We start from the raw sequence: 57,671 nt of genomic DNA, 5'->3' as shown, positions 1-57,671 counted from the left end.
CATAAAAAAGCCTGCAATTAAGCAGGCTTGTTAAAGTAACAAATAATTAGCCAGCGCTATTCATTTGTTCAATAAATTTGTTTGAATCGGCAATCGATTTGTTCATGTCGTTCATCAACAATTGAATATCGCGCTTAAGGTTAGTGAATTCACCTTTAATAGCCGATACCGCTTGTGCATTTAAGTTATGCTTTAGGTATAAAACGTTATCATGAAGCGAGGTTAATACTGGCTCCATTTTACTCTCTGCGCTGCGCATTGAGCGTAATAGCTGATCAAATTGACGCTTAGTCGCGGCTAGCTTTTTGCTGCTTTCACGCTTAAGTGATGCGCTTTTGTATTGCTCTAGCTCATCGCCCCACTCATCAAATAGCGCTTCTGCCACGTCTTCTACTTTATTGATGTTAGTTGACACTTCGTTAGCGGCATTTAAGCTCGACTCGTAATCATCGTTTAGTTGATTGTAAGTGTCTTGTAGTTCGCCACCATTAAAATCGATTAGAGTAGTTAAGCGCTCTAGTGCCGATTTAAATTCTTCTTGTGACTCTTGTTGCGAGTCTTTGGTTTCTTCTACGCGGTCAATTAGAATATCGCGTTTGTGAACACCCACTTTTTCCATCGCAGAATAATAAGCTGATTGGCAGCCAGTTAAAGTAAGTGTTACTACAAGCATTGAAACACTGAGTAATGTTTGTTTTTTCATTTGAATTCCTGTTTACGAGCGTTAGTGCTGTAAATTATGGCGCTGATTGTTATTATAATCAAAACTATATAAGCACAAGTCAATTGTATGAATGATAAGCTCTCACATTACAAACAGCAAGTTAAGTCCTTTATACGCCAGCAACCTGGTTGGTGGATGCAGTATTTTAATCGGTGTATAGACGATCAAATAACGGTTAATGCAGGTTACCTTGCTTACGTAACCCTTCTGTCGTTAGTGCCATTAATTGCAGTGGGTGTTGCTATATTTTCAGCTTTTCCGGGCTTTGAATCTACTCGTATGGAAATTGAGAGCTTTTTGTTTACCAACTTTGTCCCTACCTCTACCGATGTTATTAGAGAGCACATTAGCTCCTTTGCGGGCAATGCCAACCAAATGACGGCGGTAGGTATTGGCTTTTTAGCTGCAATTGCATTGCTGTTAATACGTAATGTAGATGCCACATTGAACCGAATTTGGCGAATTAAGAAAAAGCGCCCAATGATGATCTCATTTGCTGTGTATTGGATGGTTTTGAGCTTAGGGCCTATGTTGCTCGGTGCCAGTATTGGTGTTACCTCTTATATTGTATCTTTGGTGTCGTTTGCTGATCAGGGAATTCCGGGGTTTAGCGGGTTTTTGTTAAAGCTATTGCCGTATGGGATTTCGATGGTGGGCTTTATTATGCTCTACACCTTAGTGCCTAATACGCGCGTGTCGTTTAGAGCGGCAATACCTGGCGCTTTTTTTGCGGCACTTTTGTTTGAGTTAACTAAAAAAGGGTTTGCTCTTTATATTAGCCATTTTCCGTCGTACGAAGTTATTTATGGCGCAGTAGCAACCATTCCTATTTTATTTGTATGGGTGTATTTGTCGTGGGTCGTTGTTTTGCTTGGCGCTGAATTTACTGCGTGCATTAGCCCAAATGATATTCCAGAAACACCAGAGCTTGAACTAGAAGATGATGAACCAGCAGTAAAGGACACAGTTTAAATGCAAGGTTTAATACAACGTGTAAAGCATGCCAAAGTAGAAATTAACAACCACGTGGTAGGCGAAATTAGCCAAGGTATATTGTTGTTGCTGGGCGTTGAAAAACACGACGACAAACAAACGGCCGATAAGCTTTTACACAAGGTAAGTAATTATCGTATTTTTACTGACGAAAACGACAAAATGAACTTAAGCCTTAAAGATATTAAAGGTGAGTTACTTGTTGTTTCGCAATTTACGCTAGCGGCTGATACTAAAAAGGGTATGCGCCCTAGTTTTTCATCTGCGGCAACGCCAAGCCAAGCTAACGAGCTTTACGAATACTTTGTAGCTCAAGCTAAAGAGTTGGGGCTTACAATAGCCACAGGTGAGTTTGGTGCCGATATGCAAGTAAGCTTGTGTAACGATGGGCCCGTTACGTTTAACTTATCTGTTTAAGTTTTTGGTTACCACGACAATATGATTTACATAGCCCGTAATTTTTTGCGGGCTAACATTACAACCAAATACATCGAGTAATAGCTGCTGAAGTTGCTTTAATTGCGACTCATGCTGCGATAAAAAGTTAATAAATAGCACGCCGTTGTTATTTAAAGCCGAGTAGATTTTTTTATAAAATGCCTCTTCAAATAAAAATCGAGGCGCGTCTATTTGGCTAAATAAATCTAGAATAATCCAATCAATATTTTGCACACTTTCTAAAATCTGTTGCGCATCGGCGCACAGCAGTTGCTCATTCTTATTTGACGAAAAAAACTGGGTATAGCAATCAATAATATCGGCGTTTTTTTCAACCGATGTTATTTGTGCTTTAGGGTATTTGTGTTGTAAATAGTTACGAATTGCACCGCCGCCAAGGCCGAGTTCTAACACTTTTTGTGGCGCGCTAAGAGCTTGCCAGTGCTTATCTAGGTACAATAAGTGTGGAAAAAGTAATAAATCCGGGTTATTTAAATCAATAACAGATTGAAGAGTGTCGTTAATAAGTAACCAGCGTAACTGCTCGTGCTCACGTACTTGAATGTGATCGCCACTGCATTTATGCCAATAGATTAACTGACCAATGCTGTGGCTATTTTCAATAAATTGATCGCTCAGCAAACCCGTCAGTGAATTTATATAATTGATTTTTTCAGTCATATTCTCAGCATAAACTAGCAACGTTAAAGCGCAATGGCCTTTGTCATTATTTTTTTACGTTATTTTACAGCCATCACCAAAGTCGTATTTGCAGTTTTTTTAAGATGGAGTATGGTATTTGCCATAATAATGCTAATCAATTTAATTATTTTATTTTTTTAGCTTGGTAGATAACCAATACTATTAGTATAGCGCCGTAGCCTTTTTTTTGACTTTTATTTACGGCTTATATAACAACAGGAGTATGTATGTTTCAGGTAAGCATCCCACAAAGTAGCGAAGATTGGCAAGCGTATTACCAATTGCGTTGGCAGGTATTACGCGCGCCTTGGGGCGAGCCTCGAGGCTCTGAACAAGACGATATGGAACAAGACTCTGAGCACCGCTTTATAAAAAATAAAGAAGGCGAAGTGCTAGGTGTAGCACGTTTGCACTTTAACAGTCATGAGCAAGCACAAGTGCGCTACATGGCAGTTGCAGAGGGGAACCGTAATCAGCATATTGGTAGTCGTTTGCTTCATGAGCTTGAAAAAATAGCATGGACACAAAATGCCGATGAACTGGTTTTGTTTGCACGCGAACGAGCGCTTGAGTTTTATAAACGCCACGGTTACGAATTAAAAGAAAAAGCGCACTTAGCGTATGGCGATGTGCAACATTTTAAAATGGTAAAGCAAAAACCGTGTGAGCCAGGCTGGTTCCGCCATCCTAATTGGACGCAAGTGCTACAAAATACGTGGCGTGAGTCTATTCCAATTAGTGATGCGATGGGGATTAAGGTAGAAAGCTATACCGATTGGCAATTTACAACCAGCGCCGACCTAGACGCTAACTTAAACCTACATAACACCATGTTTGCAGGTTCTATTTATAGCTTGGCCACGCTAACAGGTTGGGGTGCTACGTACTTAGCACTTAAAGAAGCTGGGCTTGAAGGTAATATTGTATTAGCCGATGCTAACATTAAGTACTTAAAACCGCTTACTACTGACCCACGTGGGTGTGTTGATATACAAATCTGTAAGGGTAAGTTAAGCGATTTAGAAACCGACGGTAAAGCAAGTTACGTAGTGCCTGTAACTATTTACGATGGTGATAACGTGGTTGCAGAATTTGAAGGGCAGTTTGTAGTAAAAAAATAACTGTTTAGCTGTTCAAAACACAAAAAAGCCAAGCGATGCTTGGCTTTTTTGTGCGTAAAACTTAGGGAAGTATCACAGCAGATCGGTTAATAATATACCTACACCAATACGTTCTACATCCGCATTGTAATCAATTAAGCTTTCGCCATAACCGTTAAAGTATTGTGCATAACCACGAACGCGGCCCCATAAAGGAAACGACCAGTCGAGTTGAATTGCACCACGATTATCTGAATTTAAATTGTTACGTGTCATAAAGCTAAATTCATGGTCATGAAAACGATACGCGCCGCTAAATTCAAAGTAACCCATGTATTTGTATATGTCTGGGTTGTCGTCGCCATTGGCTTCTAAAATATCTTCTTTTTCGTCCTCAGCTATTCGGTACCAAGGTTTAAAGCTAAAAACAAAGCCTCTGTTTTCCCAGATAAAATCTGCATAAATACGGTTCCACGAACGTGAGTTTGGTTGGCTTCGACCATTTGACTGATGCGAAATACCTAAAGCAATTGCCATTTCGTCGCCCCATAATACGTTTTCTGGGTCGAGGTAATTTATCCAAAATATCTCTGGTTCGTAGTTGGTCTCACGAAATGGAGAAGAAATTTCTGAGTTATAAATCTGCCAATATGATTGCAGTGTAAAGCCAAAAAATATGGCTTGGTCTTTATCCGAAAAATCATCGTAAAGAGGCACTTTTATCGATAGCTGGTATTTTGCTTCTAAGTTGTCGAGCGGTTCACCGTCGTTGTCGTCGGTTAGTGCATCAAAGCCATCAAAAGGGCGATCGTTTGGGTGTGATACGTACGAAAGAGGCAAAATGTAGTTACGTTTATGTGGCGTAATTACATTTCTATTTTTTTTACCTACTTCTTCACGAGCTTGGCGTTTATCAAGCGCGGTAAGTTGTTTGTTTTCTTCAAGAGCTGAACACTTTTTACGAAGATCGTCTAATGTTTGTTTACCATCCCCGCCAATTACTTCATTTAAAATACACTGCTTTACAAGTTCGATGTCGTTGTCTTGCTCATTTGTAGCAACTTCTTCTTGTGCGAAGGTAGCTGTACTTATTAAGGCAGAAAGTGTGATCCAGTGGCGCCAGCTCATTGTAATTCCTTGTGGGTTCGGGTTGTGTTGTATGCGTTAATTTAATTATAACGTCTTTTTACATATGTAACGGTGAACTTTTACTGAATTTGTATTTATAACGAGAACACTACGTATACAAAGTAAATATAGATCAGAAAAAAAAGCGGCCTAGGCCGCTTTTTTAATGCACATTAACTATTTTAGTTAATTTATACCAACTTTATTAAAAACATGATCATTCTAGCGTATTAAATAACTCACTAACTACGTTAAAAATTATTTATATAGAACAACTATGTACCATAATTTTAGCCTTGTTATTAAGCTATTTCCTTATCGCTATAATAGATCACTAATTTAATGCAATTGGTATTACTCTCACGCAATGAGAAGGGTGAGCTAAAGCTCAAATATGTTAGTAAAAAACTTATAAAGTTCGGTGCCTTGGTTAACACTCGCCGAGGCAAAGTGCAAAATGGCAATTGCATCGCAATCGAGAGTAAGTGTTTGCAGTGGTTGCTCGCTTAAGTAGCGCTCCATGCGTAAAATATTAGCAATAGGCTCACCGGCTTTAATGTGCCCACCAAGTGGGGCTAAGTATTCAACCATGCCGCCAATAGGGGCGTAATAAGCAAAGTAGTCATCTAAATTACATGCATAGCGAGTCATATTGGCTGGCGTATGCGGTGCGTTTTGTAATACGCCTTTGTGATTTAAGTAACTTAAAATGCTGTTAGCATCGTTTAGTGCTTCTTTTAAGTCTATTTTTTCTTGGCTGCCTAGCTCTACTGTAAATGCTTCTACAGGTATTGATAATTCGCGGCCTTGCTCGCTAAGTGCATCACTCAAATGCCACCATGGGCAAAAGTTAGCTTCATCCATAGCGCCGTCAAAATCACTAGGAATAAGCAATACATGTTCAATATTAAAGTAACGCGCGCTGTCGGTTGCATAGGTTGGGCAGTACAAATGCTTGCTTGAAATAGGACCTGTGTGTAAATCGAGTACTATATCAGCCTGATGAGCGAGCTTTTGTAAGTTAAGTGCAATGCGTTTACCCGTATTAAGTAAATAAGCCGGGCCGTTAAGTTTGCTGTCTACCTCGTCAATAAGTGCCTGTTTGAAGTTACTTTTTAATGTAGCGTCGTCATACTGGGTATGATTTTTTGCAAACTGTGCCACTAAATTTCTATTGTAGTGGTACATGCGGTTCCAATTAGTGCCTGTAATTGGATCGAACCTGCCAAGGGTAAACTCGCCAGATTTTTGATTACAACCAATTGGGTTAGCATAAGGCACTAATGTAATATCGCCATTAAGATTAAGGTGTTTTAATTGCTCAAGTAGCTGAAAAATAACTGCGTTACCTTGCACTTCAGCGCCATGCATATTGGCCTGAACATAAACACTAGGCCCTGTGCCATCGCCTTTTAAACGATACACCGGAATTGTAAGCGGTAAGCCGTTTGCAACTTCCCCTACTACAATGTTCTCTTGGCTGATGTGTGTTGTATTACTCATGCTTATTACCTTAAGTAGTGGCTGGCATTTTCGGCTTGGCGAACACAGGTAAGTTCACCGTTTTGCAATGTGTACTCGGCGGCGAGCTCGTGGCATAAAAAATACGGCATACTTTCGGTAAAGCCGTAAGCACCGCATTGGCTAAACACTAGCCAGTCGTGCTCATTTAAATCGCTTGGCAGGTTATGCTCACCCAAGCAATCAAGCGCTGTACAAAGTGGGCCGTATAAAGTGACCGCTTGAGTTTTAGCACTGGATTCACGCAGTAACGCAGCAGGAAAATCTTGGCTGGTAACAGCAGGGCGTAATAAGTGATTTATACCGCCGCTTAAAATGACTTGTTGTTGATTATAGTTTTGTTTGCGCTCTATTACTGGGTTTGCGTAATGACCACATTCGCCAACGGCATAACGACCAAGTTCCATCCATAATTCTTCTACGCCAGCATCATTTTTAATTTTAGCGAGCGCAGCTATTAAGTCATCCCAATCAAGCGTTGCTTCATTTTGTGTATAAGGAATACCTAAACCGCCACCTAAATCGAGAATTTTAAGGCTAATATTTAAATCGCTGGCAAGTTGGCTAAGTGGTGCAATCATTTGTGACCACAATTCGCTTAGCTTTTGCGTGCTAAGCATGTTGCCCCACTGAAAAATATGTAAGCCGTCAAACTTAAGTGCAGGGTAGTCGGCTACATTGAGCGCTTGCCACTCATCACAACCCAAACCAAACGGCGTAAGGCTGTCGCCGCCCAGTGGATTTTTTTCACCTTCAGGCCAGCGTAATTGCACTCGCAGTAACACTTGCAACTGCGTATTTTGTAGTTGCGCTTGTTGGTTTAACCAACGTACTTGATTGAGGCTTTCGGCTACGAATATACGTACTCCGCGCTCAATAAAGTGTTTAATTTGTTTAGGGCTTTTTGCAGGCCCTGTGTTGAGCACGCGCTGTGAGCTAATACCTTGTGCTAGCACTTGCTCAAGCTCACCTTTACTTGCTACGTCAAAATTAAAACCAGCGTTGTCTAAGCTTTGAATAATTTTAGACAGTGGATTTGCTTTTACCGCGTACCACAGTTTTACATCGGTTTGCGCAACTAAACGTGCAAGATGCGCGTTTAGTTGATCTAGGTCGTAAACAAAAAAAGGTGTATCAAGTTGTTGTGTAATTGTATTTACAGCGGTTTTGATAGGCGTGCTCAAAAAGCTCATTATCGTAAAACCTCTTCAAGCAATAACGATGCATCGCTTTTCTCGTCGCGGTATTTAACAATTAACGCACACGACATGCTTAAGCCTTGCTCGCGCGCCCACTCGTTTGACGCAGGGCGAGAGCCTGGTATTACAATCGCGTATTCTGGGATTGGCTCGCCTTTATCTAGTTGGCGCTCGTTTACGCAGTCGTATACCGGAATAGTCGCCGATAAACGCACGCCTGGGGCAAGTACTGCACCTTTTTTAATGACTACACCTTCAACAATAATACAGCCAGCGCCAATAAAGGCGTCGTCTTCTACAACTACTGGGCTTGCACCAATTGGCTCAAGTACACCACCAAGCTGCACTGCAGCACTTAAATGTACGTTTTTACCTACTTGTGCACACGAGCCAACTAATGCGTGGCTATCTACCATTGTGCCTTCGTCGATGTATGCACCAATGTTTACATACGCTGGTGGCATAATAATCGTGCCTTTAGCAACATAAGCACCACGGCGAACACTAGAGCCACCCGGCACCATACGTACGCCATCGTCAGTACTAAATTCTTGCGGAGCTAAGTTATGTTTATCAACAAAACCACCTGCAAACTCAGTATTAGTGCCATTTTTGAAGGCATCCAAAATGCCTTGTTTTACTTCTACGTTAGCTTGCCATTGGCCGCTTTCGTTTTGTGATGCTGCGCGTACTGCGCCCGATTCTAAATTATTTAATAGTTCTAACCAGCTCATTATAAAAACCTGTATTTAATGCCAAGATAAAATGGTGTTGTTTGCAGTTGTGATGCAATCGGTTTGAGTTAACTCAAGGTGTGTTAAAGGTGGACGAAGTTGCGGGCTGCTTAAGCGACCTTGCAAATGCATCAATACCTTTACGGGAATAGGGTTTGCAACAGCAAATAGGCTATTAATAGCGCTTGACCACTGGGCAAATAAATTAGGGTGTTGACCACTTAAGCTGCGTTTAACAAACTCGTGAGTTTGTGCGGGCCATGCATTTGCAGCTACCGACACCAAACCTTTTGCGCCAGCTTGAGCAAAATAAGGCATTAGCGCATCGTCGCCACTAAAAATAGCTAAATTAGGCGCAGCTTGGCGATAAGCTTCAAACTGAGCAATGCTGCCGCTCGCTTCTTTTAACGCCCAAAAATTTTTATTATTTTGTAAGTTTTGAATTGTTGCCGTTGGGATGCTAACAGCACTTCGACCCGGTACGTTATAAAGCATACACGGGTGAACACTTGCATTAAGTAGGCTTTCAAACCAATGAGTTTGACCTATAGCGCCAGGCTTTGCATAAAGCGGTGAGCCAAGTAAAAAGCTATGAATTGGGAGTGTATTACAGTAGTTAACCCACTCAACTTGTTGCTTTAAGTTACTACCGCCCACAGCAACCATGAGTGGTACTGCTGGTTTTAGCTGGCATACGTGTTCAACAATGGCTTGTTGCTCTTTTAGCGTTAGTGCTAAACCTTCGCCCGTACTGCCAAGTAGTAAAATACCGTTATGTGCCGCTTCTTGATCGCTAACCAGTTTAGTTAACGTGTTGTAGTCAACATCGCCGTGTTGATCAAATGGCGTTACGAGCGCGGTCCACAATGAGTAGTCATTTAAATTGAAGTTATTGATCATCTCTCACGAACTTATAATTTGTACCAACGCTATTAAAAACGTGATCATTTTAGCGATAACTAATTTAATGCAGTTGGTATTATTCGAAGAGTTAAAAAGCTTTATGGAAGGAGCCGCATTAACGTCGTTCGAACTAATAATTCGAAGAGCGAATGGGCTTAAAATAATAGGGCGCACGGCCTTAATATTTAAGACCAGAAGCTCTCCACCAAACTAATAAGCTGCTTGTTACAAGCAGCTATTGGTGACAGTCGCTAGGGTTCAACCTAGTCGCCCGAAATAAACACCTCGCAAAAGTGATTACTTCTCGGCGTTAATTCCCCTCACGTATGCTCACTGGAGTTTGCGCTCCTAACATACGCTACCTGAATAACGCACCTCTTCTAGCCCTTTGCACCTGTTTGTAGAGTAAAAACTTACAAACCGGAGCAATTTAAATAGGGTAATTACGGCGATTAAAGCATTTTAGCCGTCTAGGTGTCAAGCGACTAAATGCATATTCATTCATCCATAATGGGAGTGGTTACGTATTGGGTGCTTTTCTCGTACACTAGCAATATAAGTAGTGAGGTATTTAATTAGTATGGAAAAATTTAGCGATATTTATAAGCGAGCGGTAGAGCGAAAAGGCTCCGAAAAAATGCTTAAGTTATTACTTGCAAAACCGCTATCTAAAAAACAACTAAGCACGTTAAGTGACGACGATTGGCTTGAGGAATTTACTCGAAAAGTATTTCAAAGCGGCTTTTATTGGTCAGTCATTAATAATAAGTGGCCAGGCTTTAGAGAGGTTTTTTGGGATTTTAGCGTTGATAAGTTATTAATGATGCCACCTGATATGCTGGAACAAAAAGCAACGGATGAGCGAATCGTTCGTAACTATAAAAAAGTAAAAACAATTACCGAAAATGCTTACATGATCCACGAAATAGCAGGAGAACATGGCAGTTTTAGCCAGTTTGTCGCTAATTGGCCAGCAGACGATATTATTGGTTTATGGGCGTATTTAAAAAAACATGGTTCGCGTTTAGGCGGAAATACAGGACCTTATGCGCTACGAGCACTTGGTAAAGATACTTTTTTACTATCACGCGATGTAGAGAATTACTTACGTGCTCATAAAATTATAGACGGCGGCTTACAAACTAAAAAATCACTGAGTGCTGCCCAAGCTTTTTTTAATGAAATGCAAAAGCAAAGCGGCTTAAGTATGCAAGAGTTAAGTTTAATTGTTGCTTATGGCGTTGGTGACAACCGTGTTGGTATAAGTCAGCAATAATAGGAATTACCATGAAATTAGTGCCAAGATACACAGACATTACGGAAAACTTTGCGATAGAAGATTTCCCTGCAAGTGTTGCCTCTCCTCAGGTATTGCTGTGGAATGAGAGCTTAGCAAAAGAGTTTAATATTAACGTTGCAGCTGATTTGCGTGCTAGCACTTTTAGCGGTAACGAGAAACAGGCGATTCCGGCAGTAGCACTTGGTTACTCTGGGCACCAATTTGGGCATTTTTCACCACGTTTAGGCGATGGGCGAGCGCATTTATTGGGCGCTATTAATGATGATAAAAACCAGTTGTGGGATATTCAATTAAAAGGCTCTGGTGCTACTCCTTACTCAAGAGGGGGGGATGGGCGTTGTGCTCTTGGTCCTGCTATTCGTGAATACGTAATGAGCGAGGCAATGCATGCACTAGGCATTAAAACCACACGCTGCTTAGCGGTTGTTGGTAGTGGCGAAACGGTTTATCGTAATCCGCCACAAGCAGGTGCTATAGTTACTCGTTTAGCAACGAGCCATATTCGTGTTGGCTCGTTTCAATATTTAGCGACGCAAGGCGATGTTGAAGGACTTAAAAATTTAGCCGATTTAGCTATAGAGCGACACTACCCAGAAATAACGGATACAGGATCGCAGCGTTATTTAGCATTTTTAGGCGCTGTGATTAAAAACCAAGTTAAGCTAGTTGTGAGCTGGATGCGTGTTGGCTTTATTCATGGAGTAATGAATACCGATAATACGCTAGTAAACGGAGAAACCATTGATTACGGCCCGTGTGCCATGATGAATAGCTTTGACTTTGATACCGTATTTAGCTCTATCGACAAACAAGGTCGGTATGCATTTGGTAATCAACCTAATATAGCTAACTGGAACTGTGCTCGCTTAGCTGAGAGTTTAATACCACTTATTAGCGATGATGACGAGCAAGCGGTTTCATTAATGACGCCATTTATTAATAGCTTTGCAGATCAGTTTAATACTGAGTTTACGGCTATGTGGGCACAAAAACTGGGTTTAAATGAATCTTTCAATAGTAGTGGCGAGTTAATCGCAGAGTTGTTAACACTATTAAAAGATAACCAGCTCGATTACACCAATACTTTTGATGCGCTTACTGAATCCTTAAAAGAAGAAGTAGTAATACCAGAGTCGCTAATTGAATGGAGAGCTAAGTGGGTAAGCTTAACCGACGATAATAGTTATGAAGTAATGAGAACTGCAAATCCTCGTGTAATACCGCGTAATCATGTGATCGAAGAAATAATTGCACAATATAACGCTACTGGGTCTAGTGAGTTGCTACAGCGCTTTATAAAAATAGCCAGTAACCCGTATTCTGACAGTGAAAAATTATCAGAATTTCAAGCTACGCCGATAAATGAGAATGATTACCAGACTTTTTGTGGTACTTAACTCTTAACTTTAAATATAACCACATGATTAAAAAGAGTCATTTTTTAATCAAACATGCGCATATATCTAGGGGAATGTTAATTCTGGTGGTATTATGCGCCGAATTAAAGCCAAGCAATGTTTCTTTGCATTTACATTTATAAGTGCATTTAATTTAATTGCTCTTACATTCCTTGCTAAGTACTAATTTACAAAAAACTACTATATTTATTTTTCAATAAAGTTTTAATTTCGCCTATAGTAAGTGGATGTGTGTTGTGACTGGGCATAGAAAAAAGTTATAAACTTTATTTTTCGTTAAGTATTGATTAACAAAGGCTCAGTTAGTCTATATAAAACTGATTGAGCTAGTATCGATTAGCTACAATTTAAAATTGTTCAAATGGGAAGAAAACAATGAAATTAAAATCACTTACAATTGCAATCGCGTTGGCTGCAACTAGCGCATCTACATTCGCTGCTGATAAAGAAGAAGGTTTCTACATTGGCGCATTTGGCGACTACTATGACGCATCTTGGAAAAACATGCGTGCTCAAGCTGGTCTTGACGTAAATGAATCAACTGGCTGGGGTGTTGAAGCCGGTTACCGTTTCAGTGATTACTGGAGCGCACGTCTTGAATATGCAGATATGGACTTTAATGCTTTTGATAAAGTTGCTGGCAACCGCAACAGTATTGATGGCGAGCGTTACGGTATTGATGCTCTTTACCATTTAAATGGTGGTCCTTTCTACGGTCTTTTCGGTATTAAAGAAATGGACGTAGTAGATGACAACACATTCTTAAATGCAGGTGTTGGTTACCAACATTTCATTACAGATGGCTTATTTGTAAATGCTGAAACAGCTGTATACCAAGGTCTTGACCGTGGCTACACAGATGTAGGCGCTAAAATTGGTATTAACTACTTATTCGGCCAAAATTCAGCTCCTGTAGAGCCAGTTAAACCAGCTCCAGAAATTGTTGAAGTAGCTGTAGCTCCTACAGATAGCGACAACGACAACATTGCTGATGCAGATGATAAGTGTGCTAACACACCTATGACTGATGCAGTTGATGGCACTGGTTGTACTTTATATGAAGATAAAGAAGTAACTGTAAGCTTATTAGTGACTTTCCCTAACAATGCTTCAGCAGTATCTACTCAGTACTTAAACGATATTGAAAAAGTATCTGCATTCTTAAAAGAGTACCCAGATACAACAGTACTTTTAGAAGGTCACACTTCTTCTGTAGGTAAAGCAACTTACAACAAATGGTTATCTAAAAAACGTGCTGATGCAGTAGCTAAGCAATTAGTTTCTGATGGCATTGCTAAAGACCGTATTACTACAGTTGGTTTAGGTGAAGAGCGTCTTAAAAATGATGCAAACACTAAAGCTGCAAACGCAGAAAACCGCCGTGTAGAAGCGCATATCAAAACTATCAAAAACGTTAAAGTTTTACGTTAATTAAATAGTTTGTAATAAAAACCCAGCCAAGTGCTGGGTTTTTTTATGTCTGTAATAAATTAATATTGGTTAATGGTAATGATTCTTACTTAACAAGTATTCATGAAAATAGTTTTTACTACAACCACTATTCATAGTATTTATAATCGGTATAATCAGTTGCGTAACTGGATGGATTTTCATCTATCCATAAAAGCTTTATAATTACGCGTTAGAATACTATAAGTATTGGGTAACTTATTTGCGCTTGAAGCGCTACCGGATACTTTCACGTCACCAAGAGGGCAATATTGTGCTACAAGAATATCGTAAACACGTAGAAGAACGTGCCGCGTTAGGTATCGTACCAGCGCCATTAGATGCTCAGCAAACTGCTGATCTTATTGAATTAATAAAAACTCCACCTGCAGGTGAAGAAGAATTCATTTTAGATTTGTTCATTCAGCGTATACCAGCAGGTGTTGATGATGCTGCTTATATTAAAGCGGGCTTCTTAGCAGCTGTAGCTAAAGGTGAAACTAATTCTCCACTTGTTTCTAAAGAAAAAGCGGCAGAATTATTAGGTACAATGTTGGGCGGTTACAATATCGCACCAATGATTGACCTACTTGATGACGAAACACTTGCACCAATCGTAGTTAAAGGCCTTTCAAATACATTACTTATGTTTGATGCGTTTTACGATGTAGAAGAAAAAGCAAAAGCAGGTAATACATTCGCTAAGCAAATTATTGAGTCTTGGGCAAATGCAGAATGGTTTACTAATAAACCAGCTGTTGCTGAAAAGATTTCAGTTACTGTATTTAAAGTAACTGGCGAAACAAATACTGATGACTTGTCTCCTGCACCAGATGCATGGTCTCGTCCAGATATCCCACTTCATGCTTTAGCAATGCTAAAAATTGAACGCGATGGTATTACACCTGATAAAGCGGGCGAAGTTGGTCCAATTACTCAGATTGAAGAATTAAAAACTAAAGGTTTACCACTTGCTTACGTAGGTGATGTTGTTGGTACGGGTTCTTCTCGTAAGTCTGCAACTAACTCTGTACTTTGGTTTATGGGCGATGATATCCCGTTTGTACCAAACAAGCGTGTTGGCGGTGTATGTCTAGGTAATAAAATTGCTCCAATCTTCTTCAACACAATGGAAGATTCAGGCGCATTACCAATCGAATTAAATGTTGATGAACTCAACATGGGCGAGCAAATCGATATTTATCCGTACGAAGGTGTTGTTAAGCAACATGGTACTGATAAAGTGATTTCTACTTTTGAGCTTAAATCTGATGTGATTTTAGATGAAGTTCGTGCTGGTGGTCGTATTCCACTAATCATCGGTCGTGGTTTAACTGATAAAGCGCGTACATCTCTTGGCTTAGGCGCAACTGATACATTTAAAGTACCAACAGCAACAGAAGTTTCTGATAAAGGCTTCACACTAGCGCAAAAAATGGTTGGTAAAGCATGTAACGTTGCAGGTATTCGCCCAGGTCAGTACTGTGAGCCTAAAATGACAACTGTTGGTTCGCAAGATACAACAGGTCCTATGACACGTGACGAACTTAAAGATCTAGCATGTTTAGGTTTCTCTGCAGATTTAACAATGCAGTCTTTCTGTCATACATCAGCTTATCCTAAGCCTATCGATGTAAGCACTCACCATACGCTTCCTGATTTCATCATGAACCGTGGCGGTGTTTCACTTCGTCCAGGTGATGGTATTATTCACTCGTGGTTAAACCGTATGTTATTACCAGATACCGTAGGTACTGGTGGTGATTCACATACACGTTTCCCATTAGGTATTTCATTCCCAGCCGGTTCGGGTGCAGTAGCATTCGCAGCAGCAACGGGTGTTATGCCGCTTGATATGCCTGAATCTATTTTGGTTCGTTTTAAAGGCGAAATGCAACCAGGTATCACTCTACGTGACCTTGTTCATGCAATCCCTTACTACGGTATCAAACAAGGTTTATTAACAGTTGAGAAAAAAGGTAAAATTAACGAATTCTCTGGTCGCGTACTAGAAATTGAAGGCGTTGAGCACCTAACTGTTGAGCAAGCGTTTGAATTATCAGATGCATCTGCAGAGCGTTCGGCAGCAGGTTGTACTGTTAAGTTATCTAAAGAGTCTATCTCTGAATACCTAGAATCAAACATTGTTATGCTTAAGTGGATGATTTCTGAAGGTTACGGCGATGTACGTACGATTGAACGTCGTATTACTGCAATGCAAGATTGGTTAGCTAACCCAGAACTAATGGAAGCTGACGCTGATGCAGAGTACAAGCATATCGTTGAAATTGATTTAGCTGAGATTAAAGAACCTGTTCTTTGTGCTCCAAATGACCCAGATGATGCGCGTCTCCTTTCTGATGTTGCTGGCGAGAAAATTGATGAAGTATTCATCGGTTCTTGTATGACTAACATTGGTCACTTCCGTGCTGCTGGTAAGTTGCTTGATGGCTTTAAAGGTCAACTTCCGACTCAGCTTTGGGTTGCTCCACCTACTAAGATGGACAAAGACCAACTTACAGAAGAAGGTTACTACGGTATTTTTGGTCGTGTTGGCGCACGTATCGAAACTCCAGGTTGTTCACTATGTATGGGTAACCAAGCACGTGTTGCAGATAAAGCAACGGTTGTGTCTACCTCTACACGTAACTTCCCTAACCGTTTAGGTAATGGCGCAAACGTATTCTTAGCATCATCTGAGCTTGCTGCAATTGCTGCAATCATTGGTAAATTACCAACAGTTGCTGAGTACCAAGAATATGCTGCGAAGATCAATGCAACGGCGTCAGATACATACCGTTACTTGAACTTCCACCGTATGCCTGCTTACACTAAAAAAGCAGACAACGTGATTATTCAACAAGCTGTATAATTTTTAGAGTTTGTTTAAAAACCCGCTTAGGCGGGTTTTTTATTGGCTAAAATAAATATTAGATAGTTCATGCTTATTTTTTATATTATTGTATTAAATCTAGTCTTAAGTTACTTTTAAAGTAATTAATCGCGCAAAAATTCCTATCAAAATGCATTAAAATCCTCATCAATATTCTCATTATTTTAGGCGAGATTTTATGACAGCATTAAACAACCAGAATTTACTGCAACTACGTTTTGTTAACCAAGCAAATATTGATTTGGTTAAGCCTTCTTTTGATAACCTGCCTGCAAATCCATATGCAGATGGTGCCTTTCGTAAACGTCGTTACTCAGTAGTTAAAATGCAAAATGGTGAAATAAAGTTACAACAAACCAAAGCATTTGTTCAAGACGATTCAATTAATACTTTTCAAGGTAATGTAGAGCGTACTTACGAAAACCTAGAGCAAAGTTTACTTGAGTCAGAAGGCATGAAAAGCATTGTAAATGAGTTTCGCCAACTTACCGGTATTGATGAACAGCGTGATATTGAAATTCATCAGTTCCGTATGCTTGCAATTAACAGTGATACACCTGCAGCGCCAGAAGGCGTGCATCAAGATGGTTTTGACCATGTATGTATATGCGGCGTTTCTCATGAAAACTTAGAAGGCGGCGAGCTACTTGTATACGAAAACAAGCAAGCTGAGCCTTGTTTTAAAATGGAAATAAAAGACGGCATGTTTGCATTAATAAACGACCGTCAAGTGTGGCATAACGCAACACCTATGAACAAAATTGATGCTAGCAAACCAGGTTACCTGGATTGTTTTGTATTAACGTCTTAAGGAATAAGCATGAACATAACGCAATTACGTGAGCAGTTTCCTGCATTAATGCAAAACGTTGATGGTAAATCGCCAATATTTTTAGACGGACCAGGTGGCTCGCAGGTACCAACATCGGTGCTTAATGCGATGACAGCTTATTTAGGTCATTATAATTCAAACTTAGGTGGCGCGTTTTTTTCAAGTGATAAAACGGTTGAGTTGATGGCGAATGCGCGTCAAGCCGCCGCTGATTTACTTAATGCACCTAGCTCACAACAAATTGTGTTTGGTCCAAACATGACCAGCCTAACATTTAGCTTTAGCCGTGCAATTTCACGTGGCTGGCAGGCTGGTGATGAAATAATTGTAACCAATGCTGATCACTTCTCAAATGTATCGTCGTGGCAACAAGCTGCAGAAGATAAAGGCGTAAAGGTAAATACAGCGCTTATTAACGAAGCAGATTGCAGCTTAGATATGGCGCAATTTGAAAGCCTATTAAACAGTAATACTAAGCTCGTAGCGGTAACGTATGCTTCAAATACCACAGGTTCAATTAATAATATTAAACGTATTGTAGAGCTTGCTCACGCTGTAGGCGCACTTGTTTATGTTGATGCCGTACATTACGCACCGCATGAACTTGTTGACGTGCAAGCGCTTGATTGCGACTTTTTAGCCTGCTCTGCATATAAGTTTTTTGGCCCGCATTTAGGCATGGTTTACGGTAAAAAAGAACATTTAGATGGGTTTACGCCTTATAAAGTAGAACCCGCTAAAGACGTAGCACCAGGTCGTTGGGAAACCGGCACACAAAGCTTTGAAGCTATGGCGGGCTTTATTGCTGCTGTTGATTACATTGCAGCAATTAGCGAACTTGACGATAGCCATTCACGCCGCGAAAAGTTAAGCATAGCTTTTGCTAAAACTAAACAACACGAAATGGCGCTTAGTGAGCACTTTTTAACGCGCTTGGTAAACTACCCACGCATTAAGTTGTTTGGTATTGATGACTTTGATCGCTTAAATGAGCGTACACCTACTTTTGCTTTAATTTTTGAAGGGCTTGAGCCTCGCGCCGTTTCAGAATTTTTAGGTAAGCAGCATATTTGTGTGTGGGATGGTAATTTTTACGCGCAAGGTTTGTGCAAGCAATTAGATGTGCTTGATAAAGGCGGTGTAGTGCGCATTGGTTGTATGCACTACAACACGATTGAAGAGCTAGATCAGTTGTTTAATTTATTTGATGAACTGCTCGGTTAAATAATACTGATTTTGGTGCGCTAACTCTTTGGCGCACCATATATTTGTTCTGCACGGTTAAACAATACCCACGATGTTAAAATATACTTATCGTTTGATACTGGCTTATTACCCCTGTGGGTATGTGTAAAGTAGCCAGGAGCTATTACCATAGTGCCTTTTTTAGGTGCTATTTTACGATTTTGATAGTAAAACTCCGTTTCACCGCCTTCATCAACATCGTTTAAATAAAACATAAATAACAACACGCGATGTAGTGCTTCATTGTGCTGTAGCTGCGGGTAAACTTCACTATGCCAGTAAGGGTAGCCACCTTTATTTACTTCGTATTTTTGCGCTTGAATATTACCAAGTCTAAAAATTTGCTGAACTAGCAAAGGTAATTGTGGTTTACCCACTTCTTCAAAATTCTCTTGGGTTAAATCGACTACTTCACCTGTTTTTGGGTGATAGACCTTTAAGCCAAATGCCCCAATCATCATAAAAATATGCTCTTCAACATACTTAAAAACATGTTGTGCAGTCGTTTGTTGTATATGTTTTAATTGTTGTGCATATTCGGGGTGATTATTTAAGTGTAGGTCGTGGCTGTCTTTTTTCTTTAAGTCGACACCGCCCGATGTTACCCCTTGTTTTACATGCGGGCTTTGCGCGAATGTGGTAATAAATTCATCGCAAAACTCATCGCTTAATGCGTTATCAACAACGCGTATAAAGTCCGTCATGGTTTACCTTTATATAATTATTATTGGATTTTTATGTTTATTGAAAAAGTGATGCCGCGCTTTAGCGAAACAGATGCACTCGGACACATTAACAATACCGTACTACCTGTATGGTTTGAAGTCGCACGTGGACCTATTTTTAAGTTTTTTACACCGGACTTAAATCCACATGATTGGAAATTGATTATCGCCAAAGTTGAAGTGTCGTTTGTAGGCGAATTATTTTATGGCCACGAAGTGACCGTAAAAACCTCTGTAGAGCATATAGGCACTAGCTCTTTTACGCTGAGACAGGAAGCATGGCAACACGATAAATGCTGCGCAATAGGTAAGGCCGTTATGGTGAGGTATGATTTTATTGCTAAATCAAAACAAGCGCTTAGCATTGACGAAAAAGCAGCGCTTAACGAGCATATTTACCAAAGCAGTTAACCTTACGAGGCTTATATTTTACATAAGCCCATACTGAGCTGAATTATTGTAAATATATGATGGCAGCTGTAAATATTTGTCGAGAAATTTCAACGTATTTAGATTGAGTTACAGGCTTCAATTATATACTATTTATATTATATATTGTTGCGCCGTTATAACAGGAAATGTTAATTCGGTAATTTGATTGGAGAATGCGTGTGACATCTATTGCCAATAACCAACCTTTACAAGTTATTCAGCTCAGTGATGGTCAAAATTTAACAGCTGAAATTTTGCCATTTGGCGCAATAATAAAAAGCATTAAATTTAAAAAACAAGAAATGACGCTTAGCGTCGATGATCCTCAATACTATCTTGAAAACCCATTTTATCTTGGCGCTACAGTAGGTCGATACGCTAATCGCATTGCAAAGGGGCGTTTTAACTTATCTGGTACGCAGTATCAACTAGAAGCAAATAACGGCCCTAATAGCCTGCACGGCGGCGTTAAAGGCTTTAATAAAGTACTTTGGCAAGTAACCAAACAAACTGAAAGTGAAGTTGAACTTTATTATTGCTCGCCCGACGGCGAACAAGGTTTCCCCGGTGAGTTGCAGGTTTGGCAAACGATTAGCGCTAAAAACGGCGAGCTTACTCTGCACTTTAAAGCGCTAACCAATAAAGAAACGCTCGTTAACTTTACCAACCATTGCTATTTTAATCTTGATGGCAGCGAATCAATTAATGAACACCTTGTTCAAGTTAATGCCAATTACTATCTTCCTATTGATACAACTAGTATTCCACTTAATGAATCTGCATCAGTCACCGGTACCTGCTTTGACTTTACTAAGCCAGCTCAAGTTGGTGAGGCCTTAAGCGCCGTTCATCCTCAACTAGAAGCTGGAAATGGCTTTGATCACTGCTATATTTTTAATGATGACAGCAGTTTAAAGACGATGGCTACATTAACTTCGCCACACACGAACGTTAGTTTAACCCTTAAAAGTACGCAGCCAGGCATGCAGTTATACACCGCTAACTTTGTAGGTGCGCCTTTTAAAGCACGACAAGCTTTGTGTTTTGAAGCGCAAAATTGGCCAGATGCGCCAAATCGTGAAAATTTTCCAAAAGCTAATTTATTACCGGGAGAGGATTACGAACAGGTTATTATTTACTCTTTTTCTGAATGAATACAGCATTCTAATGTTAATTTAAAGAAAATTAAAAGCAAAAATACAGTGATTAAATGCTATCCATAATTCAGGAAAAGGTTGCACTTTTTGCTGGTTTAAAGTATTTATAATATAAATAGTATTTGAAACTATATGCACTACCACAACGACACAACGACTACACACAATCAGGAGTTTTTAAAAAATGATAATTAACAATAAGTTATCGTTCAACAAGAAAACCGCGATCAGTATTGCTATCACAGGCATATTGGCAAGCGGAAACGTTGCAGCTCAAGGCGCTGAAGGCAATACGCCTACAGTAGTAAATGAAGATGTTGAAGTTATCGCAGTAACGGGTATCCGCAGCAGCTTACGTTCATCAATGTTAGATAAAAAAGCATCTAATGTTGTTACAGACGGGATTAAAGCAGAAGATCTTGGTAAATTTCCTGATTTAAACGTAGCAGAATCTCTGCAACGTATTACAGGTGTAGCAATTGACCGTAGTGGTGGTGAAGGCCAAGCGGTAACTATTCGTGGTTTTGGTCCACAATTTAATACTGTACTTGTTAATGGTCGTCAAATTGCGACAGACAGTGCAGGTCGTGAATTTAATTTTGATGTATTGGCGGCGGATCAAATCACCGGTGCTGATATTTATAAAAGTAATACAGCAACTCTTCAAGAAGGCGGCATTGGTGGTACGGTTAACGTAACTACAGCACGTCCTTTTGATTTTGGTGGTTTACATATTTTAGGTTCAGTTAAAGGTATGTACGAAAGCCTTTCTGAAGAAGTATCTCCATCAACATCATTCTTAATAAGTAATACGTTTAACGATGACAAGCTAGGTGTGCTTTTTGCCATCACTAATCAACAACGTAAACTTCAGAATAACCAAATTTTAACGGCTGGTTGGCGCGGTGGCCAAACAATCTCTAATCCAACGGATGGTGTATTGTTTGAAAATGCCTACATTCCACGTAACTGGGATCAAGTTGTTGATGAGCAAGACCGCGAGCGTACAAATGCAAGTTTAGTACTACAATATGCACCGTCTGACGATGTTACGATTACTGTTGATGGCATGATTTCAAAATTTGAAGTTGATTCAACAGTACGCGATTTAGCATCTTGGTTTGAACCAGACCGCGTAGGTAGTGCAACGATTGATCCAGAAACAGGTACTCTTTTAACTTTCTCTCAAGAAGTTGGCTTAGGCGCGCCAAGTGGCGACCCTGCAAGTGACTTTGTATCGCATACACGTAACTCACGTGATGTAACTAATAAAGCATTCGGTATTAACGTTGACTGGCAAGTAAACGAGTCATTAAAAGCAAAATTTGATGTATCTCGCTCAACAGCCGAAAATGACCGAGCAGGTACTGACCGTTTTAACGTTGTAGGTATTATTAATAGCTATACTTTTGACGGTACTGGCAGTATTCCTACTGTACAGCATGATGGTTTTGAAAATGGTTCGTTGCCTGATCCAAGCCTAGCGCGTCTTCACTACAACGAAATTGGTCTTCAATTTACAGATGAAGATGAAATTACTGAAGTAAAAGCTGATTTTGAATATGTGCCAGATAAAGGCCCAGTAGAGCGTATTAACTTTGGTGCTTATCGCCAAGAACGTGAAAAATCAAGCTTCCAAGTATTTGGTAGCCAATGTCAATTTTGTGGTTACGGGACAGAAGCGCCACTTGATGCAATTGATTTTGAAGCTTATACAGCGAGTAACTACTTCCCTGGTTTAATCGATACATTTTATAGCTACGATGGCGATAAAATGCTTGATTACTTAGCCGATCAAGGTTTCCCAGTAGAACCAACACTACAAAATAACCGTTACACAATTAACGAAGACATCACTAGCTTATACATGGACTTTACGCTTGGTTTTGACCTTTCAGATATGCCTGTAACAGTTAACTTTGGCGCGCGTTACTCAGAAACTGATATTGAAGTTGCTGCAATACAAAGCTTTATTAGCGATGTAATACCAACGTCAGATGCGACATTGTTTGCTAACGTATTTGGCCCGGCTACAAGCATTGAGCAAGGTACTAGCTACTCAAACTTACTCCCTTCTTTAAATGTTAAGTTAGAGCTGCAAGATAACATGATTTTACGCTTTGCAGCGTACGACAGTATTACTCGTCCAACGATGTCTCAGTTATCTCCTGCGACAAACTTTAACGAGCCACGTCGTCAAAACTTAACCGCAAGTGGCGGTAACCCTGCACTTAAACCATTCCAATCAGAAAACTGGGATATCTCTTACGAGTGGTACTACAACGATGCTAACTTATTTAGCTTTGCAGTATTTAGCAAAGAAGTAGATGACTTTATTGTTACCCTAACAGGTGCAGAAACATACGATATGACTGACCGCTCAGGTCCTGATTTTGCGTGTACTACATGTACAGACCAAGCAGATGACGAACTTATTGGTAGCTCAGAAGTTTACACAGTGACTCGTCCTCAAAATGGCGAATCAGCTAAAGTAACGGGTTACGAAGTTGGTGTAACTCATATGTTTGAAAATGGCTTTGGTTTTATTGCCAATGCAACAGTAGTAAACAGCGACATTAGCGTGGGCGCAGACACTACACAAACATTTGCACTTGAAGGTTTAGGCGATTCACAAAACTTAATATTTTTCTATGAGCAAGATAACTGGCAAGCACGTGTTGCATTTAACAACCGTGAAGGCTTTTTACGCTTAGTTGATAACGGCTTTAACGGTGAACCAGTGAACGTAGAAACTTACGGTCAGTGGGATATTAGTGCAAGCTACGATATTAACGAAAACTTCACTATTTTTGCGGAAGGCATCAATATTACTGAAGAAGAGCTAGTACAAACAGGTCGTTTTGCTAACCAAATCTATTCAGTAGAAGATAATGGCTCACGTTACGCGTTTGGTATTCGCGGATCGTTTTAATTAATGATGGAGGCGTATTTTTCGCCTCTTAGTTTTCATTACAGCACCAAGGTGCTAATACCAATTAGGTTAATTTAGCAGTAATGTATATTAGTTAACCTAATTGGCTAAAATGAATACACATTAAATCAAAATGCCCTAACGGGCATTTGTTGTATAAAACGTTATCAAAAATACTCAAAGAGTAGTCCATTATGAATAAAGCAATAAAAACAGTAGCAGTAGTTGGCGGTGGTACAGCAGGATGGCTGAGCGCTGCAATTATAGCTTCGTATCACCAAGGTCAAAATGGTGACGGCTTAAAAGTGATGTTGGTTGAATCATCAGACATTCCAACTATTGGCGTAGGTGAAGGTACCTGGCCCACGATGAAAAACACACTTCAGCAAATAGGCTTGCGTGAAGTTGATGTGTTTAAAGCCTGTAATGCTACCTTCAAACAAGGCGGGAAGTTTGTAAATTGGACTCATGGCAATAATGACTTTTACTACCATCCATTTACTGTACCGCTAGGCTACGGCCGTATAGATTTAGCCCCATATTTAGATAATGTTGAAGACTTTGCACAGCAAACTAATTTTCAACATGATATTTGCGAAGCAAGCTTAGCCCCAAGAGGTATAGCGCAAGGTGAATATCAAGGTAATTGTAATTACGCTTATCACTTAGATGCCGGCGCTTTTGCAGAAATGCTTAAACAGCATTGTAAAAGTAAGCTTGGCGTAGAGCATATTATTGGTACTGTTGATCAAGTAAAGCTTGATGACGATGGTGCAATAAATGTGCTTACTCTAAAAGATCAAACCCGCACTATAAACGCCGACTTATTTATAGACTGTACTGGTTTTTCATCATTGTTATTAGGCCAAGCGCTCAACGTACCGTTTAAAAAAATGGACCACGTGCTATTTAACGACAGCGCACTGGCTATGCAAGTCCCTTACGATGAAAACGATGACTCCTTAGCCAGCCATACCATAGCAACAGCGCAAAACGCTGGATGGATTTGGGATATAGGTTTAACGCACCGCCGAGGTGTAGGACATGTATATTCAAGCAAATTTTTATCAGACGATGAAGCAGAGCAAAACCTAAGAGACTATTTAGGCGATGCAGCAAACGGTTTAACTGCCCGTAAAATTAGTTTTGAATCAGGATACCGTGAGAAGTTTTGGCATAAAAATTGTGTTGCTATTGGTATGTCAGCAGGGTTTGTAGAGCCGCTTGAAGCAACCGCTATTATGCTTGTTGAAATTTCAGCACGCTTTGTAGCAGAGCACATGCCAGCAGATACACAAGTAATGCCTATAGTAGCTAAACGCTTTAACGAGCAGATGGATTACCGCTGGCAGCGTATTATCGACTTTTTAAAGCTGCATTACATGCTAACCAAGCGCCCAGAACCTTACTGGCAAGCACATGTACAGCCCAATACTATTCCACAAACCCTGCAAGAAGATTTACTTCTTTGGGGAAGCCGTGGCCCGCTTATTCAAGATTTTCATGGCGCATTAGAGTTATTCCCTGCCGCCAGTTATCAGTATGTTTTGTACGGTATGGGCTTTAAGCCTGACTTTACTAAACAAGCATATTTGTATTCACAGCATGTGCAAGCCAAACAAATAATTGAACGTAACAGCCAGCTTACACAGCAGATGTTGCAAACTTTGCCGCCTCACCGTGCTTTTATAGAGCAGTGGTTAGCAGCTAACCCAGTTTAAGGATGTGTAACTATGGCTATTAGTGAACTAGTAAACACCAAACACCAAACATTAAAAATTAACCCTAATGCAGCCGTTGAATACGCAAAAACGCAGCATTTAGTTAATTTAAGAGCAAATGAAATAGCAAAAGCAGCCTGCGACTTACCTATTTTTTTAGCACGTAATACACAAAATGGTAGTTATACCGTATCAGCGTTAACCAGCTTTAGTGCAGGTCAAAGTTTATTGGTTAATAACAACCAATGGCAGGCACTTTACACACCGGTATGTATGCAAACCCAGCCTCTTTATTTAATGACCCGAGAAGCAAATAGTAGCGATTATTTTATCGCTATTGATGATCAAAGCTCAGCCGTAAACACGCAGCAAGGTGAGGCACTATTTGATGCTAAAGGTAATCCGAGTTTATTTTTAAGTGCACAGCAAAAACTGTTAGAAAGCGACTTAAAAAATGACTATCAAACGTATCAATTTACCCAAGAAGTTGCGCGGTTAGGGCTCATTAAAAACATAGATATTGTATTGCAGTTTGAACAAGGCGAAACCCAAACTATTCAAGGTTTGAGCACCGTTGATGAAGACAAACTGCAAACATTAGATAGCAATACCATTGCAGAACTACAAAAGCAGGGTTACTTAAGTGTGCTTAACAGTATGCTTATTTCTCTGTTTCAGTTAAATGCATTGGTAAAACTGCATAACCAACGTCCCGAACTTATGCCTTTAAAGCAGATTAAGTTAGAACTAAGTCGAGATGCGCACGCGCTGTAGCGTACACTTTTTTATTACACAGACATTGCGCATAACGCGCAGGAGACACACACATGTCAGATAACATTTTACAGCTGGTGGTTTTTGTTTTTGTCACCGCTTTAATTGGTGGCCTTACTTATTGGAAATGCCGAGGCCAAAATCGCAATAACGGACAAAGCCAAACCAAAGAGTATTTTTTAGCGGGCGGTGGCCTTACTTGGATGTTTGTTGCAGGTTCAATCACATTAACTAATTTAAGTACTGATCAGCTTGTAGGTATGAATGGTAACCAAATGGCTTTACTGGTTTGGTGGGAGCTTGCAGCAATTATAGGTTTGATTATTTTAGCCAAAGTGTTCATTCCTGTTTATTACAAATACAACTGTACAACGACCACAGAGCTTTTAGAAAAGCGCTATAACAACAAACATATTCGCGCTGTGATTGGTGGTTTATTCTTTTTAGGTAATGCACTTATTTATATGCCAGCGGTTATTTATTCTGGCGCGCTATTTATGCAAACCATGTTTAAGGTTGATATTCCGCTAATGTATATCGCCACCGCATTTGCCATTATTGGTGCTGTTTATGCGTTTTTTGGCGGTCTGCGAGCAGTTGCTGTATCGGATACCTACAATGGCATACTTGTACTAGGCATGGCTGTTTTAGTCGTGTTTTTAGCACTTAATGCGATTGATTATGACTTTACGGGTATTCCTGAGGAGCGCTTAACACTCATAGGCGATGCTGACTCACCTATTCCTTGGCCAACACTTTTAACCGGTATGATCTTTATTCAAATGTATTACTGGGGTACTAACCAAACAATCACACAGCGAGCAATGGCAGCACCTAATGTTAAAGAAGCGCAAAAAGGTATATTTGCAGCTGCGGGTATTCGTTTTTTAATCGTCCCTGCAATTGTGGTTTTACCGGGTATTATTTCGTTTAAACTTTATGGCGATATTGGTGACGCTGCTTATGGTCGAATTGTGGGTGATGTAATGCCAGCATGGTTAACCGGTGTGTTCGCAGCGGCAATGGCAGCAGCTGTACTTTCTACTTACAACAGCTTATTAAATTCAGCTACAGCACTATATGTGTGTGACATTCACGAAGCGTACTTTAATAAAGAGCCAAGTGTTGTAAAGCTAAGTGGTTACGTAACATTGCTACTAACAAGCTTAACACTGGTACTTGTACCAATTTACCAGCAAGCAGATAGCATTATTAACTTACTACAGCAATTAAATGGCTTATTAAGTATGCCTATATTCTCTATTTTTGTAGTGGGCTTATTATTTAAAAATGTTGATGCACGTGCGGGTATTGCAGCGGTAATTTTAGGTGTGGTTATGTATGGCATGCTTACATTTGCAAACTCACCACTACATACTGATATTCATTACATTCACTTAATGCCAATTACACTGATTGTATGTGTCGCTTTTGCATTGATAGTAAATAAAGTGGTATTTGGTTTGAATGCGCAGTGGGCAGGTAAAACACCGGCACTTGATGACGCAGGCCAAGCACAAGTACAAAAATAGATTATAAATAGTTTAAGCTGACAAAATCGGTCATGGGGAAACTCTGGCCGATTTTTTTATATGTATTAAAAGCAACATGACAACTTCAAAGCGAAGGTTAGTTTAATACTTTTTATTACAGTGGTACTTCCAGTGAGTTTATCTGACTATTTGCGATGTAAAGACTATCAAAACCTAATTTATATGATATATACTATTATTATTGAATGTCACTGTCTGATAGATTGTGGCTCAAGCAAAGAGATACATTTAGTACATAGTGTAGCTTACTAATTTTCGTTATATTTATAACTCACACAATGAACAAGAGGATAGGAAAATCATGGCCGACACTAAATCATTTTATCGATTAGACAGTGTAAACAGCACCGTTATTTTCGACTGCCAGAGCAAAACACCGGCGTTACTGTACTTTGGTAAACGCCTATCTGAGCAAACAACAGAAACAATGCTAACTCAGCTTGCTACGCGTCAAGAAGTAAAATGTGCCGTGGTTGAAGAAGCGCCTATTTCTCTATCTCCGTTATTAGGCGAAGGCTTTACTGGTGCGCCAGGGCTTGAGCTAGTAAATGATTCAATCGCATGGTCAGTAGGGCCACAACTTCAAGAAGTTCGTCAGCCTTCAGCCGCAACACTTGAATTTGTAAGCGTAGATAAGCTTCGTGGTATTGAAGTCGTGCATAGCATTACACTTGATAAAAGCACTGACGTACTTAGCGCGCATACCGTATTAACTAATTTAGGCGGCTCACCACTGGGCGTTAATTTTTGCGCCGCGCCAACATTTCAATTGCCAGATAGCGTAAGCAAAATTGTAAGTTTTGAAGGTCGTTGGTCAAATGAATTCCAACGTCAATCGGTTGATCTAGTCTTAGGCAGTTTTGTACGTGAAAACCGTAAAGGCAAAACATCACACGATGTATTTCCTGGTTTATTAGTGCATAACGAAAATGCAGGCGAGCAGCACGGCGAATGTTACGGCTTTCATTTAGGTTGGAGCGGCAACAATAAACTACGCGCAGAGCTTCTAGCTGAAGGTCGTCGTTATGTACAAATGGGTGAGCTATTACTTCCTGGTGAGCTTACGCTTGCTAAAGGTCAAACGTATCAAAGCCCGAGCATTTATGGCTCGTTTTCGAGTGAAGGTTTTAGTGCGCTTTCTCGTAATTTTCATCGTTTTGTTAAAGCTAATTTACTTAGCCAAGCACAGCGTGAAAAAACGCGCCCTGTGCATTACAACACATGGGAAGGCATTTACTTTGATCACGACGTAGATACGCTTAAGCAACTAGCCGACAAAGTAGCGCCGTTAGGCATTGAACGTTTTGTACTTGATGATGGTTGGTTTAAAGGCCGCCGTGGCGATAACGCTGGTTTAGGTGATTGGACTGTAGATTACAAAATTTACCCAGATGGTTTATCGCCAGTCATTGATCATGTGAATAGCTTAGGTATGGAGTTTGGTATTTGGTTTGAACCAGAAATGGTTAACCCAGATAGCGATTTATACCGCGCACATCCTGATTGGGTTTTAGGCTCTCAAAACAACGAACAGTTAAGCTTTAGAAATCAGCTTGTGCTTGATTTAACGCGCTCTGAGGTTGTTGAGTACTTATACAAGGCGATTGACGATATTTTAGTTGAATACCCAACTATTAAGTACATTAAATGGGATATGAACCGCGATATTAACCATGCGGGTAATTTTGATGGTAAGCCAGCAGTGCACCAGCAAACATTAGCACTTTATCGTTTAATTGATCGTATTAAAGGTGCGCACCCAGGGCTTGAAATAGAAAGCTGTTCGTCAGGTGGTGCACGTGTAGATTACGGCGTACTTGCACACACAGATCGTGTATGGACGTCAGATTCAAACGATGCGCTTGATCGCCTTGAAATACAGCGTGGATGTTCGTTCTTTTTCCCATCGTCGGTAATGGGTGCACACGTAGGCCCACGCGATTGTCATATCACAGGGCGTAATGTAAGTATTGAAATGCGTGCTGCGGTATCAATGTTTGGCCACATGGGAATCGAAATGGACCCACGTGAACTGAACGATCACGAATACAATGCACTTAAAGCGGCAATATCACTTCATAAAGAGCATCGTGAGTTTATTCATAGCGCCGATTTATACCGCCTTGATAGCGACGATTTATCAATTAACTTTGGTTTAATCGATGAGCAAAAAACAAAAGCGTTATTTGCCTATAACAGCGTTCGCGAAACACCCCGTACAGCGCCTAATAAGCTTCGTTTTGTTGGCTTAGATGCCGATGCGCAGTACACACTTAACTTAGTGTGGCCGGTAAAATTTGAAGAGTATCGTCCATCTTCTATTGCTGCGGTAAATGGTCAAACATTTACAGGTGAAGCGCTAATGCAGTTTGGTTTACAAATGCCAATATCATTCCCGCAAACATCGCTTATTTTTGAGCTTAACAAAGCTTAAATTTAACTAAGAGCAGTAAAAGGCGCTAATCGCTTTTATGCTGCTTAGCTTAGATATTAGTAGTCAGCTCTATATTGTTTAGGGTTGGCTTTTTTATATCCTTTGTAAGCTAATTTAGTAAATTAACTTAGTAAACTCAAAAGTATCGAAAATAGAGTGGTTACGCTTGCGCGTAATTTTTCTTGTTACCCAACCAACGTTGAATTAGTGGGTCAACAACCTCTGGGTGTTGCTTAAGCATTTGCTGTGCAATCGGTCTAACTTGGTTAAGTATGTGCTTATCGCGGGTAAGATCGGCAATTTTAAACTCGGCTAACCCAGTTTGTTTTGTACCGAGTACTTCACCAGGGCCACGAATTTCTAAATCGCGCTCTGCTATCACAAAACCATCGTTACTATCGCGTAGTACACCTAATCGCTTTTGAGCGGTATGAGACAGTGGTGCGTGATATAAAAGCACGCAATGCGATGCAGTAGCGCCACGGCCAACTCGCCCACGTAACTGATGCAGCTGCGCTAATCCTAAGCGCTCAGGGTTTTCTATAATGATTAAACTCGCATTAGGGACATCTACACCAACTTCAATAACCGTAGTGGCAACTAAAACATGTATATTACCTGCTTTAAACTCGCTCATAATGGCTTGTTTTTCGGCTGACTTCATTCGCCCATGTACTAAGCCTACGTTTAGCTCTGGTAGCGCTTCTTTTAACTGCAGTGCGCTGTCTTCGGCGGCTTGGCATTGCAGTACTTCAGATTCATCAATAAGTGTACACACCCAATAAACTTGACGGCCTTGCTCGTTACACGCTAATTTAACGCGGGCAATAATATCGTCTCTGCGAGTATCAGGAAGTGCCACTGTTGTGATTGGCGTACGCCCTGGTGGTAGCTCGTCAATCACAGAGGTTTCTAAGTCGGCATAGGCGGTCATAGCGAGCGTACGTGGGATAGGTGTTGCGGTCATAACTAGTTGATGAGGGTAACAATCACCAAACTTACCTTTTTCACGCAGTGATAAACGCTGGTGGACACCAAAGCGGTGTTGTTCATCAATAACGATAAGCACTAAGTTATTAAACTTAACTTCATCTTGAAATAAAGCGTGAGTACCTACAATCATTTGCGCCTCACCGGAGGCTATTTTTTCAAGTGTTGCTACGCGCTCTTTGCCTTTTGTTTTACCGCCAAGCCAAGCAACGGTTATACCTAGTTGATTAAACCACGTTGTAAAATTAACGCCATGTTGCTCTGATAAAATTTCAGTAGGAGCCATTAAAGCTACTTGAAAGCCCTGCGCAATGGCTGTTAGTGCACTAAGTGCTGCTACTAGGGTTTTACCTGAGCCTACATCGCCTTGTACTAAACGCATCATGGGATACGCGTGTTGCATGTCACCTTTAATTTCAGCAACTACGCGGCTTTGCGCATTTGTGGGTGCAAAAGGAAGTTGCTCTAAAAATTGGCTTTCTAATGTGTTTACCGGATTTAATGCCACGGCTTTAACTTGTTGCCCTTGCTCTCTTACTTTCAATAAGCTGAGGTTTTGAGCAAGTAACTCCTCAAATACAAGGCGCTGTTGAGCAGGGTGAGTACCTTGCTCTAATGCAGTTACATCAACATCATTTGGTGGGCGGTGCAGTAATAATAAGGCGTCACTTAGTGGCATATTTGATGGCTGCCACTGTGAAGGCAGTAGTTCTTCTACTGAGTATTTATGTAGTAAATCAATAGCCTGTTCGCTTAAAGCTCTAATCGATAGTTGCTTTAAACCTTCGGTTGTTGAATAAACGGGCGTTAATGTTGTCGCTACTGGTTGCTCGTTGGAAGTATCGCTGATGCTGTATTCAGGATGGCTCATTTCAAAGCCAACACGGCCACGGCGCACTTCACCAAAACAACGTATTATTTTACCTGCACTAAATGCGTTTTTTTGTGCGGCGGTAAAATTAAAAAATCGTAGTGTTAGCCTGCCAGTACCATCATTGATTTGGCAAACAAGCATGCGCCTTTTACCAAATGTAATTTGGCTTGTTTCAATTGTTGCTTCAACACTCACATGGCTATGCAATGCCAGTTCATTAATCGCGTATAAGCGAGTGCGATCTTCATAGCGAAGTGGCAAATGAAAAAGCATATCTTGCACAGTTAAAATACCTAGCTTTAACAAACGCTCAGCCATTTTTGGGCCGACCCCTTTGAGCTCTGTAATTGGGTATTGATTTAAGCTAGGTTTAGACAAAGTGTATCAATCCTATTATTTGTGAGTAGGCTAAGTGTACTTACAGAGCTTTAGTCCATCAAGTATGTTTTAAAGCTTGCCAAAATTGCTCGTCAGCGACTATTTCGCCGTTTTCATCAAGTGCAGGATAAGGTAATTTTTTTTGTTTACACTGCCTTGCGATAATAGGGTGGCAGCCTTCAAAGTAAAGTGGATGTTTAACTTCGGCGCTCAACATATCTCTATTATATAAACCAGCCAGCTCGCGTTGGCGCTGTGCTTCAAACAATATTAGCGCAGCAGCAACTGAAACATTTAGTGATTGCACCATGCCTTGCATTGGAATAATAATATTTTGATCGGCATATTCTAGAGCTTTTTCTGAGATCCCTGTTTTTTCTTGTCCAACAATAATAGCCGTTGGCTTGGTGTAATCTACTTCTCTAAAATCAACGGCATCTTCTGATAGATGAGTTGCGAGTATTTGTATTTCTGGATTGCGTTCACGCATTGCAGTAACGGCATCATCAATATTTCTATGTAAGTGCGTCTCTAGCCAGTTTTTACTGCCACCTGAGGTATTATTTGTTAGCCATTTTTGCTTTTCAGGCCATACAGCATGTACGTGATGGCAACCAACCGCATCAGCACTTCGTACTATTGCAGATAAGTTATGGTGTTTGTGCACGTCTTCTAAGCACACGGTTAAGTCTGTTTGACGGCGCGAAAGTACGTCTTCGATTCTTTGATAGCGAGTTTGCTGCATGGTTATCCTCTTTTTTCGGCAATTATACGAGATTTTTGCAGTTAAGGCATTACCGTACGGCTAATTGGGTTTTGTAGAGAAATTAGTGTCTCTGTTGACTGAATGGCTTCTATTGCCTGTATTTTATTAATCAGCACATCTTGTAAGTGATCAATGGACTTTGTCATTACCTTTATAAATATACTGTAGTTACCTGTTGTGTAATAAGCCTCTACCACTTCCTCCAATGCTTCTAGCTTTATAAGCGTTTGCGGGTAATCACGTGCGTTATTTAAATTAATACCTATAAAGCAGCATACATCGTAGCCTAGCTGTTTAGTATTAATCGTTAATTGGGTGCCTGTAATGATCCCTGCTTGCTTCATTTTTTCAATTCTTACGTGAATTGTCCCTGCGCTTACATTAAATCTTTTTGCTAATTCGGCGTACGCAGTACGGGCATTTGCCATTAACGCATGAAGTATCTGTTTATCGAGATTATCGATTAAATAATTTTCCATTATATATTTGTCATAAAATTATCGAATATATGGTTTTTATACCACTTAATTGATGGTTTTTATATATTAAAGCTATTTTTGTTATGGGATGTTGAATTAATCCTTTAAATCGTTACATTAACTTCATTAAGGGCGTTAATTAGATCGCTTTTTATCAATTAAGCAAGTAACAATAACTGGGAATGAGGCCAATTATTATGAGTTCACACTATGTGCAGCAACAGCAGCAAATAAGTAAAGTTAAGCAATTTTTTTCACAACAACTAGAAACCCAACTTGGACTGGTTGAGGTTCAAGCCCCAATTTTGGCTAAGGTTGGCGACGGTACGCAAGATAACTTAAGCGGCCATGAAAACGCAGTTGCTGTAAATGTGAAAGCGATTACAGATAGCCGCTACGAAGTGGTGCATTCACTGGCTAAGTGGAAACGTAAAACACTGGCCACTTATGGCTTTAGTGTTGGTGAGGGTATTTACACTCAAATGAAGGCTTTGCGCCCAGACGAAGATTCATTAAGTCCTATTCATTCTGTATATGTTGATCAATGGGATTGGGAAAAAGTAATTAACGAAACGACAGAGCGTTCGCTGGCAACACTAAAGCAAACTGTTCAATCTATTTATAAAGGAATAAAAGAGACGGAAGCTTTTGTAAGCGAGTCTTATGGTTTAACGCCATTTTTACCGGACGACATTAAGTTTGTGCACAGTGAAGAGCTACGTAAAATGTATCCTGATTTTAGTGCTAAGCAACGCGAAAAAGCCATTGCACAAGAGTATGGTGCTGTATTTTTAATTGGTATTGGTGGCGCGCTTGGAGATGGCAAAATTCATGATGTAAGAGCCCCAGATTACGATGATTGGTCTACGCGAACGTGCGATCAATACATGGGTTTAAATGGTGATATTTTAGTATGGAACCCAGTACTTGAAGACGCATTTGAAATATCATCAATGGGTATACGTGTAAGTCCTGAGGTTTTAAAAGCGCAGTTAAGTACAACTGGAGATGAAGACCGCTTAGAGTTTGATTGGCATAAAGCGCTACTACAAAGTAAATTTCCGCAAACAATTGGCGGTGGAATAGGGCAGTCGCGCTTAGCTATGCTCTTGCTACAAAAACAGCATATTGGTCAAGTACAAGTGGGTGTATGGCCGCATCAAACACATGCTGAGGTAAGCGGTTTACTTTAAACGTGAATAAATTTGAGTGCTCAATAGAGCACTCAGTTATTAGCTTGTTTTGAACTCTATTTCAATTTTGTTATTCAAAAGTTTAACGTTGCACGGAGGGTAGTTGCGGATTGTTTTGAGTACTTTATCAAAAATATGAATCTCTACGCCTGAATGCAAAACAGAATTCACCGTTAAATTAGCGTCGCTAAGTAAATCGTGTAAGTCGTGATCTAAGTTTGAAAGACGTTTTTCTAATAGTTCTGCTTGCTCACAGTAATGTTTCTGAGTAGCTCCAATTTTAGTAATTAATATTTTCTTCTTTTCGGCATCCTTCACTAAATCAGTTTTTTCTAGCGCTGCTTGCAGCGTATCTAATTGTGCATCTGTTTTAGCTAAGTCTTTAAAGCAATTATCAGTATCCGCTGTTATTTCAGCGCCAGAAGCCGCTAGGTTTATAATCATTTTAGCGCCTGATTCATTCCCTATTTCGCCAGCAATGAGAGTTGTTGCATCAAGTATTTCACCACCAAATATTTTACCCTTAGGTAAGTCGGATTGGCCTACTTGCAGTAAGCGTTTAGCTTTCATTACACAGTGGCTCGTTTGACGCTCAATAAAAATATTATTTGCATCGAGGTAACAATACTGTGAGTGAGATACATGAATATCACCTAGCGCAATTAGCTTGCAAGAAAGTGACTTACTATCCATTTTTTGATGGCCAATAATGCCTTGTTTAACCGTGATGTTTCCGCCTGCGGTAAGCTCGCCAGATTCAACCGTGCCAAATATAGTAATATCGCCTTTGGCAGTTACTTTCATCCCTGGGTCTATATTGCGAGTAACAATAACACTGCCTTGAAAGTCAATATGGCCGCTTTTTACATTTACATCTGAAATGGTAAAAATATCGTCGACACGCATACCATTATTAATTTCAACCGGAACACCAGCAATAGTAGAGACTAACTCAAGCGGATTCATTTTTGATATTTCAGTGCCTTCGCCGGCGACTAATTGTTTATTTTCTCCGGGTTTTGCGGGCAGTATGTCACCTATTACAGTAAAACCTTCTTTACCGGGAGTTGCAGGTTGCTGGCGAATAAGCACAGAGCCAGGCTCTACGCTTGCAAGCTTGCCAAAGTCGCGCATGTCCACACTGCCATCTTCTTTGAGCTTGGGCGCTTTTAAGCGGTCTTTTAAAGTCTCTACGGTTGTTATTAGTTTAGTGGCTAAACCATCGCTTGGGAGCCTACCTTTAGCTAATATCCCTTTAACTACAGATCCCGCAGAGTGTTCAGATTGTTTTTGTAGAAGCTGTTCTAAAAAAGCTTGTTTATACCCACGCACAATACCTGCTTTAACGAGTTGTTTTTTTGCATCTTCTAAGCTTAATAACTTTCCACCTTGGGCAAGCGTTAGCTCGCCTATGGCCAGCATTTTATCGTCGCTAATTGTTACATTTAAAGTGGCATTGTGTTTTGTTGCTACAACGAGAGTTTGTTGTGTGTTTTCGTTTTTAAAAAAATCATTAATAGCGTCATGATCTATTTTACAGTCGCAAAAAGCTGACTTTTCGAGAGCCTCTAAAATAAATGCAGCGCTGGGAGGAATATGTTCTTTTACATCAAGTAAAACATTTCCATTGTTGGCAAGCTTAAACACGAGTTAATCCTTTTTTACTACTTAAGTTAAGTTTGTTTTTTAAAACACAACTACAGATTGCTAGAAATTTACATTTGAGTCAAGAAGTCAGATAAAACGAAGTGTGGAGCGAAAAATAAAGGCTATAGAGAAGCTCTATAGCCTGTAATACTTAATTGGTAGAAGGTAATTCCATTATTCCGTCTATTTCAACTTGTGCACCTTTTGGTAGTGCACGAACACCTAATGCAGCTCTCGCTGGGTAAGGTTGTTTAAAGTATTGGCTCATCACTTCATTTACAGTGGCGAAGTTAGATAGATCAGTTAGGTAAATATTGATTTTAACTAAATCGTGAATTTTTCCGCCTGCTTCTTCACATACCGCAGCAATATTTTTAAATACTTGATGCGTTTGCTCGCTAAAATCTTCTGAAATCATTTCCATCGTTTCTGGAACTAATGGAATTTGACCAGATAAATAAACAGCGGTACCTACTTTAACTGCTTGGCTGTAAGTGCCAATAGCTGCAGGTGCTTTGTCGGTAGAGATAAATGCTTTATTCATGTGTTTCCTATTTTATTTTTTACGATAGACTTTTTGTACATCAGGCATAACGCGAATGCGGCGCATAATGTTAGCAACGTGGATACGGTTTTTAACGGTAACCCCTAAATCTATCACGTATAAATTACTTTCTTTTTCATCGGTGGCAATTTCGACAATATTGGCTTGGGTTGTAGCGACAACATTGGTTAGCTTAGCTAACGCGCCTTGATGGTTAATAATTTCAACTCTCAGAGCTGCAATATATTCTTTTTCTGGGTTATCGTCCCATTTTACAACTAAGTATTTAGAACGCTCATTTTCCCAACCACGAATATTTTTACATTCTTGGCGGTGAACGGTCAGGCCCTTACCTTGGCTTATATGAGCCGTAATGGCATCGCCTGGTACAGGTCGGCAACACTTAGAGTAATTCACTAACATGCCTTCAGTACCAATAATGGTCGCTTTAGCTTGGCTTGTTATATCAGTTAAATCGTCATTGTCATTTTGCAATAAGCGCTTGGCAATTAACATACTCATTAAGTTACCAGAGCCAATTTCTACAAGTAATTCAAGAAGCGTAGTTAGTTCGTGCTCTTCAAGTACTCTCGCTATATTTTCATCAGCAATGCTATCTAGTTTGTTTTCGCCTAATGCCGAATCAAGTAAACGACGCCCTAAAAGCATAGCTTCTTCATGATGCTGGCTTCTAAGGTAATTACGAACACCTAAGCGTGCTTTACCAGTAACAATAAAGTTTAGCCATGTTGCATTAGGGTGGGCACCTGAGCTTGTTATTATCTCTATGGTTTGCCCTGTATCTAATGGCCTACTTAAAGGATGTGGCTTGCGATTAACGCGAGCGCCTACACAAGTGTTGCCTACATCAGTATGAACCGCATACGCAAAATCGACTGCGGTAGCGCCCATTGGTAGCTCAACAATACGACCATCAGGTGTAAATACGTAAATTTCTTCTGGGAATAGCTCAGTTTTTACGTTTTCAATAAATTCAAACGATGAACCCGCACTTTGCTGAAGCTCCAATAAGCTTTGCATCCATTGGCGAGCACGTTGCTGCGAAGTATTACCGGCACCATCACCTGATTTTTTATACATCCAGTGCGCCGCTACACCTTTGTCGGCCATCTGATCCATATCGTGAGTACGAATTTGAATCTCAACAGGTATTCCGTGTGGGCCAACTAATGAAGTATGAAGCGATTGGTAACCATTAGTTTTTGGTACAGCAATATAATCTTTAAAGCGTGTTTCTATAGGCTTATAAAGACTATGAGCCACACCTAATACGCGATAACACGTATCCATAGAATCAACTGCAATTCTAAACGCGTAAATATCCATAACTTCGTTAAATAGCAGTTCTTTATTAAGCATTTTTTTATAAATACTATATAAATGTTTCTCACGGCCTGACACAGTCGCTTTAATGCCTGACTCTTCAAGACGTGCTTCTATTTCATGTTGGATATTAGTGATAACTTCTTTGCGATTACCACGTGCTTTAGCTACTTCAGATTTAAGTGCGCGATGACGCATAGGATATAAAGCTTGAAAACCTAAGTCTTCAAGCTCATTTTTAATATCGTGAATACCTAAGCGGTTTGCTATTGGCGCGTAAATCTCAAGCGTTTCACGTGCTATTCTGCGGCGCTTATCTGGGCGCAGTGCCCCTAAAGTACGCATATTGTGCGTTCTATCAGCAAGCTTGATTAAAATAACTCGAATATCCTGAGTCATTGCCATAATCATTTTGCGGTAGTTTTCAGCTTGGAATTCTTTTTTATCTTTAAAGCTGAGCTTATCGAGCTTACTTACACCTTCAACGAGTTCTGCCACAGTTTCGCCAAAAATTTCGGCTAAATCTTGTTGGCTAAAATCAGTATCTTCAATTACATCATGCATTAGCGCGGCCATGAGCGTTTCATGGTCAAGATGCATGCCTGCAAGAATTTGGGTTACTTCTACTGGATGAGTTATGTAAGGTTCGCCACTTGAGCGAGTTTGTCCTTCATGGGCCTCTCGGGCTACCACGTAAGATTTTTGAACCAGCTCTACATCAGCAGCGGGCAAGTATTCTGAAATTTTCTTTTTAAGACCTTCAAAAAGATACATTCACACTCCAATGTTCTAGTGAAGCAAATTAGGTAAGCTACGAATATACGATGAAATGAAAGGATTGCCAACGGCTATAGTAGAAATACTGCGCCGTTGGCTAAATCAGACCGGGAGGTCGATTATTGGTTGCCACCAACAATGGCAGCAACAGCAGCTAATTCTGCTGCTTCTTGGTGTTGTTGTTCTTCACGGTCAATTAAGTCCATTGAAGCGCTATCAACTAAACCTAATTCAATTTCACGTAAAGCAACTACCGTTGGCTTATCGTTTTCAGGGTCTACTAGTGGAGTTTTACCACCAACAGCAATTTGGCGGGCACGACGAGCCGCAACTAAAATTAAGTCAAAACGATTACCAACTGCATCTACTGCATCTTCAACTGTTACGCGGGCCATCACAGCACTCCAAAATAATTTAAAAGCAAAGACGTAGTTTACTCCAAGGAGCCACTTTCGCCAATAGCCAGTGTTCAATTTTTATCAGTTTTACTTGCCTAAGCCTAATTTAAGTAGGCTTAAATTATTTAAGCAGACTATTTAGTAAAACTTGATGACGATCTTCTTGCGCTTTTAGTGTTAAGCGTTGAGCCATTACAATCATTTCTATGTCGGCAAGTGCGTCCTCAAAGTCATCATTAACAATTACAAAGTCGTATTCGTTATAATGTGATGTTTCAGATTGTGCTTTTGCCATACGAGAGGCAATAACCTCTGCCGAATCTTGGCCACGGTTATTTAAGCGTTGTTCTAACTCTTCTTTTGAAGGCGGTAGAATAAAAATAGTTTGTACGCTTGGCATAATTTTGCGCACTTGCTGAGCGCCTTGCCAATCAATATCTAAAAACACATCAATACCCGCATCAAGTTGCGACTCAATAGCCTGCTTTGATGTGCCGTAGTAATTATCGAATACTTGAGCCCATTCAAAAAAGTCATCTTTGGCAATAAGCGCTTTAAATTCGTCTGTAGATACAAAGTGATAATGCACACCATTTTCTTCACCTGGGCGAGGGGCGCGAGTTGTATGTGATACAGATACTTTCATGTCAGCGTGTTTTTTTAATAACGCATTGATTAAGCTTGATTTACCAGCACCAGAAGGGGCTGACAAAATAAATAAGTTACCGCGAGTTTGTGCCATGTTTTTCTCTACCTAAAAATAAACAGGCTTGGGTTACAAGTAAGCCAAGACTTTAATTAACTGTATTGTACTTTAATTAGCTCACCTTGCTCAAGTTAGTCGTGCTCATGTTGGTCATGTCCAAATTGGCTTGGGCGTGTTTTGCTAAGTTAGATTTTAAATAAAATTGCAGTTTAAAATTGTCAACGGAACTAGCCGCTAGATATAAGTATTTGATAAGGTGAAGTATCACCTAGTAAAGGAGCCTTTATGCTTAATAAAACCTTATTTACCGCACAACAAGTAAGAGACAACGAAGCTTTAGCTGCTAAAAATAGTCATTGTGATTTATTTACCCTAATGCAGCGTGCAGGCGAGGCTGTATATAAGCAATGGCAGTTATTTGATGCACAGCATACATTAGTCATTGTTGGCCATGGTAACAACGCTGGAGACGGTTACGTTGTAGCTAGGCTTATTATGCAATCAGGTAAAGAGGTAACAGTATGCGCAGCTGAGCCTAATAAAGTATTAACCGGTGATGCAGCAAAAGCGCAGCAGTTATGGATTGAAGCGGGTGGACTCGTTTCTCATTTTACAAAAGATGCCCTTAATGAGTGCGATATCGTTATTGATGCGCTCCTTGGTACTGGGCTTAATAGCGCCGTACGCGATAATTTTGCGAATATAATTAACGCTGTAAATAACAGTGGTAAGCCCGTAATAAGCATTGATATTCCATCAGGCATTGAAGCAAATACAGGACAGCCTTTAGGGTGCGCAGTACAAGCGACTTCAACCGTTACTTTTGTAGGTATAAAGCAAGGGCTCACAACGACGGTAGGTAAACAATATAGCGGTAAGTTAGTTTTTGATGATTTAGCAATTGGCGATGCGTTTACTTGTATAGCTCAATCATCAGGAACCTTGATAAATATTAATAGCTTTAAAGGAATAGCCACGCGGGCAATCAATAGTCACAAAGGCAGCCATGGCAAGCTTTTATGTGTTGGTGGCAATCAAGGTACTGCAGGTGCAATTAGGTTAAGTAGTGAAGCCGCTCTTAGAACGGGTGCTGGCATGGTTAGAGTGTATACACACGAAAGCTCAATAACGCCTATTAGTATTGGCAGACCAGAACTGATGGTAAGCAGTAATCACTTACATCAAGCGCTTGAGTGGGCAAGCTGCGTTGTTATTGGCCCAGGGCTTGGGCAAGACGAATGGGCACAACAAACATTCGATGAAGTAATGCAATATTGCCAAAACAATAAAATGCCATTGGTTATAGATGCAGATGCCCTTAATTTACTGGCTAAGCAAGCTTCATCATACACGTTAGAGCAATGCGTACTTACTCCACATCCCGGCGAAGCCTCTCGACTGCTAAGAGTTAGCACCAGCGAAATCGAATCTGATCGTTTTAACTATGCTCGTCTTTGCTCCAAGCGCTATACCGCGACTTGTGTATTAAAAGGCGCGGGAACATTAATAGATAATGCCCAGCACACGTGGGTATGTGAAGATGGCAACCCGGCATTGGCCGTTGGCGGCAGTGGCGATGTACTTACTGGTATTATTGGTGCCTTACTTGCTCAAGGTTTAACTATTGATGAAGCAGCACGCTATGGTGTAACACTGCATGCTAAAGCCGGTGATATCGCAAGTGAGCGAGACGGGCAAAGGGGAATGCTACCCAGTGATCTATTCCCAATCGTAAGAGAGTTAGTTAATAAAGTGACGTGAGTTTAAGCGTCACTTTATCGTACTAATTATTAAGCTGCAGTAAATCCCATTTTGTACCATATAAGTCTTCAAAAACCACTACGGTGCCATAGGGTTCTACTCGAGGCTTTTCGTTAAATGTAACGCCTTTAGAAAGCATTAAATTATAATCTCGCCAAAAGTCATTGGTATGCAAAAATAAAAACACACGACCACCCGTTTGATTACCAATAGCGCTAATTTGTTCGGGCGTTGTGGCTTTAGCAAGCAGTAGATTAGTCCTGCTCGAACAAGCCCCGTTTGAACAAGCCCCGTTTGAATTTGGAGGTGAAATTAACACCCAGCGTTTACCATCTTCTAAATCAGTATCCTCCACTAACTCAAAGTTAAGCTTTTGAGTATAAAACTCAATGGCATCGTCGTAGTCCTTAACAACTAATGCAATGCTGCCGATATGCTGTTGAACGTTAGTCATGTTTAGCTCACTCCTTACTATTAAATAAATGTGCTTTTTATCATATTTAGTAAACGATTACGCAGGTATATGCCCGCAGTATGTAATATGAATTAACTTACGAGTTCGTCTTCATCATCGGGTGGATCACCTGAGTCTTCTTTGCGTTTTCTTTGTTCTTGTTTTGCTTTTTGTACATTTTCGTATGTAGGCGGTGGGATAGGAATAATAGAAATAAGCGGAAAGAATGCTAAAAATAAATAAGCCCCCTTAGACATACTTTTACCCCACGTGACCATTTTGAGCATAGCCCAAACTACGAATGAAAATAACCCAGACACAAGGGCAACAAAAACAAAGAAGATGAATATTCCGTTATTATTTAATAAATCCATTTAATATAAATCTTAGTTATACGTAACTTAGATGTGGGTATAAATTAAACAATATCAATCTGCTTTATAATAAAAAGCAAAACCCAGCTGAGGCTGGGTTTACTTTAAATCGATTTTTTAGTACTAAGTGCATAAAGTGTTTATCTGTGTAATTCACCAGCACGTTCTGGTTGATAGGTTACTTCTTTTATTTTTACCTTTATTAAGCCGCCACTCGGTTTAGGCCACTCAATTTCGTCGCCTTGGTTTAGCCCAAGTAATGCGCTACCAACAGGTGATAATATCGATATTTTATCGCCGCTAGAGTCACTGTTCTTTGGGTACACCAAGGTTAACGTAAATTCTTCTTTAGAAGACTCAACAATAAAGTTTACAGTTGAGTTCATCGTTACAACTGACGATGGCATATCTTTAGGTTCGACTATTGTAGCTCGTGCCAGTTCAGCTTCCAATTCTTCTTTATTAGCAAAGCTACCTGCAGGCAATGATTCCATTAAGTCATACAATCTATCTGCATCGAGTGATGAGATGATCAGTTCAGGTTTTTTATTCATCTTAATATCCTTAATAATTTTTAATAAATAAAATTAACTCTGAGTATGGCTTGGCATGCATTTAAGAAGCAAAGGGATACGCGAAGTCATTTTATTAATTAGCCACACCTGTGGCTTTTACTTTATTTGTGCCCAATAGCTAAAAACCCAGCCGAAGCTGGGTTTTTATTTGAGCTAGGTGTTTAGGGGATGATTACATCATTCCGTCCATTAGCTTATTTTTAAAGGGGTGCAAGCTTAACTTCTAAAATATACCCCAACTTATACCCCACTTTTCGTATGAGTGTATTGTTGTAAGTTCATACCTATAAAATCAGTTTTTCTGAGGGAAGTAAAGAATGATATTCCCCATTATGATAATTAGCCCTTAGCGTTCTAAATATCAAAAATGCATATTCATAATAAAGTATTGACTGCATTATTTAAAGGTACTAATTAATTTCGTGTGTTATATAGGTACTGACCTCATAATATGAAGCTGTGCACCTAGCAGTGGCGATTATTTTAGGGTATCAATTTAATGGCCAGTGTAAGCCGCAGTTAGGGTGACCACTATAATCTAAAAAGGAAATATTACATTATGAGCTATAAAGATTTTAATAGTTATGAAGCTATTATACATGCGATACAGGAATACAGGTCACTAGGGCGTGAAGAGTATCTTATGAGATATAGAGGTAAAGCTACACCATCCAATAGCTTTACCTACTTCGTTTGTTACGAAGGTCTATTGTATGAATGTAAGCCTATTTTTCTAGGTGCATATTTTCATCAATTTGGTAAATATTTAGAAAATACGAGTACTAGCGGTGTTAAAGGATTCATAAAACCTATTTTGGAAAGTTTGGGCTTTTCTGTTTACTCTGGCGCTGATAGCGAAGTACCAGAAGACATTGCTGAACTAATTGCAGAACAGCCAAAGAGAGCTCCAATATTCGTTAACCGAATCATTCGGAACTCACAGATCGCAGAAGATATAAAAGAATTATATGGTCACAAATGTCAGATATGTGACGAAGTATTAGAAACACCAAAGGGGTTTTATGCTGAAGGGGCACATATAAAGCCATTAGGCTCTCCTCATCATGGTCCAGATACTAAAGAAAACCTATTGTGCCTTTGCCCAAATCACCATGCGCTTTTTGATAAAAAAGCTATTGTTATCCATGATGATTATACAGTGGAGTTTATAACATGCCCCCAAGGCAAAGAAATAAAATTGACAGTTCATGTCGGACATAAAATTGATCAAGCTTTAGTCAAATATCATAGAGAAGAAGTTTAATAGTAATTTAAATTCTTGCCTCTAAAGAGATAACGGTGGCTTCAGTTGTAGTACATGTATCTTTTATAAGGCAGACATGAGTGTCTTTAAAGGTAGCGTGAGTGCCTTTAAAGGTAGCGTGAGTGTCTTTAAAGGTAGCGTGAGTGCCTTTAAAGGTAGCGTGAGTGTCTTTAAAGGTAGCGTGAGTGCCTTTAAAGGTAGCGTGAGTGTCTTTAAAGGTAGCGTGAGTGTCTTTAAAGGTAGCAAGCTAACATTGAGTTTTCGGCATTTTGTAAAAAAAGAAGACGCGGTTTTTTCCTACGTTACTTTTATTTATAATTTTATAATTATTTATAATCGTTATATTAATTTATAACATATTAAATTCTGTCCGTAATATCTAAATATGGTTTTAATTCACATTTTAAAAATAATTTTCATATGGATGGCATAATCAACTCCGGCAAAGGTGAGATTGTTTTTATATTTTCAGTCTAGCCTTACTTCTGATTACAGGGTGGGCTGAGCTTACTCCCAAGCTATTCTTAGGGGGGAGGGCAACTAACCCTACTTATTAGAGTTCCTGAGGCCTTAGTACCTTACTTCTGAGAACAAAGAGGAGGAGCTAAGCTTACTTCAAAGCGATAAGGATCGTTGAGTCTTGCTAGAGCCTATTCTTAGAAGGTGGGGCAACTAACCCTGCTATTAGAGTTCCTGAGGACTTAGTACCATACTCCTGAACTATAAGGGTAGCTGAACGTTACTTCTGATCGGCAAAAGTGAATTGACCTTACTTCCAATATTTTTAATACCTTACTTCTGAGCACAAAGAGGAGGAGCTAAGCTTACTCCAAAGCGATAAGGAGCGTTGAGTATTGCTAGAGCCTATTCTTAGAAGGTGGGGCAACTAACCCTGCTATTAGAGCCCCTGAGGACTTAGTACCTTACACCTAACTATAGGACTAGCTGAATCCTACTTCTGATATTACTTTAGTCGCTTATTCAAAATCGTAAATTACATTGCAACTGCTTGTAAGACATATAGCCCTCTGCATGGTTTAGTCATATCTAAAATTAACTCATTTAGTCTAGTGGACTAGTTATTGATGAGAGATATCTCTCACTTTTGAAATGATCCCCAGTAAACACTTTTGAAACCTTATATTATTCTTTGGCTTGCTGATTTTCAGCAAGGGTAAATTATTAATTTATAAGGTTAAATTATGAAGTTTAAAAATAAAATCATTCGTTTGAAAGAGTTAAGGGAAGAGCTACAAGTTAGTAAAAGTACCTTATGGCGCTGGCGGCTAGATCCTAACTTTCCAAAACCTATTTTACTTGGTTCTCGCTCTGTAGGCTTTTTTGTGAAAGATGTAGATGCGTGGCTTCTTACACGTAAAAAGATGACAGAGAAGGGGCAAGTTCAATAATCAGTTCTATTTGTCTCTAGACATTATGCACGGTTTGTATTTTTTAAAAAAATAAAAATAAAAAACCGTTACTAAACAACAGCATAAGAAAATAACCATGTAATACATGGTAACTCGAAAATATATTTAAGTGGCTAATTTAAAAGAAGAAATCAAGGTTTTCAAATATGAACGATAAATTAGAGAAATCAGTAACCATTAGGTTTACTAAAGATGATTATAACAAGTTAGAAGTTAAGGCTGAGAATGATGGTACGACTATAGCTAACATCATCCGTAAATCTTGCCTGAATTATTTTGAACAACAAAAAATAGAAAACCAGTTAACCCTTATGGAACAAAGACAAAGTGAACTTTTGATAGAAACATTTTCGGCTATGCTTAATTTGAGTGAAGATAAAAAAGAGGAGGCCATTGATCGTCTACTTGAAAATGGAATTAAAATTTAGTGATTTCGATATCGAAGCAATCACGTCTGGAATATTATATGGAAGACGATGAAGCTGGTAGTAATGCTCTGCCTATAGATGTTCTTTATGCAGGGGAAGTGGCAAAAGCGCTTAAGTTAAAGCCGAAAATGTATTTTAATGAGTTAGTTAATATATTTTCGGCATGCGATATTGATGGAACACAACTTATTGGTAGTAGTAAGAGTAAGAAGTTAAAGATACTGGATTTAGTTTTTAATGCACCTAAACCTATCTCTAAAGCTTATGCACGAGCTGATGATTTACTTCAAAAACATATAGATGACGTTCAATTTAAATCTGTTTTAGGGGCTCTAGAGTTTTTAGAGAAAAAAGTATCTTTTACTCGTACTGGACAGGGTGGGAAACATTTAGAAAAGACTAAGGGGTTTGCAGCAATACTGTTTAAGCATTACCAGTCTAGAGAAGGCGATTTTCATTTACACACGCATGTATTACTCTCCCGACTAACTTTAAGACAAGATAACAAGTGGGCTAGTTTAAAATCCCAGTTGGTATACCGTTGGCAAAAGGCTGCGGCAAAGATTTATAGAGCATTACTTGCCAGTGGCTTAAGAGAGCTAGGGTTTCAAATAATCAGGATAGATGAGACAGATTGTTTTACATTTTTAGGGAGTAACCTTGATATTTGTAGGTTTTTTTCCAAACGTAGTGAAGGAATCAAAAGTAAACTTGAAGAGATGGGGCTTGAAGATAGTAGTCCAGCTATAAAGAATAAAGTTTCACTTTATTTGAGAAAACCAAAGGTAAAGAAAAGTAGGGCTAGCCAAGTAAAGGCATGGCGTGCAGCTTTAAGCCACCAGGGCTATACAAGAGATGATTTTTATAAGAACCTGAATACAGAAAAAATACCAGCCCTAGAGGCTATTCCAATATTCCAAGTTATTAAAGAATTAACAAAATCAAAAGCAATTATTGATATCCATAAAATATATGAAATAACAGCTACTGAGGCTCAGTTTTTTCATGTGAACTTATCTGAAATTTTAAATACCGTTGATACTATCCTCAAAAACAAAAGACTACTTGGCCCACTAAATGATCCTTTTGGCAAAGAAATATACACTACGAGCTCCATGTTAAGGTCTGAACGTGAATTAATAAGTATTACTGATTTACTGCGAAAGGATACTACTTATCAGTTATCTGAAAATGTAGTTATGGTGGCCATAGAAAAGCAAGAGTTAGAGCTGGGGTTTAAGTTATCTTTTGAGCAAAAGAATTCAGTATTGGAGTTGTGTAAAACAAGGCTCGATATTTTACAAGGTAGGGCAGGCGCAGGGAAGTCTACTTCAATGGGAGCGCTGCGCATTGCTTATGAGTTATCTGGTTATAATGTGATTGGCGCTACGGTATCTAAATCTGCTGCAATTCAACTAGAAGCTGATACGGGGATAAAAAGTAGTACTTTCGAAAAATTGCTAATAGAGATCAAACACAAAAATAGAAAATTTGTAAACACAGTAGTTTTAATTGATGAAGCTGGATTAGTCCCTTCATTAGCTCTTCTAGATTTGTTAAAAGGTTTAAAGCAAGCTGGTTCGAAATTAGTTTTAGTAGGAGAAGTTGAACAATTACGTGCGATAAATCATGGTGGCTGCCTGTTATATTTATCTAAAAGATATAGTTTTACTGAGCTACAAACGATATATAGGCAACGAGAGAATTGGGCAAGAAACCTTGTAACTTTGCTGAGAGCCGGTAACTCTGAAGAAGGACTCAAAGTAATGGCACAAAAAGATTTATTGCATTTAGCTGAATCTCGAAACCATGCATTAGAAAGTTTGATTGAACATTGGGATCGATTTGTTAGAAATACTCCTAAAAAGCAGTGGATGGTTTTAGCGTATAACTGGAAAGATATCCAACCTCTTAATGGACTTATTCGAGAAAAGCTTCAGCAAAAAGGTATGCTTGGTAAAGAGGAGATTGAGGTTAACTGTACTGTCTCTGATAAATATTTTAAACAAAAATTTGCTAGTCAGGATCGTGTAAGGTTTACCCAAAATAATCCTGGATTAGGTTTAATCAATGGCCAATTAGGTCGGATTATAAAAGTTGAATATACCAATTCAGATATTCTCTTTATGGTAAAAAAAGACTGTGGAGAAAAAGTAACATTTTTAAAATCAGAATATTCGAACGAGAAAGACGCACTTCAGTTAGTACATGCATATGCTTTTACGGTATACAGTAGTCAGGGAAGAACGATAGATGGCGATACTTTTGTATTTTATAACAAAGCAATGGATAGGGCAGCTTCCTACGTTGCAGGCTCAAGACACAAAGATCGTTGTCATTGGTTTGTAGACGGCAGCACTTTAGATGTTCATTATGGTTTAGATGCAGTAAACGGAAAAGACCAAAATACTATTAAAGTAAAAAGGCTTGCTGAATATATGGGTTCTGAACGCTCAGAAGTAATGGCTTTAGAGTATTGGGGAGATACGGCTTAATACTGCTATAAATTTTTATTATTAAAAGACAAGTTTTTAAGGCGTAATTATACATATGGATAAAGATCTTCAACAAAACCCTCAAAGAACTGCCCAAGTGGCATTAAAAACTTTTTTTAATATAATGAAAGCTTGGCTTATCGAGCCGTATGAGCAAAAGTTATTACTGGGTAGCCAAGGTAGCCATATATATGAGAAGTGGCACCAAGGAGATACTGGAAGCCTTAGTGAGGATGTATTGATACGAATCTCTTACATCATTGGAATTTATAGAGGGCTAGGCTTAATATTTAATGACCGCTCGCAGGCTGATAGTTGGATAAATAAGCCTAACGAGCACTTCAATGGCTTTTCGGCACTTGAATACATCCTTGATGACGTAGATGAGGGCTTAGAGAGTGTACGTACTTTAATAGATATCATTTAGGTAAATTGCAACTACTCCATTCAGAGCTTCCTTTTCACTGTTGTTCATTTCTTTATTTCTTATCTGTTCGCACCACACTACTTTAGATCAGCTTATTAATTCGATCGAGCGACGTGTGCGGTGCAACAGCTTGGCTATTTGGTTGCTGCTGGGTACTATCCTAGTGGGATTTCTTTCATTTTGTCATTAAAAACATAGCGAAAAAAACACTTTGCTTCTGCCTTCTTTACTGAAAAGTATAAATATTAAATAAAAACCCTAAAAGAACCTCAGAGATTGCTTTGCGTGTTTTTTAACATCATGACGAAATGAGAAGCTACAAAGATTCTAAAACTGTGGCCAAATTTTATTGACCACTACAGACCGGCAGCTATGAGCGATGAGCGGACGCTCATTTCTGTGGCTATAGAGTTTCTCCTATAGTCAGAAGTCAACCTAATGAGCCGTTTATGTCGGTTAATTAGTGATATATCATTTTGCTATTAATGTGGGTAAGATTAATTCGCCCAATACTCGGAAGAAAAACGATTCGTTGGGCCGATATCATATCGTTAAGCTGCAACTAAAGCTTAGTGTAGTGTTTAATACTCAAGTTCAATTATAAGGAAGTATGTATGAGTAAAGTTCGTTGTAATTTAAAAGATCCTTTTCCAACTGAATTATTAGCTACTTTAGATTTGGGTAATATGGATGGGCATAGAGATTCTTTAATTGAAAGGGGCTTTATTGCAACTAGATCTATTAAGTCATTTTTAAATGATAATCACTCGATTATTATTGGTGCATTTGGTACTGGAAAAAGCGCTATTTTTAATTTAATGAGAAACAAGAGCCAAATTCTCGAAGTATATAAAAACGACTTAATAGTAACTATTGACGAACAAATACAGTTTGAGCAGCTTAAAGAAGATTCAAAAAAATACTTCCCAAATTTATCTCAAAAATTAACTTTTCAATTATTATGGAAATTTCAAATTTGTAGAAGAATTTCAGAAGAAATATCAAACCTTGAAAATTTTCCTAGTAATGAGTGTGAAAACTACCTCAGTGAATTTTTAAGTCGCACTGGTGGGAGGGGGGGCCATTTATCTATATTAAGTAGAATTAAAGATCTCTTCGAAAAAGTTTCTTTTAAAATAAAAGCAAAGCTTTCAGACATACCTGTTGATGTAGAATTATCAAAAGAAGCAACGAAAACCGTTAAACAAATTGAGCTTAACTTAGATAAAGTAATTGAAAATGTATCAAAAGCTATAAAAGAAAGGGATATTCGTCAATCTACGGTTATTATCGATAAATTAGATAAATTTGTTGCTGGTGAAGAATATGAAACTCAAAGAGCTTATATTGAAGCATTACTCGAGCTAGAGGATGATCTTTATAGTGAGTCCAAAATAGGTTTTAAAGTATTTTTAAGATCTGATTTATATGATCGGTTGGATTTTTCTTCTCTTGGCCCAGATAAAGCAGAAGATAACACTCTTAGACTGGTCTGGAATAGAGAAGAGATTAGGGCTTTTGTTGCTCGCAGAATGTATTTAGCACTAGAAGACTCAGGTATTTGGCATATGAAAAATATCCTAGAGTCTAGTGACATGTCTGAGTACCGATTACGCTGGTATGAAAAAGTATTACTTGAAGAGAAAAAAACAGGAATAAAATATAAATGCGCCCATTATTACCATAAACTTTTTGGAAGAAAAAGAAGTAAAAGAACATTGTTTGAAAAATTAGATTTACTGATAATTAATAAATTATTTAACTCAAATTTACTTCACGAATGTCCAGAGGGTAATGAAGAACATATATTGAATTATGACTTTTTCGATACACACTTTTTGGATGGTAATAATTCATGTACACCTCGGTATATGCTAGTGTTCCTAAAAGAGCTTCTAGATGAAGCAAATGAATTTTATTTTAATAGTCCGCATATACATATAACACCAGAACTTGAGAGTGATGATTGGGTTTATAACTTATTTGATTCTCACTTAGTTTATAAGGCATATATCCAATCCAAAGAAAAATTCATACGCCATGTTAGTAAAGTTGATGATAATTGGACTAGCCATATCATGGAGCTTCTAGAAAAAAAGGGCGGGAAGCAAACTTTTGATTATAAATGGGTAAAGAAAAACATTCAGTTTACAGATAGTGAAGATGATCAAGCATTAGTGTTCCTAATATATTTGCAAGTAATTGGTTTCTGTAAGCCTGTAAAATATGACAGAGATATAAAAAAGCGTAATTTCGAATTACCAATTTTATATAAGACAACGAAAAGTATGGCTTAAATGCAGCTTATAAAGCCGTTTAAAAGGACAAAAAACAGTTGGCTTTTTCTCCTTCGTCGCTAATTTTAGCCAACTATTTTATTGCCTCTTAACGAGGCGTTGAGGCTGTAGAATTACTCTTTTTTAAGAAAAAAGCCTGTTTTACGGGTTCCAATGCATTACCTAATGCTTTAAAAACGATTAGAGTTAATTACAGGAACTCGTTTTTTAATTGGATTTGGCTGTCAGAGTTATTCTACAGCCTCGTTATGTGCGCAGGGATTAAATAGAGGATTTATGGGATTTATAGTTGTAGATACCACAATTGATGATAAACATAATTTTTATATAATTGGAGAGCACTCTAATCTAGTTGAGTGGCACATGAATGCCTTTGGTCATTTTTATAAGGTTTTCTCTAACCCTCAAGATATTTCAATACTAGTTGATAAATACGGTTTTGAAGATAGCTATTTTGAGGATGAAGCGAAACGAATCATCAAAGAAAGCCAGTCTGTGATTGTTACGTCATGCTCTCCGAATGAAAGTCATTTTGTTCATGCAATAAATTGTAAGCCTAAAGAAAATTCGGTAAGTGAAATTGAATTTATAATAGATGATTGCATGATGCTAAGCGGCACACAAATTTACAAGAGAGAAGTTTATGAGTTTAATAACGTATTAGACTCATTTAGGTTAGGAAGTGAAAGTCTTGGTATTCGTCATAGTGTCTTTGGCATTGAGTTATTCGATTATTTAAAAAAAAATAATGCCCTGTTAGGAGATACAGATAAATACTGGACTCCAAACATTAATGAAAATCCTCATAGGCAAGCAATTCTATCTACATACCTATTTAGGCAGCATTACGAAGAGTCCAATTTAGCTGTAATGGATTATTGGAACTACCTACACCCCAATGATAGGAAGTACTGTAGAGAGGTAGCTGATAAAATGAATTCAGCTAGGGATGAGTGGGAAACTGAAATCAGTGAGACCGAAACGTGTCAGCGCCATCTCTAATTTAACACTCTGTACTAGCTCAGTATTGCTAGAGTAGAACCTTAATTCACTCTATTTCTAAATATTTATCGCATTCTACTCTGACATACTCAGGTATGAGGTCGAACTCACTGGGATCAAGCTGACAAATATACTCATTCTCAATATGGTAAGTCTCATTAATAAATTTACGTATGACAGAGTTTTTAACATCCATATTAAACAGCCTAAATACTTGCAGCTTTTCATAACCGTTACTACACCCTTCATAAATTTCTTTTAAAGAAGCTTGATTTTTTAAACGTTCCAAAGTGACAGCATAGTCAAAATCGGTGATTCTACTTGCAATAGTTGAGCAGCCTAAATCAAATTTCTGTGCATCCATTTTAGGATACTCTTCGCCAACGATAGGCTCCCTTTTATCAATAGGAATCTCTCTTAGATGGAACAAGTTCGAAAGCACTTGATAAACATCTTCTTTGTCATCCAAGATTTCATAATTTCTTCGAAGATAAATGAGCTTAAGGATAACATCACACTCTTTACCTATGACTCCACTACAGATCTGAGAAAAGGTTTTGATATCAGCCTTTGTTATTGATTGCTCGTATAATTTACCTTGAGTGTACTTTAAGAAAGATGCCCCTACTGTATTATTAAACTGATCAGAAACAGCTTTGACAGTATCAATAATTGGCTCAACATCATGTGTTAGCATCAGGACAGTGTCACCTTGTAAGCACTCTTTTGACTTCCTACGGAATAACATCTCTAATATTGCGTACTTCTTATTTTTATCAAAAGATGAAATGGGATCATCCAATACAATTAAGTCTGGCTTTTTAGCTAAACATTCATACATAAATAAGACGATTGCAAAGGCATTCCTTTCACCAAAGCTTAAGTGTTGATCACCTCCACTAACAAAATCATTGTAATCTATATGTCGAAGTTTTAACTGCGATTGGTCATCTTCACCAGAAATTTCGACTACATACTTATACCCAGCGTAAGACAAGAAGTCGTTTATATCTGTTTGATGCTTACTAATAAGTTTTTGCATTCCTGCCCGCTGAATATTGATTTTACCTTGAAGCTTGCCCGCCTGCTTACTGACGTTATCAATTGAATCATTGATTGAGGCAATTGCCACTTGCGTCTTTTCTGAGTCGATAATAGCGAAAAATTGCAAATCCAACTTGTAATCACTTAACTTTTCGTTGACGTTCTCATCCTGTTTAAAATTGAATCCATTGAGTTTTTTTAGTAGTTCAAGCTTTTCAAAAAGGTTGTCAATTTGGTTTTTTATATCACTTAAGAATTGTTCGTGTTCCTTACCCAAACCATCGGGTAAAGAGGTTATTACCGCTAGCTTTTCTTTTGTATCATCTGAAAGATAATCTCCTAGCTTTTCTATGACAGCGATTATGCCAACAAGATTTTTGATGACTGTTTTATCATATTCCTTCCCAACTTTTTCTATCTGCTCTTTCTTTTCCTGAGTGTCGCTAGAGCAAAATGGGCAACAATTTGATATTTCTGAAAACTCTTTTTGTCCTTTGGTCTGCCAATCTATCCAGTTTACGTTGCTAGTGCTTCTAATAAACGATTGATATACTTCTAAACCAGCGGGAATATGTTCAATCTTATTCCCAGAAGACAAACCTTTCATACCAGTCGAAGCTTTTGAAATTCCTGTTTTTGTAAGCTTGAAAGCTGCTCCTAATTCCTTCAGGTTTGCAATAAAAGTGTCTAACTCTACGTTATCAAAGAACAATGCCTTGATATTATTAACAATATCTTCAATCTCTTTCTCAGTCTCAACATATGCTTCATTGCGAATCAAGATATCAAAGCTATTACTCAAGAGTTCATCTGACTGGAATGTAAACTGACTGACATAATCTTCGTTAAAACACATTACCGTGTTCAACTCTTCTGTAACTGTCACCTGAGGCTTTAGCTTATCTGGATTGTCAGTTCTTAGTTTAAAGGGCATCAGCTCAGAAAGCTTTTCTTCATCACTATTAGAGATTAAAGCTTTGGCTATAGTGCTCTTGCCTGTGCCGTTTGGGGCAAATTTTATATTCAGTTGACCTTTTTTAATTTCTAGGCTGGCACTGTCAATATTATTACAGTTTCTTATGTTTATTAGCATATTAAATCCTATTTAAGTCTCAGTCTTTAAGGCTCACCACAAAAGTAGCAAGTTGCATAAAGTGCAACTCTAGGGGTGATATCCTGATAAAACTGTGCTTTCCCTTCAGTATCCCAACATTTCATTCAAATCAGAAGCTTGCAGCATTACCTACTATTGGGCTATTTATTACAAAGAGTGTAAGACGAGAACCCAACTACGCCTGAAAATTTTTTCATGTTCACTGTTTTTACCTTCTTACTGAACCTATATTCAACAGAGAAAATAATCACTGACTTCTTAAACACTACACCAATTAGAAATTATAAGCCAAGTTATCAGTTGTAAACGAAATAGCTAGCAAGCTTAGGCGCAGAAACGAGTTACGCTTTAATGTCCGCTTATGGCACTGAGCTGAACTTCGGCAAAGAGCTAAAACGGTGGATACATCTTATGGGCGGGTTTATATTATCAGGGGCAACGCTCTAAAGGTAAGTCTCATCAATCTGCTGTTTTAACACTTGTATTTAAATGGATACGCATAATCTATCGCTTTTTGGAAAACGAAATGCTGCTACGATGAGGCTAAATATTTAAAGGCACTTAAAGATGGTGAGGTAGGATTACCAATTATCGGCTAATTGCATTCGATACGATGATAGTCTTCTTGTTCGCTTAATAAAGTTGAAGCTATGCCATTAAAATCACGAGACACAATATCATCCATCTTATAGCCCAAACTTCATAGCTTATTATTGATTATATTTCATAATCTACTAATTCTTTAAGGCAAGTAGTTTAGCCAACAACATAGTAATTTTGCTTGTTGGCTATAATTTTAAACGTAAAAGTGAAATTTAGTTAAACTTTAAATTTTCACGAGGTCCTTAACCTTTTTGAATCTTACCTTGAGCCATAGGATCAGTTGAATTGCTAAGAAGTAAGCGGACTTGGTTCGCTTTGGTGCGAGCCTGCTCGAGAGTTGTTTGAGGGTAATTCCCCAAGACTATGTCTTTATGCTTATCATCAAAAATATAACGGAAACAAAATAGTTTTAAGCCTGTATTTTTTACTAATAAATATAAGTTTTTATCGTCATATTTTTTAATTTGTTTCTGCCCCGAATTGCATTTTAAGTTTTTAATTTCTTGATTATTTAATTTCATTTTCTAAACACCTTTTTTATTGGATTAGGTGTATCTTAATGAAAGATGGATCTATTTATATCTCGAAGTATGTGAGAAACCTCACATAAACGTATAAAAGTTTCTGTGACACCTTATGAATTTATGACTTAATAAATGTTTAGCTGGCATGGCAGCATAATTTTTAGTAGCTAAAGCTCTGTTCAATAGAGTTAAATCCTATCAGGAAGAGTGGTAAGAGCGATAAGTTGATAGTCAACTTAGTATGTTAGTATTTACTGGTTGATAAAGTAATTACTAATATAGAGCTTACTGAAAGCATGCAAATTAAAGGTACACAATACATTGATGAATGTAACCCAATTCAATCACAATCTATGATTGGAATATCAGACCAGCGTGTTGTGTAGTGGGGTGATAAAAAAGCCCGTTTCATAGTCCATGACTGTGTCAGCTTTTCACTTCCTAAAGACAAAGTGCCGACCCCATAGCGTTTATTTATAGCATCCAAGCATGCCATTACTTCTGGATTATTTTTACTCACAGCGAACATATCTGCTTGTTGAAATAACTCACTTTCTAATTCTATTGCGCCAATACCGCAGCGATAAAAGCGGGTGTTAGGTTTAAAAATATCATTAATAACATCTGAAACAGCATTGGCTATGACATTGGTATCAGATGTAGGTATAGGAAAATCATAGAGCAAAGACTTTTTATAATACATGTTTTCGTGTGGCGAGCTTGCAGCGAATATAACGAGTCGTTTTGCTAATGACTGCTGTTTCCTTAGCTTACGACCAACAATCGCTGCGTGTGTTACGAGGGCTGATTTTAATGCATTTAAATCACTCACTCTTTCCCCGAAACTTCTTGTAGAGTAGATTTCTTTTTTATCCTGTTTTACTTCATCCCAGCTCAAACAAGCGATGCCATTGAGTTCACTTACAATCCTCTCAACAACAACGCTAAAAATACGTCGCATTGCTTTTGGGTTTTGATTCGCTAAATCCCATGCACTTTTAATTCCCATCACCTTGAGTTTACTACCGAGTCGAGAACCAATACCCCAGACATCGGTAACATCCATACGTATAAGTACTTCTTGGCGTGATATATCATCATTAATAACAGCAACCCCGTTATAGCCTGACAGTTTTTTTGCTGCATGATTGGCTGCTTTAGCTAACGTTGGAGTAGTGCCAAAGCCTACCCCAACGGGCAGTCCTGTCTCACGCCATACAGCCCGGCGTATAGTGTGTCCGTAGTCAGTCCAGTCGTTAATAATTTTAGAAAAACCAGTAAAACGTAAAAATGACTCATCAATACTATAAACATAATGGTCATCACAAAAACGATTGATGACTGTCATCATTCTTTCACTCAAATCAGCGTAGAGTTCATAATTCGATGAGCGCACAACGACATTATGCTGCTCTAAATAGGGTTTTATTTTAAAGTAAGGCTCGAACTTAGGGATGTTAAGCTTTCTCGCAATAG

48 protein-coding genes, 1 pseudogene and 1 riboswitch are annotated in these 57,671 nt (G+C 38.9%); of the genes and pseudogenes, 27 read left to right on the top strand and 22 right to left on the bottom strand.

From position 1 onward, the window contains the following. Nucleotides 1–46: 46 nt before the first annotated feature. Complete coding sequence (locus tag I6E70_RS16630) at nucleotides 47–703, bottom strand: DUF2959 domain-containing protein (protein WP_010554796.1); 657 nt, start codon at nucleotides 701–703, stop codon at nucleotides 47–49. A gap of 87 nt (nucleotides 704–790) precedes the next feature. Between I6E70_RS16630 and I6E70_RS16625 the strand changes: the two genes are divergently transcribed. Continuing rightward, nucleotides 791–1,696, top strand: a complete 906-nt coding sequence (locus I6E70_RS16625) for a virulence factor BrkB family protein (protein WP_007582159.1) — start codon at nucleotides 791–793, stop codon at nucleotides 1,694–1,696. Further along, a complete protein-coding gene (gene dtd, locus I6E70_RS16620) occupies nucleotides 1,697–2,134 on the top strand; it encodes a D-aminoacyl-tRNA deacylase (protein WP_007582156.1) in 438 nt (145 codons plus the stop codon). It abuts the gene before it with no gap. On the opposite strand, the gene I6E70_RS16615 is transcribed toward dtd, so the two are convergent. Continuing rightward, nucleotides 2,123–2,836 (bottom strand): spermidine synthase, encoded by a 714-nt coding sequence (locus I6E70_RS16615; RefSeq protein ID WP_007376217.1) that lies wholly within the window; start codon nucleotides 2,834–2,836, stop codon nucleotides 2,123–2,125. The two genes, dtd and I6E70_RS16615, sit on opposite strands and share 12 nt — an antisense overlap. Nucleotides 2,837–3,084: 248 nt before the next feature. On the opposite strand from I6E70_RS16615, the gene I6E70_RS16610 reads away from it, so the two are divergent. Further along, nucleotides 3,085–3,978 carry a bifunctional GNAT family N-acetyltransferase/hotdog fold thioesterase gene (locus tag I6E70_RS16610; RefSeq protein WP_197189225.1) on the top strand — a complete coding sequence of 298 codons (894 nt, stop codon included), beginning with the start codon at nucleotides 3,085–3,087 and terminating at the stop codon, nucleotides 3,976–3,978. A 72-nt stretch (nucleotides 3,979–4,050) separates the two neighbouring features. Here the strand turns inward: I6E70_RS16610 and I6E70_RS16605 are convergent, their stop codons facing one another. The 5 genes from I6E70_RS16605 to dapA all read right to left on the bottom strand — a co-directional run bounded on the left by I6E70_RS16605 (nucleotide 4,051) and on the right by dapA (nucleotide 9,439). Next, entirely contained in the window at nucleotides 4,051–5,085 is a 1,035-nt protein-coding gene (locus tag I6E70_RS16605) for a phospholipase A (protein WP_002958796.1), read from the bottom strand. A 381-nt stretch (nucleotides 5,086–5,466) separates the two neighbouring features. Beyond that, the gene (locus I6E70_RS16600) at nucleotides 5,467–6,588 is read right to left on the bottom strand and encodes a succinylglutamate desuccinylase/aspartoacylase family protein (protein WP_197189224.1); all 1,122 of its coding nucleotides are present in this window, start codon (nucleotides 6,586–6,588) and stop codon (nucleotides 5,467–5,469) included. A 5-nt stretch (nucleotides 6,589–6,593) separates the two neighbouring features. Further along, on the bottom strand, nucleotides 6,594–7,799 hold the full coding sequence (locus I6E70_RS16595; protein ID WP_197189223.1) for a PLP-dependent decarboxylase: 1,206 nt from the start codon (nucleotides 7,797–7,799) through the stop codon (nucleotides 6,594–6,596). After that, entirely contained in the window at nucleotides 7,799–8,539 is a 741-nt protein-coding gene (locus I6E70_RS16590) for a 2,3,4,5-tetrahydropyridine-2,6-dicarboxylate N-succinyltransferase (protein ID WP_007376223.1), read from the bottom strand. Before I6E70_RS16590 ends, I6E70_RS16595 begins: the two co-directional genes overlap by 1 nt. 15 nt (nucleotides 8,540–8,554) lie before the next feature. Further along, nucleotides 8,555–9,439 (bottom strand): 4-hydroxy-tetrahydrodipicolinate synthase, encoded by an 885-nt coding sequence (dapA, locus tag I6E70_RS16585; protein ID WP_197189222.1) that lies wholly within the window; start codon nucleotides 9,437–9,439, stop codon nucleotides 8,555–8,557. Between the two features lie 190 nt (nucleotides 9,440–9,629). Beyond that, nucleotides 9,630–9,830, bottom strand: a riboswitch (Lysine riboswitch). Between the two features lie 192 nt (nucleotides 9,831–10,022). Between dapA and I6E70_RS16580 the strand changes: the two genes are divergently transcribed. The 6 genes from I6E70_RS16580 (at nucleotide 10,023) to I6E70_RS16555 (ending at nucleotide 18,558) form a co-directional block, all read left to right on the top strand. Beyond that, nucleotides 10,023–10,718, top strand: coding sequence for a DNA-3-methyladenine glycosylase I (locus tag I6E70_RS16580; protein ID WP_024589543.1), 696 nt, complete (start codon nucleotides 10,023–10,025; stop codon nucleotides 10,716–10,718). A gap of 11 nt (nucleotides 10,719–10,729) precedes the next feature. Then, nucleotides 10,730–12,139 carry a protein adenylyltransferase SelO gene (locus tag I6E70_RS16575; protein ID WP_197189221.1) on the top strand — a complete coding sequence of 470 codons (1,410 nt, stop codon included), beginning with the start codon at nucleotides 10,730–10,732 and terminating at the stop codon, nucleotides 12,137–12,139. Nucleotides 12,140–12,535: 396 nt separating this feature from the next. Then, nucleotides 12,536–13,591, top strand: coding sequence for an OmpA family protein (locus I6E70_RS16570; protein ID WP_024597215.1), 1,056 nt, complete (start codon nucleotides 12,536–12,538; stop codon nucleotides 13,589–13,591). A 292-nt stretch (nucleotides 13,592–13,883) separates the two neighbouring features. Beyond that, entirely contained in the window at nucleotides 13,884–16,481 is a 2,598-nt protein-coding gene (gene acnB / locus I6E70_RS16565; RefSeq protein WP_007579986.1) for a bifunctional aconitate hydratase 2/2-methylisocitrate dehydratase, read from the top strand. Between the two features lie 199 nt (nucleotides 16,482–16,680). Then, the gene (locus tag I6E70_RS16560) at nucleotides 16,681–17,313 is read left to right on the top strand and encodes a 2OG-Fe dioxygenase family protein (protein ID WP_007579988.1); all 633 of its coding nucleotides are present in this window, start codon (nucleotides 16,681–16,683) and stop codon (nucleotides 17,311–17,313) included. 9 nt (nucleotides 17,314–17,322) lie between these two features. After that, nucleotides 17,323–18,558: a cysteine desulfurase-like protein gene (locus tag I6E70_RS16555; RefSeq protein WP_197152451.1), complete on the top strand. Its 1,236-nt coding sequence runs from the start codon at nucleotides 17,323–17,325 to the stop codon at nucleotides 18,556–18,558. 20 nt (nucleotides 18,559–18,578) lie between these two features. On the opposite strand, the gene I6E70_RS16550 is transcribed toward I6E70_RS16555, so the two are convergent. Next, nucleotides 18,579–19,283: a 2OG-Fe(II) oxygenase gene (locus tag I6E70_RS16550; protein WP_169061154.1), complete on the bottom strand. Its 705-nt coding sequence runs from the start codon at nucleotides 19,281–19,283 to the stop codon at nucleotides 18,579–18,581. Between the two features lie 33 nt (nucleotides 19,284–19,316). Between I6E70_RS16550 and I6E70_RS16545 the strand changes: the two genes are divergently transcribed. The 7 genes from I6E70_RS16545 (at nucleotide 19,317) to I6E70_RS16515 (ending at nucleotide 30,307) form a co-directional block, all read left to right on the top strand. Continuing rightward, on the top strand, nucleotides 19,317–19,715 hold the full coding sequence (locus I6E70_RS16545) for an acyl-CoA thioesterase (protein ID WP_024589549.1): 399 nt from the start codon (nucleotides 19,317–19,319) through the stop codon (nucleotides 19,713–19,715). Nucleotides 19,716–19,915: 200 nt separating this feature from the next. Further along, nucleotides 19,916–20,890, top strand: coding sequence for an aldose epimerase family protein (locus tag I6E70_RS16540; RefSeq protein ID WP_101216852.1), 975 nt, complete (start codon nucleotides 19,916–19,918; stop codon nucleotides 20,888–20,890). A 187-nt stretch (nucleotides 20,891–21,077) separates the two neighbouring features. Then, nucleotides 21,078–23,825 (top strand): TonB-dependent receptor, encoded by a 2,748-nt coding sequence (locus tag I6E70_RS16535; protein WP_197173751.1) that lies wholly within the window; start codon nucleotides 21,078–21,080, stop codon nucleotides 23,823–23,825. Nucleotides 23,826–24,019: 194 nt separating this feature from the next. Beyond that, complete coding sequence (locus I6E70_RS16530) at nucleotides 24,020–25,546, top strand: tryptophan halogenase family protein (protein WP_197189220.1); 1,527 nt, start codon at nucleotides 24,020–24,022, stop codon at nucleotides 25,544–25,546. A 12-nt stretch (nucleotides 25,547–25,558) separates the two neighbouring features. Beyond that, nucleotides 25,559–26,320 (top strand): SapC family protein, encoded by a 762-nt coding sequence (locus I6E70_RS16525; protein ID WP_165725944.1) that lies wholly within the window; start codon nucleotides 25,559–25,561, stop codon nucleotides 26,318–26,320. A gap of 53 nt (nucleotides 26,321–26,373) precedes the next feature. Then, nucleotides 26,374–27,852: an SLC5 family protein gene (locus tag I6E70_RS16520; RefSeq protein ID WP_007580003.1), complete on the top strand. Its 1,479-nt coding sequence runs from the start codon at nucleotides 26,374–26,376 to the stop codon at nucleotides 27,850–27,852. 322 nt (nucleotides 27,853–28,174) lie between these two features. Continuing rightward, the gene (locus I6E70_RS16515) at nucleotides 28,175–30,307 is read left to right on the top strand and encodes an alpha-galactosidase (protein WP_197189219.1); all 2,133 of its coding nucleotides are present in this window, start codon (nucleotides 28,175–28,177) and stop codon (nucleotides 30,305–30,307) included. A 160-nt stretch (nucleotides 30,308–30,467) separates the two neighbouring features. Here I6E70_RS16515 and recG read toward each other — a convergent pair whose 3' ends face one another. Genes recG through asnC form a run of 3 tightly spaced genes read right to left on the bottom strand, consistent with a single transcriptional unit; the run spans nucleotide 30,468 to nucleotide 33,794 of the window. Further along, nucleotides 30,468–32,549 carry an ATP-dependent DNA helicase RecG gene (gene recG, locus I6E70_RS16510; protein ID WP_197189218.1) on the bottom strand — a complete coding sequence of 694 codons (2,082 nt, stop codon included), beginning with the start codon at nucleotides 32,547–32,549 and terminating at the stop codon, nucleotides 30,468–30,470. Nucleotides 32,550–32,607: 58 nt separating this feature from the next. Then, nucleotides 32,608–33,294 carry a tRNA (guanosine(18)-2'-O)-methyltransferase TrmH gene (gene trmH, locus I6E70_RS16505; RefSeq protein WP_007580009.1) on the bottom strand — a complete coding sequence of 229 codons (687 nt, stop codon included), beginning with the start codon at nucleotides 33,292–33,294 and terminating at the stop codon, nucleotides 32,608–32,610. A 41-nt stretch (nucleotides 33,295–33,335) separates the two neighbouring features. After that, a complete protein-coding gene (asnC, locus tag I6E70_RS16500) occupies nucleotides 33,336–33,794 on the bottom strand; it encodes a transcriptional regulator AsnC (protein ID WP_002958822.1) in 459 nt (152 codons plus the stop codon). A 197-nt stretch (nucleotides 33,795–33,991) separates the two neighbouring features. On the opposite strand from asnC, the gene asnA reads away from it, so the two are divergent. Further along, nucleotides 33,992–34,987: an aspartate--ammonia ligase gene (gene asnA / locus I6E70_RS16495; protein WP_197189217.1), complete on the top strand. Its 996-nt coding sequence runs from the start codon at nucleotides 33,992–33,994 to the stop codon at nucleotides 34,985–34,987. Nucleotides 34,988–35,026: 39 nt separating this feature from the next. Here the strand turns inward: asnA and I6E70_RS16490 are convergent, their stop codons facing one another. The 5 genes from I6E70_RS16490 to gmk all read right to left on the bottom strand — a co-directional run bounded on the left by I6E70_RS16490 (nucleotide 35,027) and on the right by gmk (nucleotide 40,439). Next, the gene (locus I6E70_RS16490; protein ID WP_197189216.1) at nucleotides 35,027–36,634 is read right to left on the bottom strand and encodes a DUF342 domain-containing protein; all 1,608 of its coding nucleotides are present in this window, start codon (nucleotides 36,632–36,634) and stop codon (nucleotides 35,027–35,029) included. A 151-nt stretch (nucleotides 36,635–36,785) separates the two neighbouring features. Continuing rightward, nucleotides 36,786–37,178, bottom strand: a complete 393-nt coding sequence (locus I6E70_RS16485) for a RidA family protein (RefSeq protein ID WP_007580015.1) — start codon at nucleotides 37,176–37,178, stop codon at nucleotides 36,786–36,788. Between the two features lie 12 nt (nucleotides 37,179–37,190). Continuing rightward, nucleotides 37,191–39,296: a bifunctional GTP diphosphokinase/guanosine-3',5'-bis pyrophosphate 3'-pyrophosphohydrolase gene (gene spoT / locus I6E70_RS16480; RefSeq protein WP_007580016.1), complete on the bottom strand. Its 2,106-nt coding sequence runs from the start codon at nucleotides 39,294–39,296 to the stop codon at nucleotides 37,191–37,193. Nucleotides 39,297–39,418: 122 nt separating this feature from the next. Continuing rightward, the gene (gene rpoZ, locus I6E70_RS16475; RefSeq protein WP_007378835.1) at nucleotides 39,419–39,694 is read right to left on the bottom strand and encodes a DNA-directed RNA polymerase subunit omega; all 276 of its coding nucleotides are present in this window, start codon (nucleotides 39,692–39,694) and stop codon (nucleotides 39,419–39,421) included. A 124-nt stretch (nucleotides 39,695–39,818) separates the two neighbouring features. Next, nucleotides 39,819–40,439 (bottom strand): guanylate kinase, encoded by a 621-nt coding sequence (gmk, locus tag I6E70_RS16470; protein WP_024593430.1) that lies wholly within the window; start codon nucleotides 40,437–40,439, stop codon nucleotides 39,819–39,821. A 249-nt stretch (nucleotides 40,440–40,688) separates the two neighbouring features. On the opposite strand from gmk, the gene I6E70_RS16465 reads away from it, so the two are divergent. Then, nucleotides 40,689–42,164 carry an NAD(P)H-hydrate dehydratase gene (locus I6E70_RS16465; protein WP_197189215.1) on the top strand — a complete coding sequence of 492 codons (1,476 nt, stop codon included), beginning with the start codon at nucleotides 40,689–40,691 and terminating at the stop codon, nucleotides 42,162–42,164. A gap of 22 nt (nucleotides 42,165–42,186) precedes the next feature. Here I6E70_RS16465 and I6E70_RS16460 read toward each other — a convergent pair whose 3' ends face one another. From I6E70_RS16460 to rnk, 3 genes are all read right to left on the bottom strand, one after another. After that, nucleotides 42,187–42,618: a VOC family protein gene (locus I6E70_RS16460; protein WP_197189214.1), complete on the bottom strand. Its 432-nt coding sequence runs from the start codon at nucleotides 42,616–42,618 to the stop codon at nucleotides 42,187–42,189. Between the two features lie 92 nt (nucleotides 42,619–42,710). After that, nucleotides 42,711–42,992, bottom strand: a complete 282-nt coding sequence (locus I6E70_RS16455) for a hypothetical protein (RefSeq protein WP_197189233.1) — start codon at nucleotides 42,990–42,992, stop codon at nucleotides 42,711–42,713. Nucleotides 42,993–43,132: 140 nt separating this feature from the next. Continuing rightward, nucleotides 43,133–43,546, bottom strand: a complete 414-nt coding sequence (gene rnk, locus I6E70_RS16450; protein WP_010555031.1) for a nucleoside diphosphate kinase regulator — start codon at nucleotides 43,544–43,546, stop codon at nucleotides 43,133–43,135. A 580-nt stretch (nucleotides 43,547–44,126) separates the two neighbouring features. Here rnk and I6E70_RS16445 point away from each other — a divergent pair. The 8 genes from I6E70_RS16445 (at nucleotide 44,127) to I6E70_RS16410 (ending at nucleotide 52,910) form a co-directional block, all read left to right on the top strand. Next, nucleotides 44,127–44,831 carry an HNH endonuclease gene (locus I6E70_RS16445; protein WP_165725951.1) on the top strand — a complete coding sequence of 235 codons (705 nt, stop codon included), beginning with the start codon at nucleotides 44,127–44,129 and terminating at the stop codon, nucleotides 44,829–44,831. A gap of 76 nt (nucleotides 44,832–44,907) precedes the next feature. Further along, nucleotides 44,908–45,186, top strand: a complete 279-nt coding sequence (locus I6E70_RS16440; RefSeq protein ID WP_197189213.1) for a hypothetical protein — start codon at nucleotides 44,908–44,910, stop codon at nucleotides 45,184–45,186. Between the two features lie 847 nt (nucleotides 45,187–46,033). Further along, complete coding sequence (locus I6E70_RS16435; protein WP_166115111.1) at nucleotides 46,034–46,240, top strand: helix-turn-helix transcriptional regulator; 207 nt, start codon at nucleotides 46,034–46,036, stop codon at nucleotides 46,238–46,240. A gap of 167 nt (nucleotides 46,241–46,407) precedes the next feature. Continuing rightward, a complete protein-coding gene (locus I6E70_RS16430) occupies nucleotides 46,408–46,689 on the top strand; it encodes a plasmid mobilization protein (protein ID WP_165725953.1) in 282 nt (93 codons plus the stop codon). Beyond that, a complete protein-coding gene (gene mobF, locus I6E70_RS16425; RefSeq protein ID WP_331459193.1) occupies nucleotides 46,689–49,184 on the top strand; it encodes a MobF family relaxase in 2,496 nt (831 codons plus the stop codon). Before I6E70_RS16430 ends, mobF begins: the two co-directional genes overlap by 1 nt. 55 nt (nucleotides 49,185–49,239) lie before the next feature. Then, nucleotides 49,240–49,611 carry an MbcA/ParS/Xre antitoxin family protein gene (locus I6E70_RS16420; RefSeq protein WP_165725955.1) on the top strand — a complete coding sequence of 124 codons (372 nt, stop codon included), beginning with the start codon at nucleotides 49,240–49,242 and terminating at the stop codon, nucleotides 49,609–49,611. A gap of 614 nt (nucleotides 49,612–50,225) precedes the next feature. Further along, nucleotides 50,226–51,908, top strand: a complete 1,683-nt coding sequence (locus I6E70_RS16415; RefSeq protein ID WP_197189211.1) for a P-loop ATPase, Sll1717 family — start codon at nucleotides 50,226–50,228, stop codon at nucleotides 51,906–51,908. 276 nt (nucleotides 51,909–52,184) lie between these two features. Then, the gene (locus I6E70_RS16410; RefSeq protein ID WP_197189210.1) at nucleotides 52,185–52,910 is read left to right on the top strand and encodes a hypothetical protein; all 726 of its coding nucleotides are present in this window, start codon (nucleotides 52,185–52,187) and stop codon (nucleotides 52,908–52,910) included. Nucleotides 52,911–52,956: 46 nt separating this feature from the next. On the opposite strand, the gene I6E70_RS16405 is transcribed toward I6E70_RS16410, so the two are convergent. Further along, nucleotides 52,957–55,047, bottom strand: a complete 2,091-nt coding sequence (locus I6E70_RS16405) for an AAA family ATPase (protein ID WP_197189209.1) — start codon at nucleotides 55,045–55,047, stop codon at nucleotides 52,957–52,959. A 433-nt stretch (nucleotides 55,048–55,480) separates the two neighbouring features. On the opposite strand from I6E70_RS16405, the pseudogene I6E70_RS16400 reads away from it, so the two are divergent. Next, nucleotides 55,481–55,667: pseudogene (locus tag I6E70_RS16400) on the top strand (IS110 family transposase); the annotation flags it as partial. A gap of 246 nt (nucleotides 55,668–55,913) precedes the next feature. Here the strand turns inward: I6E70_RS16400 and I6E70_RS16395 are convergent. Together I6E70_RS16395 and I6E70_RS16390 are read right to left on the bottom strand one after the other, a co-directional pair. Beyond that, entirely contained in the window at nucleotides 55,914–56,192 is a 279-nt protein-coding gene (locus I6E70_RS16395) for an Arm DNA-binding domain-containing protein (protein WP_165725966.1), read from the bottom strand. Between the two features lie 343 nt (nucleotides 56,193–56,535). Continuing rightward, nucleotides 56,536–57,671 (bottom strand): Y-family DNA polymerase (locus I6E70_RS16390; RefSeq protein WP_231620136.1); only part of this gene is annotated, 1,136 nt, incomplete at its 5' end.

The organism is Pseudoalteromonas sp. NGC95 (assembly GCF_015864705.1).
GTDB lineage: Bacteria > Pseudomonadota > Gammaproteobacteria > Enterobacterales > Alteromonadaceae > Pseudoalteromonas > Pseudoalteromonas arctica.
This window is presented reverse-complemented; position numbering and strand designations above follow the sequence as displayed.

Bases quoted from the DNA above. Each gene is read 5' to 3' on its own strand.
- I6E70_RS16630 (WP_010554796.1), bottom strand. From the start codon at position 703: ATGAAAAAACAAACATTACTCAGTGTTTCAATGCTTGTAGTAACACTT.
- I6E70_RS16625 (WP_007582159.1), top strand. From the start codon at position 791: ATGAATGATAAGCTCTCACATTACAAACAGCAAGTTAAGTCCTTTATA.
- dtd (WP_007582156.1), top strand. From the start codon at position 1,697: ATGCAAGGTTTAATACAACGTGTAAAGCATGCCAAAGTAGAAATTAAC.
- I6E70_RS16615 (WP_007376217.1), bottom strand. From the start codon at position 2,836: ATGACTGAAAAAATCAATTATATAAATTCACTGACGGGTTTGCTGAGC.
- I6E70_RS16610 (WP_197189225.1), top strand. From the start codon at position 3,085: ATGTTTCAGGTAAGCATCCCACAAAGTAGCGAAGATTGGCAAGCGTAT.
- I6E70_RS16605 (WP_002958796.1), bottom strand. From the start codon at position 5,085: ATGAGCTGGCGCCACTGGATCACACTTTCTGCCTTAATAAGTACAGCT.
- I6E70_RS16600 (WP_197189224.1), bottom strand. From the start codon at position 6,588: ATGAGTAATACAACACACATCAGCCAAGAGAACATTGTAGTAGGGGAA.
- I6E70_RS16595 (WP_197189223.1), bottom strand. From the start codon at position 7,799: ATGAGCTTTTTGAGCACGCCTATCAAAACCGCTGTAAATACAATTACA.
- I6E70_RS16590 (WP_007376223.1), bottom strand. From the start codon at position 8,539: ATGAGCTGGTTAGAACTATTAAATAATTTAGAATCGGGCGCAGTACGC.
- dapA (WP_197189222.1), bottom strand. From the start codon at position 9,439: ATGATCAATAACTTCAATTTAAATGACTACTCATTGTGGACCGCGCTC.
- I6E70_RS16580 (WP_024589543.1), top strand. From the start codon at position 10,023: ATGGAAAAATTTAGCGATATTTATAAGCGAGCGGTAGAGCGAAAAGGC.
- I6E70_RS16575 (WP_197189221.1), top strand. From the start codon at position 10,730: ATGAAATTAGTGCCAAGATACACAGACATTACGGAAAACTTTGCGATA.
- I6E70_RS16570 (WP_024597215.1), top strand. From the start codon at position 12,536: ATGAAATTAAAATCACTTACAATTGCAATCGCGTTGGCTGCAACTAGC.
- I6E70_RS16560 (WP_007579988.1), top strand. From the start codon at position 16,681: ATGACAGCATTAAACAACCAGAATTTACTGCAACTACGTTTTGTTAAC.
- I6E70_RS16555 (WP_197152451.1), top strand. From the start codon at position 17,323: ATGAACATAACGCAATTACGTGAGCAGTTTCCTGCATTAATGCAAAAC.
- I6E70_RS16550 (WP_169061154.1), bottom strand. From the start codon at position 19,283: ATGACGGACTTTATACGCGTTGTTGATAACGCATTAAGCGATGAGTTT.
- I6E70_RS16545 (WP_024589549.1), top strand. From the start codon at position 19,317: ATGTTTATTGAAAAAGTGATGCCGCGCTTTAGCGAAACAGATGCACTC.
- I6E70_RS16535 (WP_197173751.1), top strand. From the start codon at position 21,078: ATGATAATTAACAATAAGTTATCGTTCAACAAGAAAACCGCGATCAGT.
- I6E70_RS16530 (WP_197189220.1), top strand. From the start codon at position 24,020: ATGAATAAAGCAATAAAAACAGTAGCAGTAGTTGGCGGTGGTACAGCA.
- I6E70_RS16525 (WP_165725944.1), top strand. From the start codon at position 25,559: ATGGCTATTAGTGAACTAGTAAACACCAAACACCAAACATTAAAAATT.
- I6E70_RS16520 (WP_007580003.1), top strand. From the start codon at position 26,374: ATGTCAGATAACATTTTACAGCTGGTGGTTTTTGTTTTTGTCACCGCT.
- I6E70_RS16515 (WP_197189219.1), top strand. From the start codon at position 28,175: ATGGCCGACACTAAATCATTTTATCGATTAGACAGTGTAAACAGCACC.
- trmH (WP_007580009.1), bottom strand. From the start codon at position 33,294: ATGCAGCAAACTCGCTATCAAAGAATCGAAGACGTACTTTCGCGCCGT.
- asnC (WP_002958822.1), bottom strand. From the start codon at position 33,794: ATGGAAAATTATTTAATCGATAATCTCGATAAACAGATACTTCATGCG.
- asnA (WP_197189217.1), top strand. From the start codon at position 33,992: ATGAGTTCACACTATGTGCAGCAACAGCAGCAAATAAGTAAAGTTAAG.
- I6E70_RS16485 (WP_007580015.1), bottom strand. From the start codon at position 37,178: ATGAATAAAGCATTTATCTCTACCGACAAAGCACCTGCAGCTATTGGC.
- spoT (WP_007580016.1), bottom strand. From the start codon at position 39,296: ATGTATCTTTTTGAAGGTCTTAAAAAGAAAATTTCAGAATACTTGCCC.
- rpoZ (WP_007378835.1), bottom strand. From the start codon at position 39,694: ATGGCCCGCGTAACAGTTGAAGATGCAGTAGATGCAGTTGGTAATCGT.
- gmk (WP_024593430.1), bottom strand. From the start codon at position 40,439: ATGGCACAAACTCGCGGTAACTTATTTATTTTGTCAGCCCCTTCTGGT.
- I6E70_RS16465 (WP_197189215.1), top strand. From the start codon at position 40,689: ATGCTTAATAAAACCTTATTTACCGCACAACAAGTAAGAGACAACGAA.
- I6E70_RS16460 (WP_197189214.1), bottom strand. From the start codon at position 42,618: ATGACTAACGTTCAACAGCATATCGGCAGCATTGCATTAGTTGTTAAG.
- I6E70_RS16455 (WP_197189233.1), bottom strand. From the start codon at position 42,992: ATGGATTTATTAAATAATAACGGAATATTCATCTTCTTTGTTTTTGTT.
- rnk (WP_010555031.1), bottom strand. From the start codon at position 43,546: ATGAATAAAAAACCTGAACTGATCATCTCATCACTCGATGCAGATAGA.
- I6E70_RS16445 (WP_165725951.1), top strand. From the start codon at position 44,127: ATGAGCTATAAAGATTTTAATAGTTATGAAGCTATTATACATGCGATA.
- I6E70_RS16440 (WP_197189213.1), top strand. From the start codon at position 44,908: ATGAGTGTCTTTAAAGGTAGCGTGAGTGCCTTTAAAGGTAGCGTGAGT.
- I6E70_RS16435 (WP_166115111.1), top strand. From the start codon at position 46,034: ATGAAGTTTAAAAATAAAATCATTCGTTTGAAAGAGTTAAGGGAAGAG.
- I6E70_RS16430 (WP_165725953.1), top strand. From the start codon at position 46,408: ATGAACGATAAATTAGAGAAATCAGTAACCATTAGGTTTACTAAAGAT.
- I6E70_RS16420 (WP_165725955.1), top strand. From the start codon at position 49,240: ATGGATAAAGATCTTCAACAAAACCCTCAAAGAACTGCCCAAGTGGCA.
- I6E70_RS16415 (WP_197189211.1), top strand. From the start codon at position 50,226: ATGAGTAAAGTTCGTTGTAATTTAAAAGATCCTTTTCCAACTGAATTA.
- I6E70_RS16410 (WP_197189210.1), top strand. From the start codon at position 52,185: ATGGGATTTATAGTTGTAGATACCACAATTGATGATAAACATAATTTT.
- I6E70_RS16405 (WP_197189209.1), bottom strand. From the start codon at position 55,047: ATGCTAATAAACATAAGAAACTGTAATAATATTGACAGTGCCAGCCTA.
- I6E70_RS16395 (WP_165725966.1), bottom strand. From the start codon at position 56,192: ATGAAATTAAATAATCAAGAAATTAAAAACTTAAAATGCAATTCGGGG.